General features: G+C 73.6%; 41 protein-coding genes and 2 pseudogenes (1 of these 43 running past the window's edge). 24 read left to right on the top strand and 19 right to left on the bottom strand.

What is annotated here, in order from left to right; all coding sequences use genetic code 11:
* Positions 1-328 precede the first annotated feature (328 nt).
* The 6 genes from AB0B58_RS26780 to AB0B58_RS26805 all read left to right on the top strand — a co-directional run bounded on the left by AB0B58_RS26780 (position 329) and on the right by AB0B58_RS26805 (position 8,132).
* On the top strand, positions 329-718 hold the full coding sequence (locus AB0B58_RS26780) for a hypothetical protein (protein WP_360229027.1): 390 nt from the start codon (positions 329-331) through the stop codon (positions 716-718).
* 72 nt (positions 719-790) lie between these two features.
* The gene (dhaK, locus tag AB0B58_RS26785) at positions 791-1,786 is read left to right on the top strand and encodes a dihydroxyacetone kinase subunit DhaK (RefSeq protein ID WP_360229030.1); all 996 of its coding nucleotides are present in this window, start codon (positions 791-793) and stop codon (positions 1,784-1,786) included.
* Between the two features lie 11 nt (positions 1,787-1,797).
* A complete protein-coding gene (gene dhaL, locus AB0B58_RS26790; protein WP_360229033.1) occupies positions 1,798-2,442 on the top strand; it encodes a dihydroxyacetone kinase subunit DhaL in 645 nt (214 codons plus the stop codon).
* 5 nt (positions 2,443-2,447) lie between these two features.
* On the top strand, positions 2,448-4,922 hold the full coding sequence (ptsP, locus tag AB0B58_RS26795; RefSeq protein WP_360229036.1) for a phosphoenolpyruvate--protein phosphotransferase: 2,475 nt from the start codon (positions 2,448-2,450) through the stop codon (positions 4,920-4,922).
* Positions 4,923-5,018: 96 nt separating this feature from the next.
* Entirely contained in the window at positions 5,019-6,467 is a 1,449-nt protein-coding gene (locus tag AB0B58_RS26800) for an RICIN domain-containing protein (RefSeq protein ID WP_360229039.1), read from the top strand.
* Positions 6,468-6,551: 84 nt separating this feature from the next.
* A complete protein-coding gene (locus AB0B58_RS26805; RefSeq protein WP_360229042.1) occupies positions 6,552-8,132 on the top strand; it encodes a GMC family oxidoreductase in 1,581 nt (526 codons plus the stop codon).
* On the opposite strand, the gene AB0B58_RS26810 is transcribed toward AB0B58_RS26805, so the two are convergent.
* Together AB0B58_RS26810 and AB0B58_RS26815 are read right to left on the bottom strand one after the other, a co-directional pair.
* Entirely contained in the window at positions 8,094-9,179 is a 1,086-nt protein-coding gene (locus AB0B58_RS26810; RefSeq protein WP_360229045.1) for a cytochrome d ubiquinol oxidase subunit II, read from the bottom strand. The genes AB0B58_RS26805 and AB0B58_RS26810 overlap by 39 nt on opposite strands.
* The gene (locus tag AB0B58_RS26815; RefSeq protein ID WP_360229048.1) at positions 9,176-10,597 is read right to left on the bottom strand and encodes a cytochrome ubiquinol oxidase subunit I; all 1,422 of its coding nucleotides are present in this window, start codon (positions 10,595-10,597) and stop codon (positions 9,176-9,178) included. The genes AB0B58_RS26810 and AB0B58_RS26815 overlap by 4 nt, the downstream gene beginning before the upstream one ends.
* A 225-nt stretch (positions 10,598-10,822) precedes the next feature.
* On the opposite strand from AB0B58_RS26815, the gene AB0B58_RS26820 reads away from it, so the two are divergent.
* The 4 genes and pseudogenes from AB0B58_RS26820 to AB0B58_RS26835 all read left to right on the top strand — a co-directional run.
* Complete coding sequence (locus AB0B58_RS26820; protein ID WP_360229051.1) at positions 10,823-12,133, top strand: NAD(P)/FAD-dependent oxidoreductase; 1,311 nt, start codon at positions 10,823-10,825, stop codon at positions 12,131-12,133.
* A gap of 23 nt (positions 12,134-12,156) precedes the next feature.
* Positions 12,157-13,560: a glucose-6-phosphate dehydrogenase gene (gene zwf / locus AB0B58_RS26825; RefSeq protein WP_360229054.1), complete on the top strand. Its 1,404-nt coding sequence runs from the start codon at positions 12,157-12,159 to the stop codon at positions 13,558-13,560.
* 431 nt (positions 13,561-13,991) lie between these two features.
* Positions 13,992-14,423: pseudogene (locus AB0B58_RS26830) on the top strand (PA domain-containing protein); the annotation flags it as partial.
* A gap of 84 nt (positions 14,424-14,507) precedes the next feature.
* A pseudogene (locus AB0B58_RS26835) lies at positions 14,508-15,218 on the top strand (M28 family peptidase); the annotation flags it as partial.
* A gap of 193 nt (positions 15,219-15,411) precedes the next feature.
* On the opposite strand, the gene AB0B58_RS26840 reads toward AB0B58_RS26835, so the two are convergent.
* The 4 genes from AB0B58_RS26840 to AB0B58_RS26855 are packed head-to-tail and all read right to left on the bottom strand — an operon-like array spanning position 15,412 to position 24,840.
* The gene (locus tag AB0B58_RS26840) at positions 15,412-16,440 is read right to left on the bottom strand and encodes a hypothetical protein (RefSeq protein ID WP_360229057.1); all 1,029 of its coding nucleotides are present in this window, start codon (positions 16,438-16,440) and stop codon (positions 15,412-15,414) included.
* Positions 16,437-21,224, bottom strand: coding sequence for a hypothetical protein (locus tag AB0B58_RS26845; protein ID WP_360229060.1), 4,788 nt, complete (start codon positions 21,222-21,224; stop codon positions 16,437-16,439). The genes AB0B58_RS26840 and AB0B58_RS26845 overlap by 4 nt, the downstream gene beginning before the upstream one ends.
* Entirely contained in the window at positions 21,221-23,500 is a 2,280-nt protein-coding gene (locus AB0B58_RS26850; RefSeq protein ID WP_360229063.1) for a CHAT domain-containing protein, read from the bottom strand. Before AB0B58_RS26850 ends, AB0B58_RS26845 begins: the two co-directional genes overlap by 4 nt.
* A complete protein-coding gene (locus AB0B58_RS26855) occupies positions 23,497-24,840 on the bottom strand; it encodes a hypothetical protein (RefSeq protein WP_360229066.1) in 1,344 nt (447 codons plus the stop codon). The genes AB0B58_RS26850 and AB0B58_RS26855 overlap by 4 nt, the downstream gene beginning before the upstream one ends.
* 415 nt (positions 24,841-25,255) lie before the next feature.
* On the opposite strand from AB0B58_RS26855, the gene AB0B58_RS26860 reads away from it, so the two are divergent.
* The 5 genes from AB0B58_RS26860 (at position 25,256) to AB0B58_RS26880 (ending at position 32,300) form a co-directional block, all read left to right on the top strand.
* On the top strand, positions 25,256-27,571 hold the full coding sequence (locus AB0B58_RS26860; RefSeq protein ID WP_360229069.1) for an AAA family ATPase: 2,316 nt from the start codon (positions 25,256-25,258) through the stop codon (positions 27,569-27,571).
* Complete coding sequence (locus AB0B58_RS26865; protein WP_360229072.1) at positions 27,571-29,853, top strand: NB-ARC domain-containing protein; 2,283 nt, start codon at positions 27,571-27,573, stop codon at positions 29,851-29,853. Before AB0B58_RS26860 ends, AB0B58_RS26865 begins: the two co-directional genes overlap by 1 nt.
* Positions 29,854-29,936: 83 nt before the next feature.
* Positions 29,937-30,356 (top strand): YciI family protein, encoded by a 420-nt coding sequence (locus tag AB0B58_RS26870; RefSeq protein ID WP_360229075.1) that lies wholly within the window; start codon positions 29,937-29,939, stop codon positions 30,354-30,356.
* Between the two features lie 20 nt (positions 30,357-30,376).
* Positions 30,377-31,552 carry a sigma-70 family RNA polymerase sigma factor gene (locus AB0B58_RS26875; RefSeq protein WP_360229389.1) on the top strand — a complete coding sequence of 392 codons (1,176 nt, stop codon included), beginning with the start codon at positions 30,377-30,379 and terminating at the stop codon, positions 31,550-31,552.
* Between the two features lie 109 nt (positions 31,553-31,661).
* On the top strand, positions 31,662-32,300 hold the full coding sequence (locus AB0B58_RS26880; protein WP_360229078.1) for a hypothetical protein: 639 nt from the start codon (positions 31,662-31,664) through the stop codon (positions 32,298-32,300).
* A gap of 4 nt (positions 32,301-32,304) precedes the next feature.
* Here AB0B58_RS26880 and AB0B58_RS26885 read toward each other — a convergent pair whose 3' ends face one another.
* The 3 genes from AB0B58_RS26885 to AB0B58_RS26895 all read right to left on the bottom strand — a co-directional run bounded on the left by AB0B58_RS26885 (position 32,305) and on the right by AB0B58_RS26895 (position 34,964).
* The gene (locus tag AB0B58_RS26885; protein ID WP_360229081.1) at positions 32,305-32,664 is read right to left on the bottom strand and encodes a ferredoxin family protein; all 360 of its coding nucleotides are present in this window, start codon (positions 32,662-32,664) and stop codon (positions 32,305-32,307) included.
* Positions 32,661-34,271: an FAD-binding protein gene (locus AB0B58_RS26890; RefSeq protein ID WP_360229084.1), complete on the bottom strand. Its 1,611-nt coding sequence runs from the start codon at positions 34,269-34,271 to the stop codon at positions 32,661-32,663. The genes AB0B58_RS26885 and AB0B58_RS26890 overlap by 4 nt, the downstream gene beginning before the upstream one ends.
* A gap of 69 nt (positions 34,272-34,340) precedes the next feature.
* Positions 34,341-34,964 (bottom strand): helix-turn-helix transcriptional regulator, encoded by a 624-nt coding sequence (locus tag AB0B58_RS26895; RefSeq protein WP_360229087.1) that lies wholly within the window; start codon positions 34,962-34,964, stop codon positions 34,341-34,343.
* A 225-nt stretch (positions 34,965-35,189) separates the two neighbouring features.
* On the opposite strand from AB0B58_RS26895, the gene AB0B58_RS26900 reads away from it, so the two are divergent.
* From AB0B58_RS26900 to AB0B58_RS26920, 5 genes are all read left to right on the top strand, one after another.
* Entirely contained in the window at positions 35,190-36,179 is a 990-nt protein-coding gene (locus AB0B58_RS26900; RefSeq protein ID WP_360229090.1) for a hydrogenase expression protein HypE, read from the top strand.
* Between the two features lie 29 nt (positions 36,180-36,208).
* Positions 36,209-36,718 (top strand): hypothetical protein, encoded by a 510-nt coding sequence (locus AB0B58_RS26905; RefSeq protein WP_360229093.1) that lies wholly within the window; start codon positions 36,209-36,211, stop codon positions 36,716-36,718.
* A 345-nt stretch (positions 36,719-37,063) separates the two neighbouring features.
* Entirely contained in the window at positions 37,064-37,576 is a 513-nt protein-coding gene (locus AB0B58_RS26910; RefSeq protein WP_360229096.1) for a hypothetical protein, read from the top strand.
* Between the two features lie 25 nt (positions 37,577-37,601).
* Positions 37,602-38,273 (top strand): DUF5947 family protein, encoded by a 672-nt coding sequence (locus AB0B58_RS26915; protein ID WP_360229099.1) that lies wholly within the window; start codon positions 37,602-37,604, stop codon positions 38,271-38,273.
* Entirely contained in the window at positions 38,270-38,911 is a 642-nt protein-coding gene (locus tag AB0B58_RS26920; protein WP_360229102.1) for a DUF6084 family protein, read from the top strand. The genes AB0B58_RS26915 and AB0B58_RS26920 overlap by 4 nt, the downstream gene beginning before the upstream one ends.
* 27 nt (positions 38,912-38,938) lie before the next feature.
* Here the strand turns inward: AB0B58_RS26920 and AB0B58_RS26925 are convergent, their stop codons facing one another.
* The 3 genes from AB0B58_RS26925 to AB0B58_RS26935 all read right to left on the bottom strand — a co-directional run bounded on the left by AB0B58_RS26925 (position 38,939) and on the right by AB0B58_RS26935 (position 44,631).
* Positions 38,939-40,528, bottom strand: coding sequence for a methyl-accepting chemotaxis protein (locus AB0B58_RS26925; protein WP_360229105.1), 1,590 nt, complete (start codon positions 40,526-40,528; stop codon positions 38,939-38,941).
* 105 nt (positions 40,529-40,633) lie between these two features.
* Positions 40,634-43,084, bottom strand: coding sequence for a glycoside hydrolase family 3 N-terminal domain-containing protein (locus tag AB0B58_RS26930; protein ID WP_360229108.1), 2,451 nt, complete (start codon positions 43,082-43,084; stop codon positions 40,634-40,636).
* 116 nt (positions 43,085-43,200) lie between these two features.
* The gene (locus tag AB0B58_RS26935; RefSeq protein ID WP_360229111.1) at positions 43,201-44,631 is read right to left on the bottom strand and encodes a family 43 glycosylhydrolase; all 1,431 of its coding nucleotides are present in this window, start codon (positions 44,629-44,631) and stop codon (positions 43,201-43,203) included.
* Positions 44,632-44,973: 342 nt separating this feature from the next.
* On the opposite strand from AB0B58_RS26935, the gene AB0B58_RS26940 reads away from it, so the two are divergent.
* Both AB0B58_RS26940 and AB0B58_RS26945 read left to right on the top strand, forming a co-directional pair.
* Positions 44,974-46,149, top strand: coding sequence for an RNA ligase RtcB family protein (locus AB0B58_RS26940; protein WP_360229114.1), 1,176 nt, complete (start codon positions 44,974-44,976; stop codon positions 46,147-46,149).
* A 195-nt stretch (positions 46,150-46,344) separates the two neighbouring features.
* Positions 46,345-47,520: a helix-turn-helix transcriptional regulator gene (locus AB0B58_RS26945; protein ID WP_360229117.1), complete on the top strand. Its 1,176-nt coding sequence runs from the start codon at positions 46,345-46,347 to the stop codon at positions 47,518-47,520.
* 149 nt (positions 47,521-47,669) lie between these two features.
* Here the strand turns inward: AB0B58_RS26945 and AB0B58_RS26950 are convergent, their stop codons facing one another.
* The 3 genes from AB0B58_RS26950 to AB0B58_RS26960 form a co-directional block, all read right to left on the bottom strand.
* A complete protein-coding gene (locus AB0B58_RS26950; RefSeq protein WP_360229120.1) occupies positions 47,670-48,884 on the bottom strand; it encodes an NAD(P)/FAD-dependent oxidoreductase in 1,215 nt (404 codons plus the stop codon).
* Complete coding sequence (locus AB0B58_RS26955) at positions 48,884-50,602, bottom strand: DUF4157 domain-containing protein (protein WP_360229123.1); 1,719 nt, start codon at positions 50,600-50,602, stop codon at positions 48,884-48,886. Before AB0B58_RS26955 ends, AB0B58_RS26950 begins: the two co-directional genes overlap by 1 nt.
* 138 nt (positions 50,603-50,740) lie before the next feature.
* Complete coding sequence (locus tag AB0B58_RS26960; protein ID WP_360229126.1) at positions 50,741-51,712, bottom strand: cellulose binding domain-containing protein; 972 nt, start codon at positions 51,710-51,712, stop codon at positions 50,741-50,743.
* Positions 51,713-51,819: 107 nt separating this feature from the next.
* On the opposite strand from AB0B58_RS26960, the gene AB0B58_RS26965 reads away from it, so the two are divergent.
* Positions 51,820-52,866: an SGNH/GDSL hydrolase family protein gene (locus AB0B58_RS26965; protein WP_360229129.1), complete on the top strand. Its 1,047-nt coding sequence runs from the start codon at positions 51,820-51,822 to the stop codon at positions 52,864-52,866.
* A gap of 13 nt (positions 52,867-52,879) precedes the next feature.
* Here the strand turns inward: AB0B58_RS26965 and AB0B58_RS26970 are convergent, their stop codons facing one another.
* Positions 52,880-53,476, bottom strand: a complete 597-nt coding sequence (locus AB0B58_RS26970; RefSeq protein ID WP_360229132.1) for an FHA domain-containing protein — start codon at positions 53,474-53,476, stop codon at positions 52,880-52,882.
* A gap of 2 nt (positions 53,477-53,478) precedes the next feature.
* Entirely contained in the window at positions 53,479-55,236 is a 1,758-nt protein-coding gene (locus tag AB0B58_RS26975; protein WP_360229135.1) for a protein kinase domain-containing protein, read from the bottom strand.
* A 173-nt stretch (positions 55,237-55,409) separates the two neighbouring features.
* Between AB0B58_RS26975 and AB0B58_RS26980 the strand changes: the two genes are divergently transcribed.
* Entirely contained in the window at positions 55,410-55,838 is a 429-nt protein-coding gene (locus tag AB0B58_RS26980) for a hypothetical protein (RefSeq protein ID WP_360229138.1), read from the top strand.
* A 52-nt stretch (positions 55,839-55,890) separates the two neighbouring features.
* Here the strand turns inward: AB0B58_RS26980 and AB0B58_RS26985 are convergent, their stop codons facing one another.
* Both AB0B58_RS26985 and AB0B58_RS26990 read right to left on the bottom strand, forming a co-directional pair.
* Positions 55,891-56,229: a hypothetical protein gene (locus AB0B58_RS26985; RefSeq protein WP_360229141.1), complete on the bottom strand. Its 339-nt coding sequence runs from the start codon at positions 56,227-56,229 to the stop codon at positions 55,891-55,893.
* A gap of 97 nt (positions 56,230-56,326) precedes the next feature.
* A protein-coding gene (locus AB0B58_RS26990; RefSeq protein ID WP_360229144.1) for a CocE/NonD family hydrolase crosses the window boundary here: on the bottom strand, positions 56,327-57,671 show its 3' portion. The gene runs 269 nt beyond the window's last position; the window shows 1,345 of its 1,614 coding nt (coding positions 270-1,614); its start codon lies beyond the right edge, outside the window — the gene reads right to left on this strand; it ends in the stop codon at positions 56,327-56,329.

Raw genomic sequence — 57,671 nt, forward strand, 5'->3', positions numbered from 1 at the left:
GGCCGCGGTCGGGGCCCGGGCGGCGGGGGGGGGGGGCGGGGGGGGGGGGGGGCCCCGGGCCCCCGCGGGGGGCCGCCCGGCGGGGCGGGGGGGCCCGGCCCGGACGAGGACCCGGGCACGCGGATCCCTGACGGCGGCCGCCGCGGCGGCCGCCGCCCTTCTGGCGTTCGCCGCCCTGGCCGGCACGGCCGGCCGCCGCCCGCCGGCGGACGACGGAGGGAGTGCCCGGCGGGCACAGGCCGCGCCGACGGCCGAGGCCGGCCCGCCGCCGGCGCCCTTCGTCCTGCCGCGCGGCTTTGAGTGGTGGGATGATCCGAGCGGCTTCTCGGTGGCCGTACCGAGCGGCTGGGCCGAGGGCCGGGACGCGCGGGGAACCCGGTCCCTCACCGCGCCCGGCGGGCGGGCGAGCCTGCGGATCAGCCGGTGGAAGCCCGGCGCCGCGGACCTCGTCGCGGCGCTGATCGACGAGGAACGGCAGGTCACGCTTCCGGCGTACCGGCGCGTCCGGATCGAGGCGCTGCCCCGGACGCCCGGCGCCGTCTGGGAGTACACCTTCCGCGACCGCGCGTCGGTCCCGGCACGCGCCATGGCGCAGTTCGTCGTCGTCGACGGCTACACCTACCGCATCGAGTGGCGGACCACGCGGGCGGCCTGGGCGGCCAACCTGCAGAAACTCACGGCGGTGCTGGAAAGCTTCCGGCCGCTGCGCGGAGCCTGAGCGCCCGTCCGGTGGTCGGCGTAGCTTGTGGAGTGGCAGGCCGTCCCTCCGGCACACAGCGAGGAGCCACCGATGAACAAGCTCATCAACGACCCGGCGAACGTGGTCTCCGACGCGCTCCGCGGCGTCGCCGACGCCCATCCGGACCTGCGCGTCGACCACGAGAACCGCATCGTCTACCGCGCCGAAGCCCCGGTACGGGGCAAGGTCGGCCTGATCTCGGGCGGCGGGTCCGGCCACGAGCCCCTGCACGCCGGGTTCGTCGGCGCCGGCATGCTGGACGCCGCCTGCGCCGGCGAGATCTTCACCTCGCCGGTGCCGGACCAGATGGTGGCCGCGACCAAGGCCGTCGACGGCGGCGCCGGGGTGCTGCACATCGTCAAGAACTACACCGGCGACGTCATGAACTTCGAGATGGCGGCCGAGATCGCCGCGGCGGACACCGACGTCGCCGTCGCCTCCGTGGTGACCGACGACGACGTGGCGGTGCAGGACAGCCTGTACACGGCCGGGCGCCGGGGCGTCGGGGTGACCGTGCTGGTCGAGAAGATCGCCGGTGCGGCCGCGGAGCAGGGCAGGTCCCTCGCCGAGGTCGCCGACGTCGCCCGCACGGTCAACGCCAACGGCCGCAGCATGGGCATGGCGCTCACGTCCTGCACGGTGCCGGCCGCCGGCAAGCCCACGTTCGAGCTCCCGGACGGCCAGATGGAGATCGGCATCGGCATACACGGCGAGCCGGGCCGCCGCCGCGTGCCGACGGCGTCGGCCGCCGAGGTCGCCGAGATGCTCGTCGGTCCGATCCTCGGCGATCTCGACTTCACCGGCGGCGCCGGGGTGATCGCCTTCGTCAACGGCATGGGCGCCACCCCGATGATCGAGCTGTACGTGATGTACCACGAGATCGCGACGATCCTCGCCAAGGCGGGGGTCACCGTCGCCCGTACGCTTGTCGGCTCGTACATCACCAGCCTCGACATGGCCGGGTGCTCGGTCACCCTGGTCAAGGCCGACGACGAGATCCTGCGGCTGTGGGACGCGCCGGTGCGGACCCCGGCGCTGCGGTGGTGATCCCCCCGGAGATGACCTACACGGTGGGAACCCCGGCCCTCGCGGCCTGGATGAGGGAGTTCGCCCGGCTGGTCGCGGCCAACCGGGACCTGCTCACGGAGCTCGACTCCGCGATCGGGGACGCCGACCACGGCGCCAACATGGACCGCGGCATGACCGCCGTGCTCAAGGCGCTGGACGGCGAGGACGCCGGCACCCCGGCGATGCTGCTCAAGCGCGCCGGCATGACACTGATCAGCACTGTCGGCGGCGCCAGCGGCCCGCTGTACGGCACCGCGTTCCTGCGCATGGCCGCGGCGGCCGGCGCCGCCGGCGCCCTGGACGCGCAGGACTGCGCCAGGGTGCTGCGGGCGGCCCTCGACGGGGTGGTCGCGCGGGGCAGGGCCGAGGCCGGCGACAAGACGATGTACGACGCGCTGGCTCCCGCGGTGGACGCGCTGGACGCCGCGCTCGCCGCCGGCCGGGATCTCGGCGAGGCGCTGAAGGCCGCGGTCCGGGCGGCGGAGGAGGGCACGGCGGCGACGATCCCGATGATCGCCCGCAAGGGCCGCGCCAGCTACCTCGGCGAGCGCAGCGCCGGGCACCAGGACCCCGGCGCGACGTCGGTGACGCTGCTGCTGACGGCCGCCGCGACGGCGCTGGCCGACGGGGCCTGACGCCGGTGGTCGGCCTCGTCGTGGTCTGCCACAGCCGCGCGCTGGCCCGCGCCGCGGTGGCCCTCGCGGCGGAGATGGTGCACGGCGAGCCGGCACCGATCGAGGTCGCCGCGGGCCTCGACGAGACGACGTTCGGCACCGACGCGGTCGCCATCGCGGACGCCGTCGCCGCCGCCGACCGAGGCGACGGCGTGGTCGTCCTCATGGACCTGGGCAGCGCGGTGCTCTCCGCCGAGCTCGCGCTCGAGCTGCTCGAAGAGGACCTGCGCGACCGGGTCGTGCTCTGCCCGGCGCCGCTGGTAGAGGGCCTCGTCGCCGCCGCCGTCACCGCGGCGTCCGGCGCCGGCCGCCGGGAGGTCTCCGACGAGGCCACTGCGGCGATGGCGGGCAAGCAGTCCCACCTGGCGCCGGCCGCCGGCGTGGAACCGGCGTCCGGTGGCGGCATCGGGACCGGCCCGTCCGCCACCTTCACCGTGACCAACCCGCACGGCCTGCACGCGCGCCCGGCGGCGCGGCTCGTCGCCCAGGTCGCCGGGTACGACGCCGAGGTGGAGATCCGCAACCGCGGCACCGGATCGCCGTGGGTGTCCGCGTCCAGCCTCTCCCGCGTCGCGACCCTCGGCGCGCTGCACGGACACGAGCTCGAGGTGCGCGCGTCGGGAGCACAGGCGCGGGAGGCCGTCGACCGGGTCGTGGCGCTCGCCGCCCGCGCGTTCGACGAGGCGGACGCCGGGGAGCCCGCCGCGGACGCCCGCGCGGAGGCGGGCGCCGGGAACGGCTTCGTGGCGGAGGTGGGAGGGTTCGGGCGGCCGGCGTCGCCGGGGATCGCAATCGGTCCCGCCCGGCACCCGCACGCGTCCGCGCCCACCATCCCCGACGTCGCGTCCCAGGGCGCGGCGGCGGAATGGGACCGGATCGAGGACGCCCTGGCGACGGCCCGGCGGGACCTGCGCCGGGTCCGCGCCGACACGGCCCGCGAGGCCGGGGACGCCCACGCGGCGATCTTCGACGCCCACCTGCTGCTGCTCGGCGACGCCGACCTGCTCGCCGACGTGCGCTCCCGGCTCGGCGGCGGCGCGCCCGCCCCGCAGGCCTGGTCGGCGGCCACGGACCGGATCGCCGCCGAGTTCGGCGCGCTGGCCGATCCGTACCTCAGCGCCCGGGAGGCCGACGTCCGCGCGGTCGCCGCGCAGGTGCTGCGCGCCCTGCTCGGGGACTCCGCCGGGGCGCCGCCGGGTTTCGGCGTGCTGATCGCACCCGATCTCACCCCGGCGGAGGCGGCCGGTCTCGACACCGCCCGGGTGGCGGGCGTCCTGCTCGCGTACGGAAGCCCGACGTCGCACGGCGCGATCCTCGCGCGCGCCCGCGGGGTCCCCACGGTCGTCGGCCTGGGCGCGCGGGTGCTCGAGGTTCCCGACGGCACACCGGTCGCGTTGGACGGCGGAACCGGCGAGGTCGTCGTCGCGCCGCTCGGCCCGGTGCTGGCCACGTTCCGGCGACGGGCCGCCGAGCAGGCGTCGCGCCGGGAACGCGCGAGGGCGCGCGCCGGGTCGCCGGCCATGACCCGCGACGGCGTGCCCGTCGCCGTCGGCGCGAACGTGGGATCGCCGGCGGACGCGCGCGCCGCCGCCGATCACGGCGCCGACCTGGCGGGACTCGTGCGCACCGAGTTCCTGTTCCTCGGCCGCGACGCGGCGCCGGACGCCGGGGAGCAGCTGGCCGCCTACCGGGAGATCGCGGACGCGCTCGGCGGGCGGCGGATCACCGTGCGCACGCTCGACGTGGGCGGCGACAAGCCACTGCGGTACGTGCCGGCGGCCGCCGAGGACAACCCGTTCCTGGGCGTGCGGGGCATCCGGCATTCGCTAGAGCACCCGGAACTGCTCCGCGAACAGCTGCTGGCGATCGTCCGGTTGGCGCGCGAGGTGCCGGTTAGCGTCATGTTTCCCATGGTCAGCACCGTGCCCGAGGTGCTGCGCGCGCGCCGGATGCTCGACGAAGCACTCGCGCGCGCCGGCGGTGGCACCCCGTCCGGCCTGCGGGTCGGGATGATGATGGAGGTGCCGGCGGCCGCGCTGAAGACCGCCGCGTTCGCGCCGCACGTCGACTTCGTCAGCATCGGCACCAACGACCTGGCCCAGTACGCGCTGGCCGCCGAGCGCGGCAACGCCGCGCTGGCCGGCCTGTCCGACGGCACGGATCCCGGCGTGCTCCGGCTCATCGACGCGGTGTGCCGGGGCGCCGGCGGCCGGGTCCCGGTCGCGGTCTGCGGCGAGCTGGCCGGGGACGAGGCGGCGGTGCCGCTGCTGATCGGGCTCGGCGTGCGGGAGCTGAGCGTGGCGCCGCGGTCGGTGCCGGGCGTCAAGGAGGCCGTCCGCGCCACCGTCCTCGCCGAGGCCGCCGCGGCCGCGGCGCGGGCCCTGGATCTCGCGGATGCCGCGGCCGTCCGCGACCTGCTCGCGGCGGACGGCCGCGGGTAGCGAGGGCCGGGCCGTTGACAGACGGGAAACACGCGGGCAATCTGTGTTAACGGTCACATAGACCTGCATCAGTATGTTGCCCCGGAGGGCGTTCCCATGGGTGTCACACCGAACCGGCATCGGCTCGCGACGCTGGTGGCCGCGCTCGCGACGAGCGTCACCGTCCTCGCCGTCACCGGCGGACCCGTCCGCGCGGCCGCCGTGACCGTCACCAACGCGACCCGGTTCACCGACACCACGGGCGCCGTCGTGCATGCGCACGGCGGCGGCATGATCAAGGTCGGCGGCTATCACTACTGGTTCGGCGAGAACCGCAACGCCGACAACACCTTCCGGTACGTCTCCGCGTACCGCTCCAGCGACCTGCGGACGTGGGAGTTCCGCAATCACGTGCTCACCAGCGCGTCCGCCGGCGAGCTGGCGTCCGCCAACATCGAGCGCCCCAAGGTGATCTACAACGCCGCGACCGGGCAGTTCGTCATGTGGATGCACAAGGAGACCGCGACCGACTACGGGCAGGCCCGCGCCGCGGTGGCGGTGTCGAGCACCGTGGACGGCGCCTACTCCTACCGGGGCAGCTTCCGGCCGCTGGGCACGCACATGTCGCGGGACATCACCACCTTCGTCGACGACGACGGCACCGGCTACATGGTCTCGGCGGCCAACGAGAACGCCGACCTGAACGTCTACCAGCTGACCGCCGACTACACCGGCGTCGCCGCCCTGGTCCGCAGCTGGCCCGGCGCCGTCCGGGAGGCGCCGGCGCTGTTCAAGCGCAACGGCGTCTACTTCATGCTGACCTCCGGCGCCACCGGCTGGAGTCCCAACCAGCAGAAGTACTCCTCGACCACCTCCATCACCGGCACCTGGAGCGCCTGGCGCAACGCCGGCGACGCGACCGCCTACGGCTCGCAGACGGCGTACGTGCTGGCGATCGCCGGCACGTCGGCCACCTCGTACCTGTACCTGGGCGACCGGTGGGGCAACTCCCTGGGCGGCACGGTGAACGACTCCCGCTACGTCTGGCTGCCGCTGCGCTTCCCGAGCTCCACCACCATGGCGCTGGACTACTACCCGTCGCTGGTCATCGACGCGGCGGCCGGCACCGTGACCGGGCCGCCGGGCTCCTACCTCAACGTGGTGGCGCGACACTCCGGCAGGTGCCTGGACGTGGTGGGCGCGTCGGCCGCCGACAACGCCGAGATCATCCAGTACGCCTGCGGCGCCGGCCTCAACCAGCAGTGGCGGCGCGTCGACCTGGGGAACGGCTACATGCAGCTGGAGGCCCGGCACAGCGGCAAGTGTCTGGACGTGGCCGACCGGTCCACCGCCGACAACGCCCGCGTCGTGCAGTTCGCCTGCGGTACGGGCACCAACCAGCAGTGGCAGGTCCAGGACGCCGGCGGCGGGTACCAGCGGTTCGTGGCCCGCCACAGCGGCCGGTGCCTCGACGTCATCAGCGGCGGCACCGCCGACGGCGTCCGGCTCATCCAGTACGCCTGCGGCGCGGGCACCAACCAGCAGTGGCTCGGCCGTACGCCATAGGACGTCATCCGGTCGGGATGAGGTGATCGCGGCCTTGGTCATCCAGGTTTGAGGAACGTGCCCGCTGTCCCTGGAGAGGCTCTCGTGTCGGACCAGTCGTATGACGTGATCGTGATCGGAACCGGCGCCGGTGGTGGAACCCTGGCGCACCGGCTGGCCTCCACCGGCCGGCGCATCCTGCTGCTCGAACGCGGCACCTACCTGCCCCGGGAACGCGACAACTGGGAGTCGACCGCCGTCTTCGTCAAGGGCAAGTACCGGGCGCCGGAGTTCTGGCTCGACCGGCACGGCAACGAGTTCCCGCCCGAGGTGAACTACTACGTCGGCGGCAACACCAAGTTCTACGGCGCGGCGCTGTTCCGGCTGCGGCCGCAGGACTTCGGCGAGCTGCGCCACCACGGCGGACTCTCCCCGGCCTGGCCGATCGACTACGCCGACCTGGAGCCGTACTACACGCAGGCGGAGCACCTCTACCTGGTGCACGGCCGGCACGGCGAGGACCCGACGGAGGGCCCGGCGAGCGCGCCGTACCGCTTCGGGCCGGTGCGGCACGAGCCGCGCATCCAGCAGCTCAGCGACGACCTGGAGAAGCAGGGCCTGCACCCGTTCCACCTGCCGATCGGGGTGAACCTGACCCAGGACGAGGACGGCCAGGCCACCCACGACAGCGTGTGCATGCGGTGCGATCGGGTCGACGGGTTCCCCTGCCTGGTCGGCGCCAAGTCGGACGCGCAGGTCATCTGCGTCGACCCGGCGCTGGCCGCACACCCCAACCTCGAGCTGATGCTGAACGCCGACGTGCGCACGCTGGAGACCGACCCGACCGGCCGCAGCGTGACGGCCGTCGTCACCGAACTCGGCGACGGGACGACCGTGCGGCTGAGCGCGGACATCGTCGTCGTCGCCTGTGGCGCGATCAACTCGGCGGCGCTGCTGCTGCGCTCGGCCAACGACCGGCACCCGCGCGGGCTGGCCAACAGCTCGGACGTCGTCGGCCGGCACTACATGCGGCACAACAACCTGGCGCTCATGGGCGTCTCCAAGGAGCCGAACCCGACCCGGTTCCAGAAGACCCTGGCGATGAACGACTGGTACCTCGGCGCCGACGACTGGGACTACCCGCTCGGCGGAATCCAGATGCTCGGCAAGAGCGACGCGGAGCAGATCAAGGCGAACGCGCCCCGCTGGGCCGGGCGGGTGTCGCCCGAGATGCCGTTCGAGGTGCTCGCGCACCACGCCGTCGACTTCTGGCTCTGCGGCGAGGACCTGCCGCGGCCGGACAACCGGGTCACCCTCGAGGCTGACGGGCAGATCCGCCTCACCCTCGACGAGAAGAACAACGTCGAGGGCCTGCACCGGCTGCGGCGCAAGCTGCAGGGCATGCTGGGCAGGCTGGGGATGCAGGAACGGCACCTGCTCGACCACAGCGTCTACCTGCACAAGGGAATGCCGATCGGGGCCACCGCGCACCAGGCCGGCACCGTCCGGTTCGGCACCGACCCGGGCAGCTCCGCGCTCGACGTCAACTGCAAGGCCCACGACCTGGACAACCTGTACGTGGTCGACACGAGCTTTTTCCCGAGCATCGGGGCGGTGAACCCGTCGCTGACGGCCATCGCCAACGCCCTACGGGTCGGTGACCACCTGGCCGGCCGGCTCGCCTGAGCCGAGCGGCGGCTCCTCACGCGCGGTGGTGGGGTCCTCGCCCAGGCGGTCGCGCTGGTCGAGGGTGTACACCAGGACCAGGGCCGGCCCGACCAGCAGCACCGCCACGCCGAACCACACCAGTACCCAGCGCATCGTGGCGGGCGCGCCGGCGCCCTGCTCGATGGTCAGGGTGAACGGCAGCAGGTACGGGTACTGCGCCACCGCCCAGGCCCAGACCAGCGCGGCAACGCCCACCACGGCGGCCGGGCGGGTGCCCCGGCCCCGGCCCCCTCCCCGCCCGGCCAGCCAGAACGTCGCGCCGAGCGCCAGCACGCCGATCGTCAGCAGCGGCCAGCCGCGCCCGACCAGCAGGTCGAACATCCGCCGCTGGTCGAAGCGGAGCGCCGTCAGCGCCGCGATGCCCAGCACCAGGCCGGCGGCGCCGGCGACGCGCGCCCTGGCCCGGAACCAGGCGGCCAGCGCCGGCAGGCCCCGCCGGCCGGCCTCGGCCACGAGGTAGCCGGCGGCGACGAACGCGCCGGTGGCGACCGCCAGCAGCCCGACCAGGACCGCGGTGACCGTCAGCCAGTCCGGCTCCGCCGTCGGCGCCGACCCCGTGCCGGCGAGCGGCACCCGGCCGGTCATCAGGGTGCCCAGGGTCAGCCCCAGGCAGAACGGGGTGAGCACCGATCCGAGCCCGAACAGCCATCCGGCCAGGTGCCGGGCGCCGGTGCGGGCGGCATCCTTGCGCACCGCGAAGCTCGCACCGCGCAGCACGATCCCCACGGCGGCCAGCGTGAGCGGCACGAACAGCGTCGTCATGATCGCCGCGAAGGCGGGCCCGAACGCGGTCCAGCACAGGATCAGCATGAAGACCAGCCACATGTGGTTGACCTCCCACACCGGCGTGACCGCGGCGTCGATAAGCGCCCGGGGCCGCCGGCCGCCCTCCCGGCCGCCGGCCGTCAGGTCCCACAGCCCGGCCCCGAAGTCGGCCAGGCCCGAGCAGGCGTACAGCGTCATCGCGAGGACCATGATGACCGCGACGGCCTCGGCGGTGTTCACCGCGCCGCCGCCTCGTCCTCGGGCGCGACGGCGGGCCGCGGCCCGTACGGCACGGCGTCGTCCGGCGTCTCGTCGTCGCGGCGCCACCGCCGCGACATCGCGCGCAGCGTGGCGACGGTCGCGGCGCCGACGAGCGTGTAGAGGACCACGATGACGGTGAAGCTCACCCAGACGCCGTCGGCCTGGGTGACCGCGTCCTCGGTGCGCAGGTGGCCGTAGACCACCCACGGCTGGCGGCCGACCTCGGTGACGATCCAGCCGGCCTCGACGGCGACGTAGGTCAGCACGCCCGAGCCGGCCGCGGCCCACAGGAACAGCCGGGAGTGCGGCACGTCGCGCCGCCGCCAGTACGCGATCACGAACCACACCACCAGCAGGAGCAGCACGGTCCCGATGCCCACCATGACGTCGAACGCCCAGTGCACGATGTTGACGTTGGAGGGCCGCTCGTCGGGGGGCATCTCCGACAGGCCGGGCACGTAGGTGTCGGTGCTGCCGCCGGCCAGCCACGAGTTCAGCCCGGGAATCCTGATGCCACCCCGCACCGTGTTGGTCTCGCTGTCGTACCGGCCGAACAGGATCTCCGGTTGATGGCTGCCCGGCTCGGTCACCACCTCCATGGCGGCGAACTTCGCCGGCTGGTCCTGGAAGACACCGACGGCCGCCAGGTCGCCGGCGCCGAGCTGGAGCGGGGTCGCGATCGCCGCGACCGTCAGCGGGATCAGGATGCCCAGCCGGTGGTACCGGTCGCGGCGGCCCCGCAGCCAGCCGACGACGTACACCGACGCCACGGTGAAGCCGGCGGCCATGTACGCCGCCAGCACGAAGTGCGACAGCTCGTACGGCAGCGCGTCGGTGAGGATGGCGGCGCCCGGGTCGATGTCGGTGATGCTGCCGTCGGCGGCGACGGTGAACCCGGCCGGCGTGTTCATCCAGGCGTTCGCCGAGATGATGGAGAACGTCCCCGCCAGCGCGACGAACGGGATCGGCAGCCCGAGCCAGAAGTGCGTCCAGGGCCGCAGCCGCCGCCACCCGTAGACGTACACCGCCATCAGGATCGCTTCCAGGAAGAACGCGACGCCCTCCATCGCGAACGGTATGCCGAACACCTCGCCGAACCGGCCGGTCAGGCCGGGCCACAGCAGGCCCATCTCGAACGACAGCACGGTGCCGGACGCCGCACCCACCGCGAAGGTGAGCGCCGCGACGTGCGACCAGCGCCGGGCCAGCTTGAGCGCGACGGTGTCGTTGCCGCGCAGGCCCTTGTAGTTGGCGATCAGCATCAGGGCCGGCAGCGCCACCCCGATCGGCACGAAGATGATGTGGAACATCAGGGTGAACGCCATCTGCTGGCGCGCCGGCAGCAGTTGGGCGGGCTCCGCGAGGATCGGCTCGGCAAGCATCCTCAGGCCGCTCAAGGTGAAGCCCCTCCCTACCGCGTGGCCGACCGCTGGCTGGTCGGCTCGGCATCGTCTGCACACACCGTCGCCTCCGTGCCGGACGTGGGCATCGTCCGGGCCGGATGAACCGCGCGGGCGGACCGCCGGAGCGCCGCCCGGATCTCATCCACCGGGGATGACGTGTCGCCGCGTCCCGTGTTCGACGCTGATGCCGACGACATCGCGGCGCGAGGGGGCATCCGAATGGGCGAGGCAGGCCGGCCTGCCCAGGCGCACGTCGTGGTGGTGGGCGGCGGGTTCGCCGGTGTGGCCTGCGCGAAGCGTCTGGCCGGCGAGCCCCGCGCCCGGGTCACCCTGCTCGACCGGACCGGGCGGCACCAGTTCCAGCCGCTGCTGTACCAGGTCGCCACCGCCGAGCTCACGCCGCGCGACATCCAGTTCGACCTGGCGGCGATGTTCGCCCGGCACGACAACATCGAGGCGCGCACCGCGGAGGTGGCGGCGTTCGACCCGGGCGCGCCGGCGGTGACGCTGGCCGACGGCACCACCCTCGCCGCCGACGCCGTCGTGCTCGCCGCGGGCGCCACCCCGAACTTCTTCCGCACCCCCGGCGCCGAGCGGTACGCGTTCCCGCTCTACAGCCTCTCCGACGCCGAACGCATCCGGGCCCGGCTGCTGGAGCTGTTCCGCGAGGCCGCCGCGAAGCCCGAGCTGATCGACGAGGGAGCGCTGACCTTCGTGGTGGTGGGCAGCGGGCCCACCGGCGTGGAGATCGCCGGTGCCGTCGCCGAACTCGCGCACGACGTCATGCCGCACGTCCACCCGCAGCTCAGCGCGGCCCGGGCCACGGTGATCGTCGTCGATCACGGGCACGCCGTGCTCGGCGCGTTCTCCGCCGAGGCGCACGACTACGCGGCACGCCAGCTGCGGCGCCGCGGCGTCGAGCTGCGCCTCGGAACGGCCGTGAAGGAGGTCGCGCACGACCGGGTGGTGCTGGGGGACGGCACCAGCGTCCCGACCCGCCTGACGATCTGGGGCGGCGGCGAGCAGGCGGTGCCGCTCGCCGGGCAGTCCGGCCTGCCGCAGGGTCGCGGTGGGCGGGTCGACGTTGACGCCGACCTGAGCGTGCCCGGCTTCCCCGCCGTGTACGCGGTCGGGGACGTCGCCAACATTCCCGACCGCGACGGCGCGCTGCTACCGCAGCTCGGCAGCGTCGCGCAGCAGGCCGGCGACTGGGCCGCCGGGAACATCATCGCCGACCTCGAGGGAGGTAACCGGCAACCGTTCCACTACCAGGACAAGGGGATCATGGCGATGATCGGCCGCAAGGCCGCCGTCGCGGAGATCGGCGCACGCCGGCACGAGCTGGACGGCCGGCTCGCGTTCACGGCGTGGCTCGGCGTGCACGCACAACTGCTGGCGAACACGGGTGCGGAGCTTCGCGCGTTCCTGGCCTGGGCGGAGGAGTTCTACCTGCGGCCGGCGCACCGCTCGGCCAAGCTGTTGCACCCCTCCGCCGTGGATGTACCACGCATCGACTGGAGCAGCCCGTAGGCGGCTGCGAGAAAGGCGGCTTCATGGCAAGCGATCCACGTTCCGCGGACGTCCTGGTCATCTTCGGCATCACCGGGGACCTGGCCAAGGTGATGACGTTCCGGGCCCTGTACCGGCTGGAGGCCCGCGATCTGCTCGACTGCCCGGTCGTCGGGGTCGCCGTCGACGGCTGGAGCCGCGAGGACCTCGCCACGCACGCCCGCGCGGCGATCGAGGGTGCCGGCGAGAAGATCGACGATCAGGTGTTCGACCGGTTCCTGGCGCGCACCAGCTACCTCGCCGGCGACTTCGCCGCCCCGGCCACGTACGCCGCCGTGGCCGACGCGATCGGCGGCGCCCGGACGCCGGTGTACTACCTGGAGATCCCGCCGTTCCTGTTCGGCCGCGTCGCGCAGGGGCTGGGCGACGCCGGCCTGATCCGCGACGGCCGGATCGTGGTCGAGAAGCCGTTCGGCCACGACCTGGAGTCCGCGCGGGCGCTCGCGGCGGAGATGCACGAGCACGTGGACGAGGCTCAGCTGTTCCGCATCGACCACTTCCTCGGCAAGCTGGGCCTGGACGAGCTGCTGTACCTCCGGTTCGCCAACACGATGCTCGAACCGGCGTGGAACCGCAACTACGTCGAGTCCGTGCAGATCACCATGGCCGAGAGCTTCGGCGTCGCCGACCGCGGACACTTCTACGACCCGGTCGGCGCCCTGCGCGACGTCGTCGTCAACCACCTCATGCAGGTCCTCTCGGCCGGCGCCATGGAGCCACCGGCCGGTAGCGGCATCGACTCGATCAAGGACGCCCAGGTCGCGTTCTGGCGCGCCGTGGTCGACGCCGACCCCGCCCGGTACGTCCGCGGTCAGCACGACGGCTACCGCGACGTGCCCGGCGTGGCCGCGGACTCGACCACCGAGACCTACGCGGCGCTGCGCCTGGAGGTCGACAACTGGCGCTGGTCCGGCGTCCCGTTCTTCATCCGGACCGGCAAGCTGATGCCGGTCACGCAGACCGAGTTCCGGCTCGTGTTCAAGCGCCCGCCGCGGCTCGGGCTGCGGCCGCGCGGCGAGTGGAGCCCCGACCGCAACGACCTCGTGATCAAGCTGGACCCGTCGACCGGCATCCAGATGCGCCTCGAGGCGCACCGGACCGAGTCGCCCCTTCCCGAGCCGATCACCCTCGACATGGAGTTCGCGCAGCAGGGCGGGGACGAGCCGGCGCCGTACGAGGTGCTGCTGCGGGCCGCGATGGCCGGCAACAGCACGCGCTTCACCCGGCAGGACGGCGTCGAGGAGACCTGGCGGATCCTCCAGCCGCTGCTCGACTCGCCGCCGCCGGTGCAGCCCTACGCGCCGGGCTCGTGGGGCCCGGCCGCGGCGGAGGCGCTGACGGCCGACGTCGGCGGCTGGCGCGGCCCGTGGACGACCGGGAGGGATTGAGGTATTCCAATAGGTTTCAGCCCGTACGGTGCGAGTTGCGGCAGACGAGACGGTCGGTCGCCCCCGAGGTCCGAATCGGACGGTGGGGGAGGGCCGTGTGACCCCTTACGTACTTTCGGTGACGAATCTAGGTTGCTGGATGTCGGAACCATCGTTTCCGGAGGGGAGAACACATCGTGGTGTCTCGCTCGTCACGACGACGTCTGGGCGGCATCGCCGCCGTGGCGGTCTTGCTGGGGGCGTTCGTCGTCGCCGGCCCCGCGCAGGCGACGTCCAGCGGCAACCGAGTCAAACAACTCACCAAATCCGTCACCCTCGGCGGCGTGCTGCGCCACCTCACGGCGTTGCAGGCGATCGCGTCGCACAGCGGCGGCAACCGGGCGTCCGGCACGCCGGGGTACGACCGCAGCGCGGACTATGTGGCGACGTTGATGCGCCTGGCGGGATATCGCGTCACCCGCCAGCCGTTCCAGTTCAACTTCTGCGAGGACAGCGGCTCGTCCTTCGTCCAGAACGCACCGACCCCGACCACCTATGTGGACCAGCAGGACTACGACGTCCTGGACTGCTCGGGCGACGGCACCGCGACCGGCGCGGTCGTGCCCGTCGACCTGCAGCTGACGACGCCGAACACCAGCACGTCGGGCTGCGAGGCGACCGACTTCGCCGGCGTGGCGGGCAACATCGCGCTGCTGCAGCGCGGCACGTGCCCGTTCGGCCAGAAGGTGGCGAACGCCGAGGCCGCCGGGGCGATCGGGGCGATCGTCATGAACCAGGGCAACACGACCGGGCCGGATCGCCAGGATCTCTTCTTCGGCACGCTGGGCAACCCGGTCGGCATCCCCGCCGTCTCGATCTCGTACCCGCAGGGCGTCGCGTTCGCCGGCACGCCGGGCCTGAACGTGACAATCACGACCGAGACCATCGCCGAGGTGCGCGACACCGAGAACGTCTTCGCCGAGTCGCGCCACGGCAACCCCGACGAGGTGGTGATGGTCGGGGCACACCTCGACTCCGAACCGGACACGGCGGGCATCAACGACAACGGCTCCGGCAGCGCCGGCATCCTCGAGGTCGCGCTGCAGATGCGGGACTTCAAGACGAAGAACAAGGTGCGTTTCGCGTGGTGGGGCGCCGAGGAGTCCAACCTCTCCGGATCGACGTTCTACGTGAACAACCTCAGCGACGCCGAGCACGCCAAGATCGCCCTGTACCTGAACTTCGACATGATCGGCTCGCCCAATTACACCTTCGGCGTGTACGACGGCGACGACTCGGCCGCCGAGGGCGCGGGTCCCGGGCCGGCCGGATCGGCGCAGATCGAGGGCGTCCTTCAGGCCTACTTCGCCTCGCAGCGCCAGGCCACCGCGGCGGCGGACTTCACCGGCCGCTCCGACTACGGGCCGTTCATCGCGACCGGCATCCCGGCCGGCGGCCTGTTCACCGGCGCGGAGGTGGTCAAGACCGAGGCGGACGTCGCGCTCTGGGGCGGCATCGCGGGCCAGCAGTACGACCCGTGCTACCACGCACCCTGCGACAGCCTGACCCCCGAGCGCAACGGCGCCGACGCCGCGGTCTACGCCCAGCTCCGGCGGGTGTACCGGCTGTTCGGCAACGTAAACACGTTCGCCATCGACAAGAACGCCGACGCCGTCGCCACGGCGGTCGCGACGTTCGCGTACGACACCTCGTCGATCCCGCCGCGCCCCGCCGCGGCTTCGACGCTGTCGGCGGCCGCCGCGCCGACGCCCGTGCGGACCGCACAGGGTGACTGGACCCGGTAACGACGACGCCCGGCACGAGCACGGAACCGGGGCCTCCCGCACGGGAGGCCCCGGTCCGCGTCCCGGGTCAGCTCAGCAGCTCCGGCAGGGTCAGGTTCGCCACCGCCTCCGCCGGGGGCAGGCCCCGGCGCTCGATCAGGCCGGCGATCGAGACGGCCTCGTCGCGGGCGGCCGCGCCCAGCGCGGCGTCGTCCAGCTCCGCCCTCATCGTGGTGGCCACCCGGCGCTGGTCGCCCGGCGTCAGGTCCGGCGAGGTGTAGATGCGGACCAGTAACTCGTCGCGCAGCCGTTCGAAGCGGTTGGTCTCGTGGCGCAGCTGCGCCTCCTTGGCCGCCCGCAGCAGCTCGTCGAGCTCCGGGAACGCCCAGTCGTCGCGTTCACGGACCGACTGGATCTCGATCAGGAGGTAGTCCACGCCGTCCAGCGGGGCGCCCTGGTACCGCAGGCCGCCGGAGACCAGGTCGAGCTTGTCCACGTCGAAGTCGCGCGCCGGGGTGTTGATCACGACGATGTGCCCGGGCGCGAGCCGGTCCACGGTGGCGCCGGCACCGGCGTACTCCTTGTCCAGCAGCAGGACCGGGCTGTCGCCGGCCTCCTCGATCGCGGACTCGACCTTGTCGATGCCGGCGGCCACCTGTTCGCCGATTCCCGCCAGCGCCGACACCGACGGGGCGACCAGGGACGCGAAACCGCCGACGATGTCGAGCGCGAGCCGCAGCGCGTCGTTGGCCTTGACCGAGTACAGGCAGGCCTGCACCGCGACGGTTCCGCCGGCGTACGGCAGCCAGCCGGTCAGGCTCCCGGAGCGCGGCCCGGGCGCCTCCTGCCCGGGCGGCGACTGCAGGACGGTCGACTTCGTGGCGCCGAAGCCACCGGCGAAGGACAGCGTGACCGATGCACGTAGCGCCGGGAACACGTCCGCCGCCTGGCGGCGCGCGTCGGCGAGGAACATGTCGGTGAGCCAGAGCCGCACGTAGGTGTCGCGGGTGACGGGCCGCGCGGCCGCCGGTGCGGCGATGAAGTGGTAGACGAGATGCTCGGACTCCGTTCCCCACCACCGGCGGACCCGGTCGGTCATCCTGTGCACGGCGCTCATCGGTTCTCTCCTTCACTCAGGAACAGCACGACGTGTCCCGGGTCCCGGCCGAGCGCCCGGCGCACGTCGGCGGCGAGGTCGACCAGGTCGGGGTGGCTCGGCGCGGTGTGCCGGGCGGCCAGCGCCGCGATGTGCCCGGCCATCGCGGGCTCGGCGGACGCCGGCAGCGCCGGCACCAGCAGCAGGGCCCGCACGCCGGCGTCCATGCAGCGCACCGCGAACCGCAGCGCCTCGATGTCGCGTACCGGGTCGGTGGTCGCGAGGTCGGGGTGCGCGCGGCCCTGCACCACCACGAGGGCGGCCCCGCGCCGCGCCAGCCCGGCCGGCATGACGACGACGGGGTCGGCCGCCGGCGGTGCGTCGGCGTGGAACCCGGGCAGGCCCGGCGCGGGCTGTCCGATGAGGTGCACCACCGCCGCGGGGCCGTCGCCGTCGCCGAGGGCCGGGCGATCGGGACGCCAGCACGGCGCCGGCCCGGCCGGGACCCGGTGGCGCCACTCGCGGAACCACCGGGGGCCGCTGACCTCGGCACCCACGCCGAGGCGGGCCGTGATCTCCGCCTCCCAGAACCGGACCTGGTCGCCCGGCGGCACCAGGAGCCGGCCGACGAGCGTGCGCGGGCCGCGGACCAGCAGCACGTCGCGTACCAGGTCGGGCAGGGCCGGCACCAGATCGCCGGGCGCCATCGCGACGACGCCGTGCGGGCGGCCGCCCAGCATCCGCCGCACGCCGCGCTCGAGGACGCCGGGCGGTTCGGGCTGCCAGGCGGCCGGCAGGCGGTCCACGCTCACCTCGATCCGGCGGGGCCGGGCACGCACCGTGACGGAGACCCGCGAGGCGCCGGCGGGGCGCACGGCCGCGGCCAGGATCGTCAGCTGGGCGCGGTCCGCGACCCGGAGCGTGGCGGGCAACCCCGCGCGCCGCTCGGGTGGCGGCTGCGGTGCCGGCGCCTGGGGCTGCGGGGGACCGAACCGGCCGGGATACAGCTCGACCGGGCCGTCCACCGGGGTCGCCGGTGGCGCGCCGCCGTCCCCCCGGGCGAGCCCGGCGACCGCGACCCTGATCCGCTCGAGCCACCCGTGCCAGGGCCCGGTGAGCACCGAGGGTGAGTCGATGAGCTCCTCCCACGGCGGCAGCGCGTCGCCGCCGGCGTGTTCGCGCATGCGCTCGTAGGCGGCGTTGAGGTCGAGGACGATCTGCTTCGGTGCCGGCCGGGTGCCGTCGTCGCCGCGGTGCACGACGGCCAGGGCCAGCAGCGTGATCGCCTGGAGCGCGATCACCGGACTGCGCGGTGCGCTGCGTTCGGCGGCCAGCGTCAGCAGCGCGAGCGCACCGCCGGGGTCGCGCATCGCCCGCAGCTCGCCCAGCTCGAGGCCGGTCAGCGCCAGGTACATGGGCGGCACCGGCGGCAGTCGCCGGTGCAGGTCGTCGAGGGTGGTCGCCGCCGCGAGCGCCGTCCGTACCCGGGTGAGCGGCCAGTCCTGCTCGAGCCGTTCGGGTGCATGCCCCGGCTCCAGCGCATCGGCCAGGCGCCGCACCGCGCCCAGTCCCAGGCCGGTGCCCACGCGTTCGGCCTCCGCCGCATCGGCGCGCAGCGACTCGACCAGTTCCCCGTCCAGGGCGGCACCGCCGGTCAGGTGCGGCGGTGGCGGCACCCGCACCAGTCCCGTCGTCACATCGGCGAACGACGCCTGCCAGCGCTCGTGCCACCGGCGCAGCTCCGGATCGTGGCCGTCCGGCGGTGCGACGCCGTCGATCAGCGCGTCGGCGGCCCAGCGGGGCCCCTGGGCGGCGCCGGGCCCGATGAGCGCGACCGGGCGCCGGTCGCGCAGCCGCCGGGCGAGCCGCAGCAGCGCCGCCTGCGCGACGTGCCGGATCCGCTCGGCGCGGCGGTCGGTTCCGGCGTCGCGCAGCCGCTGGGTGAGCACCCGTTGCGCCGAGTCGGGGTCGCCGAGCATCAGGTAGCCCTCGCTGATGCTCACGAACAGGGCGGGTACCTGGTCGTGGATGCGCCGGGTGCCGTGCCGGCCGGCGTCGTGCACGTCCAGCAGCCGGAGCCCGTCGAGGCGCTCGCGGCGGACCGTCCCGTAGCCCAGGCGCAGCTGAAGGCACTGCGACAGCAGCCGTTCGCCGTCGATCGACCGCAGGTCGTCCTCGGCCGCGCGTTCCCACCGGCGCAGCGGCAACGAGGGCAGCGGCCGGGCCTGCACGTAGGCCTCCCAGGCCTCGTACAGGTGCACGCGGGTGGCGGGGTTCGACGGGGCGCGCCAGTCCGCCCACCGTCCGCCGCCCGGGCCGGGCGGCGCGATGTCGATCGTGGCGTCCGTGACCGGCTGCCCCAGCAGCCGGATTCGGGCGACGTGCAGCATGGTCCGCACCAGGGGATCGCGGGTCAGGGCCGACCAGCGCTCGGCGGCGGCCACGATCGGTGCCGGGCCGGCGTGCGGCGCCCGGTGGTCGGCGGCCGCCTCCACCACCGCGACCACGCTGCCGTCCAACTGCCCCGGGAAGTCCATCGCGTCGTGGATCAGCCGCGCCAGGTGTTCGACCGCGGCCGCGGTCCCCGGGGCCCGCCCCGATCCGATCGTGGCCCCGGCGCGGCCCAGCCGTGCGCGGATCCGAAGCCGTCGCGCGATCGCGCCGCCGCGGGCGCCCACCGAGGCCTCGACCTCCCGCCAGGCGGCGGCCGGATCGAGACCGGCGCCGCGGCGCAGCCCCAGCGCGATGGCCGTCGCGCGCACGGCCGCGACGAGCAGGCTGTTGCCGGCGACGCCCTCCTGCACGTCCGGGCGGGTACCGGCGTCGGGGCCCTCGCGCGCCGCGCCGAGGATCCGCGGGCAGACCTGGGCCATCCAGGCCCAGTCGTGCGCGTCGGACATCCGGGCCTCGAGCCGCTCCCACAGCAGCACCGCCTCGTCGACGGTGGCGAGCCGCAGCGCGGACAGCACGTGCGCGGTGCTGATCTGTTCGAGGGGCAGCGACGCGGTCCGGTCGGCGAGCGCCTCGGCCAGCGCCCGGCGCGAGGACTCGAGCAGAGCCGGCTCACAGGTCCTGGCCCACTCCAGCAGCAGCTCCCGCAGCGGCGCGTCGACCTCGAGGATCAGGGCCCGGCTGGCGGGGTCCGTGTCGGTGTCGATCCACTCCTGCTGCGCCAGCTCGTGCACCACCTCGGCGGCGTCGGCCCGCTCCGGCAGCGCCGGCGCCAGCATCCGATGATCGAATCTGCCGAGCAGGGCTACGCCCGGCAGCCAGGCGGTCAGCGACCCGTGCAGCCGGTTGACGATGCGTGCCTCGACGTAGGCGGCCTTCCCGGAGCGGCGCAGGTCGGCCGCCGTGATGTTCTTCTCCGCGGCCCACCAGCGCCAGTAGAGGGCCAGATCGTAGGGGCTGAACCGCGCCTCGCCGGGCCGCGGCCGGCCGAGCTCGGGCGACAGGGCGAGGACGGCCTCGGCGAGGTCGGTGGGCATGACGGCGCCGAGATGGCCGCGGCCCAGGAAGGCGACCGCCTCGTCCCGGCGGAAGCCGAGGGCCGGCATCGTCTCCAGCCTGCGCCAGGCGGGCCCGGTGGGTGACAGGGGCCGCCGGCCGGACAGCAGCACCCGCAGCGTGGGCACCGCGGCGTGCACCCTCGCCAACAGGTCGAACGTGGTCTCGAGCGCGGCGTCCGTCGTTCCCGCGGGATCGAACTTCGACAGTTCCTCGCAGGTGTCCAGCATCAGCAGCGCCGGGCCGGGCACCGTGCGCAGGAGCCCGGCGAACGCCTCGACCGCCCTCGCCACCGGCTCCGCGGTGTCGTCCGATCGGGCCGCGGCGGCGTTCGCCCTGCGCGCCCAGTGGTAGAAGGCGGCCAGGGCGCGTTCACCCTCGGCGGTGGTGGCGTCCTGCGCCAGCTCGTCGGCGAGCTCCACGAGCAGATGCACCGGTCGCTGCGCCGGATAGGCGGGGCTCAGGTGGTCGAAGTCGACCCGGGCGACCGTGAGGTTCGCGACCGCGCAGTCGGCGGCGAATCCGCCGGACGCGACGTACCGCACGAACGAGGTCTTGCCGGTGCCGCCGAGCCCGACCAGGTGCATCGCCCAGTGCTCGGAGCCCTCCGAGGCGAGCAGCCGGCGCAGGCGGGCGCTCCACTCGGCGCGGGGCTGGTAGCTCTCCAGGGTCTTCCGGTCGTGCGAGCGACGGTTGGCCAGGTGCACCAGCCGGTGCGCGGCCTCGATGGCCTCCTGCATCCCCTCGGAGGCGATCGGCGCCAGCGCCTCGGCGGCGACGATGTGCTCGCGCGCCTCATCGCGGCGGCCGGCCCGGCAGAGCTTCCGGACGGTGTTCAGGAAGCCCTGATCGGGGCGGTCCGCGTCGTCGGCCAGCATCAGTCTCGCCCAGTGCTGCACCACCGGGGCGAGCGGCAGGTCGAGGTCGAGCCGGGTCAGCAGGCCGGCGATGCGCCGCGCCTCGGACACCACGGCCTGGCGGCCCGAGCGGTCCATGGCCGCCTCGAGCTCGATGCGCCGCCGGGCGGGCGGGCACCAGAACTCGGCCGTCCACATCGCGTCGGCGGTGAGCACGCCGCGACGCTCGGCCCGGCCCTGCTGCGCGGACGCCGTCACGAACGCCACCAGGTCCTCGGCGGTGTGCCGCCCGGGTGGTCGATCGAGCCGCGGCGCGGGAAAGCCGGCCGCCAGCGCCGCCTCCCCGGTCCAGTACGGCGGCAGCGCGAGCCACAGCATCGGCTGCGGGTCCAGCCCGGCGGCCGGTCCGGGCGCCGGGGCCGGGCCTCGGGCGTCGCTCACGTGTCGGCCCAGCCGCCGACCGCCCACGATTCCAGGGCCAGTTCGTCGTCCGCCACCGCGAGCAGCTGCTCGCTCTTCTCGGCGAGCCGGCTGAGCAGCTCCGGGGAGTAGACCGTCGTGGCGTCCCTGGTCGTCTCGTCCACCTTCTCCTCGAAGGATCGCTCGCAGCCGGGTTTCAGCGTCAGGACCTGCTGGGGGCCCTTCTCGAACTCGGGCACCGGGTGCATCAGCAGCCAGCGCCAGGCGAGCAGGTCGATCCGGTCGTTGCGGCGCCGCGCCAGGTCGGGAAAGGTCAGCACGGGCGCGGTCGCGGCGCCCTGCAGGTGGCGTTGCGGGCCGGCGAACCACGGCTCGCCGCCGCCCGGCAGCTCCGGCGTGTCCTTCGTGAACAGCACCACCGCGATCTTGTCGCGGTTCTCCTCCGGGTTCAGCGCCGCCCGTACGCCCTCCGAGGTCAGCAGCACGTTCAGGTACCGGGGCCCGTCGGTCAGGGTATGCACGTCGTCCAGCAGCAGCACCGGCCGGCAGTCGGCGCGAAACAGCGACGGATGCCGCGTGCGGGCGTCGCGGGCCAGGGCCAGCAGGTCCACCCGCAGCCAGTTGGCGATCTCCTCCGGGATCCATTCGGTGTCGAAGCCCTGCACGTCGGATCTCAACCGGATCGCCCGTACCTCGGTCGTCGCCGGGCGTTTGCGGCTGCTCTGTGCGGCGTCGCCGAGCTCGTCCTCGATGCCGGCGAGGGTGTCGCTGACGAAGTAGGCGTCGAGCCCGAGACTCGCCCGGGTGCGGGCGATGGCGCCGATGATCTCGAGGGCCAGCGCCGCCTCGTTGCGGGGTATGACGCCGGGTGGGAACGACCCGAGGTGGCAGGGCACGTGGCCGGCGCGCAGCGTGGCGGCGCTGAGTTCGCGCAGCAGTCGCGAGCCGCCGACCTGGTACTCCCGCTGCGGCGACTTGGCGAGCAGCACCGCCAGGTCGTCGCCGGGGTCCAGCAGGCGGCTCAGCCAGCCGAAGAACTCCTCGCGGGCGCAGAACACCGGGGCGAGCACGAGGCCGAGCTTGAACATGATGGTTCTCAGCAGCTTCACCCGCGTCGTGTCGACGACCCGGAAGCCCTCCTCGACGTGCGGCGCGACGAAGATCGCGGGCAGCGCCCAGTCGATCGTCGCCGCGTTGATCTGGCCCGGGTCGTTGAAGGTGCGGATCCGCGCCTTCGTCGTGGCCTCGGGCAGCGCGGCCCCGTTGGTGATCGCCTCCGCGAACGCGCGCGCGAAGATCCGGCTCGCCGCGTTGGAGATGCTGCCGGTCATGGCGACGACGATCGGCACGCCCTCGTCGACGAGCTCGGCGGCCAGCGCGTCGCCGCCGAGGTCGACCTTCCCGGTCTCGCAGGCGCTGAGGATGACCAGCCGCGGCGGCATGGGGTCGAGCAGGGCGGCCGACAGCTGCCGGCCGTTGACGTGGCCGGCGATCTCCCCGCCGGTGTCGCCGGACTCGGCGCGCAGCGCGATGGTGTTCTGGCCGGGCGCCGGCCGCCAGGCGCCGTGGGCCACGATATGGACGATGTGCGGCGCGAACCGGCGGTGCTCGTTCTCCAGGTCGTGCAGCGACATCTGGGGGAGCACGCGGAAGTCGAGCAGGCTGCCCTGGCGCTCGTGGCCGCGGATGATGCCCATCACCTCGGTGCCGGCGCGTACCTCGGGATCGTTGAGTGCCACGCCGACGCCGAACAGCATGCGGGGCACGTCGGTCACCGGGCCGAGCGGCGCGGCCGGGGCGGGCGCGTTCCCGGTCTGCCGCAGGATGGCGACCGGCCGGGTCATGTCGACGCCGAGGAACGTGCCGGGGTCGCCGTCGTCGTGCACCATCTCCCACAGGTGCCGGTGCAGGTCGGCGTCCTCGGCCGGGAACCGCAGCGCGAGCTCCAGGATCCTGTTCCGCCCGCAGGACTCGTTCACGCCGCGCCAGGTGCCCTCGCCGAACAGGACGGTGAGCAGGTAGCGCCCGTACCCCCTGGTGTCGGCCACGGTCACCGGCTGGGCCGCCGGGTCGTCGGCGCCCTCGCCGCCGGCGGCGAGGATGCGCTCGGTGAGCTTGATGAAGGCCTGCGCCCTGCTGACGTCGTCCGCGGTGAGCATCGGCCACCACCGCTTGTCGCTGTCGATGTGCGCGGGCATGAACCGCAGCATCGGTTCCGCCGCCGGCGTCTCGATGCGTACCGACCATCCCGGCTGTTCGGCGGGCTCCATCCGGTGTGCCTCGACGAGAATCCTCACCAGCCGGCACTCCGCAGGTCGGCCAGGACCAGTTCGGTCGCCGCGGTCACCTGCTTGGTCGCCTGCGCCGCGCGCCTGCGCCCGGGCGGCCGGCAATTCGGCAGCACGTCGAGGAGCCGGCTGGCCAGCCGCGCGCGCTCCGCCGCCACGTCGCCGGACGCCCTGCCGGCCGACTCCTGCCAGACGAGCGCACCGCCGGCCGCGCAGAGCCGGGCGGACTCCACCCGGGTCTGCGGGAACGGCGCGGCCTTCGCGGGCAGGGCGGTGCGCCACCGCAGCGCCTCGACCTGCCACTGCGGCGTGCCGGCGCCCACCTGGCGCAGCGTGGTCGTGCCGAGGTGGGTGTCGAGCAGCGCCGCGGCGACGGCCGGGGCCCGCTGCAGCAGCCGGCCGACGTACGGCGAGGAGTCGGCGAGCCCGCGGTGTTCGTCCGCCGCGGCGCCCAGCCCGAGGCCGCCGGCGACCAGGTTCGCCACCGCCCAGCGCACGAGCGGAGGCGGGTACGCCCGGCCCGGCGACTCCAGCAGCCGGTCGTCCGATCGGCGTTCCAGCTCCATCACCGACCAGATCGGAGCCGTGCCGCACAGGGTGACGGCCCACGCGTCGGCGGCGAGCTCGCCCGCCCACAACGACCAGGACTCCTGCTCGTCGATGCCCGCTCCCGCCGCGGCGGCCGCGTCCGCCAGCGCCGGACCGGTCGCATCCATGGCGATCCCGGACCGCAGCGCCTCGGCGTGTGCCTGATGGCCGCACTCGTGCACCGCGACGATGAGCCACCAGGGGCGGCGCACCACCACGGACGGCAGCGTGATCGTGGGGATCGGCATGGCGGCCGTCCACTTCGCCAGCAACGGATCGCGGGGCGCCCGCAGCTCCTGCGGCACCTCGGTACGCGGACTCGCCGTGGCGACGTCCACGGGCGCGATGGCGGCGAGCGGCGCGGGCGGGAGGCCTTCCGGGTGCACGGCGGGACCGAACATCTCGCGCCAGCTGCTCCACACGATCTCGTCCGCGGCGCGCAGCGCGTCCCCGAAGGTGTCGTCGTGGCGTTGATCGAAACGGTCGGCGTACCAGCGCCACAGCCGGCGCAGCAGGTTGATCTGCTGGTCGGCCCGGCGGCACCGCTCGTAGGCGTCGCCGACGGAACCGTCGCCGTCGCGGGCCAGCAACTGATCGCGGATCTCCGCGCACGCGGGCTCCAGCACACTTCCCAGCGACTGCAGCTGGGTCTGATGTTGGCCGTGGACTCCGACCGTACGGGCATTGCCGAACCATTCGGAGAACTCGGCGCGGAGAAGATCCAAGTCGTCCATCGATTCCTCGAGTCGGACCGTCGCCATCAACGGGTGCACCCGACGACATTAGGTTCACCCGGACAGGGGAAGGACGGGCGGCTTGTGCGATAACCCGGGACGGGCCTTGACAGTTCCACGATCGTGGTAATCGTTCCGGATCGGCTCGGCCGCCGTTCCGGCGTGGACAACTGCATCTGCGTGGGTTGAGTACCAGGTCAGACCGGCGCGGGGGAGACCGATCGACGTCCGGCGATGATTCGGAGGACCCGTCGTGGGCGAACTATAGCCACGTGCGGCACGTATGAGTCATCATGAAAGCCCGCAAGACGGCACCGCTGCTTATTGCATCGTCGGCCGGCTGAGCTGGAGGAATACCATGGGTCGAGGACAGCATGAGACGAATTCACTTATCGCCGAGCATGTACTCCCCAGGACGCGGTGGCTCAGGTGGATCACCGGAATGCTCGCGATCGTCGGCTTCTCGACAACATTATTGCGCGCGACCGGCGCGGTGGAATATTCGCGGCTGATCGCCGCCGCGCTGTCGGCACCCATTCTTTCTCTCCTGCTCGGACGGATCGTTCGCGATCGCCCGGTGCGCGATATCCTGACCGCCCGGATCGCCGAGGCCAAGCGAATTCCGCGGCGCCTGCGGCGCCGTTCGGCGGCACGCCCCCGCGACTACCTCGTGCCGTGGGAGGTGGCACCCGTCCCGCCGACGTTCGTCGGCCGGGCCGAGGAACGCCGCCGCCTCGTCGAGTTTCTGACCAGCCGGAATCCGTCGTTCGAGGTGCCGGTCGCCGTCATCGTCGGCCCGTACGGCATCGGCAAGACCGCCCTGGCCTCGGTGGTCGCCACCGAGCTCGCCGGGCAGTACGCCGGCGGCAAGCTCTTCGCCGACCTCAGCCGGCGGCAGGGCACCGCCGGTGCCGAACGGGGCGACGACGAGATCGTGCACGACGCCCTCGGCGCGTTCATCACCGGACTGCGGCAGCCGGGTGACCCGGTCGAGCCCTCCACGGCCGGCCGGGTCCGGCAGTACCACCGGCTGTCCCGGCGCTACCAGGCCGTCATCGTCCTGGACGACGCGGACGACATCGGCGTGGTGCGGCGCCTGCTGCCGGCCGGCCCGCGATGCGCCGTCATCGTCACCACCTCGGATCCGGCGCTGGCGCAAAGACCGGAGTGGTTCGCCGTGACCCTCGAACCGCTGGCCGTCGAGCAGTCGGTCGAGCTGCTCCGCGCGATCTTCCCGCCGGGCTGGACCGTCGACGACGACACCTGCCGGCGCATCGTCGAACCGATGCACGGCCATCCGAACGCCATCCGGCTGACGGCGACCCAACTCGCCAACCGGTCACCGTCCGACGTCGACGCCCTGCGGCGCATCTACGACGACCCGGCCGCGGAGCTGGCCGCCGGCCGGCGCCGGCAGCAGGGCGCCGGCACGTCGCGCGCGGACATCGGCTCCGCGCTACAGGTCGGCTACAGCCTGCTCGGCGAGGACGAACGCCTGGGCCTGCGCCTGATCGGCGTGCTCAACAAGCCGGCCTTCGCGCTCTGGATGCTCGCCGGAATGCTCGACGGCGATGACGCCCGGGCCGGCCGGATCGCCGACCGGCTGCTCATCTCGGGCTTCCTGTCGCGCACCAGCTCGGACTCCGTCGGCGTACCGGTCTTCGAGGTCAGCGACGACGTGCTCCAGTTCGCCCGGGCACAGTTCGAGGAGGACAGCAGACCGCAGGACCGGGCCCGGCTCGAAAGGCGGTACGAGCACAGGTCCGCCCAGCGCAACGGCTCGGACGTCCGGGCGGCGACGCTGGCCGCCATGGCCCACCTCGCCGCCGGCAGCCTCACGCAGGCGCTGAGCACCAGCCGCTGGGCCGTCGAGCTGGCCCGCGACGTGCGTGAACGCGAGCCCGGCGGCGAGAGCCTCGCGCTCGCGACGCTCGCCGAGATCAGGGCGGAACTGGGCGCCTGCGAGTCCGCACGCGACCTCGCCGAGGCCGCGCTGGCCGGCGCGACGCCCTCCGCCGTCGCCGCGATGCGGGCCCGGCGCTGCCTGGCGCTGCTGGCGCGGCGCCGCGACGACGACACGTCCTCGCGGGCGCTGCTGGAGCAGGTCGTCGACGGCGCCAACGCGGCCGAGCCCGACGAGGCCGAGGAGCTGGTCTCCGCGCTGCGCGACCTGGCCGTACTGGAGTCCCGCCGCCCCTCCGCCCCGGCGGCGCCCGTCGCCGGCCACGGCACCGTCGCGCAGGCCTTCCGGGTCAGCGACACCCTCGGCGACCGGGCGCCGGCCCTGCAGGCGAGCCTGCACTGGGCGCAGAGCTACATCCTGCAGAAGGCCGGGCGCATGGACGAGTCCGAGGCGGTGCTGCGCCGTGCCGAGCAGTGGGCGATGCGCCGGGCGCAGCGGCTCTGGCTCGCGTGGATCGCACACCGTCGCGCGTCGCTGCTGCTGGACTGGTACGGCCACGACGACGAGGCGCTGCGGCAGTCCCGCGACGCCCTGCGCGCCTTCACCCGCATGGACCACCGCTTCGGAAAGGCGCATGCGGCGCAGCTGCTCGGCGACATCCATCTGCGCGCGGCCGGCCGCGCCGGCGGACCGGCCGCGGACGGCCAGCGGCGCCGCGCCGTCATGCGCTGGCAGGAGGCCGCGGACGACTTCAGCGCCTGCGGCGATCTGCGCGCCGCCGCGAAGGTGGCGACCCGCCTCGCCGGCTCGGCGGTGCCGGCCGTCGCCGCGCGCGCCCGGCTCGCCGAGGTCTGATGGCATCGGCGAAGGCGCGGCGCCACACCCTCGTCGCCCTGATCCTGGTCGTGGTCGTGCTGCTGGCGGCGCTCGTGTGGCCGTGGCGGGTGCGATACCTGTTCACCTTCCAGGCGGTGCTCGGTGCCGTCGCCGTCCTGCTCGTCTGGCCCCGCCGGCACGGGCCCGCCCGGCCGGTGTCCACCCTGGTCGGCCGCGTCGACGCACTCGAGACCATCCTGAACCGGCTGGCGACGATGCGCGCGCAGCGGGTCGCCGGTCCCGCGACGGGCGCCGCCGCGATCCTGATACACGGCATGCCGGGCGTGGGTAAGTCCGCCCTGGCGCACGAACTGGCCCGGCGGCTCACCGCCGACTATCCGTCCGGGACGGTGACGGTCAACCTCAACGACGCCGGCGAGCCCCTGGCGACCGGCAACATCCTCACCACCGTGCTGCGGGCGCTGCACTGGCCGGACGCCATCCCGTCGACCACGGCGGAGCGCGCGAGCATCTTCCGCGCGCTCACCGCGGGCCGGCGCATCCTGTTCGTCCTCGATGCCGCCAGCGACCCCGCGCAGGTGATCGGGGTGCTGCCGAGCACCCCGCACTGCGCGGTGATCATCACGAGCCGCCGCAACCTCGGGCCCCAGCTCGGTATCTGGTCGTACCGGCTCGGGCCGCTGGAGCCGGACGAGGCGCTCGACATGCTGACGGCCGTGACGACGATGGACCGCTTCAGCGCCCTCGCCGCCAGCACCCGCCTGGTACAGGCGTGCGGCCGGCTGCCCGTGGCGATCCGCAGCGTCGCGGAGCGGGTCGTCTACGACGGCCACACGCTGGAAGAACTGATGGCCGCCCTGTTGCGGGTCAAGTCCGCCGACATCGACTGGAGTCGCTGGGACGACGCCGTCACGGCCGGCATCGCGGCGGAGTTCGAACGGCTCAGCCTCCTGGAGCGCCGGGCGATCTGCCTGCTCACCCTCGTGCGGTCGCCGTCGTTCGCGTCCTGGGTGCTGTGCCCGCTGCTCCAGGTGCCGATCTCGACAAGCGACGTGCTGGCGACCATGCTGACCACCGCCCAGCTGCTCCAGCCGGCGGAGCGCGACCGCCGCTTCGAGATGGCCAGGTACCGCTTCCATCCCGTCGTCCGGGCCTTCATGGAGTCGCAGCTCAACCGCGACGCGGACCTGCTGGCCGGTTGCCACGACGCGCTGGACCGGCTGCGCCGGGCCTACCGCGAGCTGGCCCTCGCGGCGCTCAGTGGACACGGCCAGCGGCCGCTGCCGGCCTTCGACGCCACGCACGGGTGGGCGCCGGCCGTGTCGCCGCGCGCCCCCGCGGACTCCGCGACCGAATGGGTGCTCGCCGAGCAGGCGAACCTGCGCGAGGTGGCGCTCGAGGCCGTCGACGAGGAACCCGATCTCTGCTGGCGGCTCACCGCGATGTTCACCGAGCCGTTCCCGCACCTCGACACGGCCTTCGAGGCGGCGATCAAGGCGACCGGCAGCGGCTTCCTGGTCACCAGCGAGCTCGACGTCCGCGTGGCGCAGGCGCGGGTGCAGGCGATCGCCGGCCGCTTCGACGACGCCGACGCGACCGTCGACCTGCTCGCCGCCCGGGTGGCGCAACTCTCGGCGCACGGGCACGGTCCGGAGGTGCGGCGGCGGGCGGTGCTGGCGCACCTGACCTCGGCGGAGGTGTACGCCCAGCTGCCGTGGCCCGAGCGGGCCGCGCGGCACCTGTCGTGCGGCCGCAGACTCATGCTCCCGGCCGAGAACGCCGACCTCGCCGCCCGCGCGGACCGCGTCGCCGCGCTGTCCGACCCCGGCGGTGCGCGGCCGGACCCGGCGGACGAGTACTGGTCCGGGCTGGCGCAGGCGGCGGCCCGTACCCGCGCCGCGGACCCGCACGGCGCCGCGGCCGTCCTCGCCCGGCTGTGCGCGCGCTACGCCGGTGACGCCCACCGCGAGGCTCTGCTGCACCACCACCTGGCCCGCGCGCACTTCGAGACGCACCTCGCGGCGGCCGCGACCGGGCGGACGGAGGCGCTCGTCGCGGCCGGCCGGCACGCCATGCTCTCCGTCCTCGCCGCGGAGCAGCTCGAGGACCACTGGGGAGCGGCCCGCGCCCACCTGCTGCTGGCGCGGGTGCTCGTCGCCGCCGGCAACGCCGCCGACGCCCGTACCCACGCCGCCACCGGCGGCGAGTGCCTCGACGCGGCGGCCGGGATCATGCCGCCGTACCTGGTGCGGGAGCGGGCCTGGGCCGAGGCGGAGGGGTTGCTCCCCGCCGCTGGGTGATTTCATGTCGAGAAGCGCCGGCCGGCTCCGCTCATCAGGTGAAGGGCCACGGCAGACGCGGCCCACGACACCGGGAGACCGACATGCCGAAATACCTGCTCCTCAAGCACTACCGCGGCGGCCCGGAGCCGCACCGTCCGGTGCCCCCGATGGATCGGTGGGCGCCCGAGGACGTGGAGGCGCACATGGCCTTTCTCCGGCACGTCAGCGAGCTGCTGGAGAAGAACGGCGAGTACGTCGACGCGCAGGCGCTGACGCCGGCGCGTACCTGGGTGCGCTACGGCGGGCCGGACGGCGCGCCGGTCACCACCGACGGCCCGCTGCCGGAGACCAGCGATCTCGTGGCGGGCTGGTACATGATCGACGTCGAGTCGTACGAGCGCGCGGTCGAGCTCGCGGCCTACGTCTCCTCGGAGCCCGGGCCGGGCGGCGAGCCGCTGTACGAGTGGATCGACGTCCGGGAGGTCATGTCCGAGGCGCCCTCGACGACCGACCCGGCGTGATCGACGAGCCCACGCGACGGATGGACGAGGGCGCGCTGCGCGTCCTCGTCCCCCGGGTGCTCGCGGGCCTGGTCCGGCGCGGCGAGGACTTCGACGCCGCCGAGGACGCGCTGCAGGAGGCGCTGCTGGAGGCGCTGCGGGTGTGGCCGGAGCACCCGCCGCGCGACCCGCGCGCGTGGCTGGTCACGGTCGCGACCCGGCGGCTCGTCGACGCCCGCCGCAGCGAGGCCGCCCGTCACCGCCGGGAGGAGGCGACGTACGCCGAGCCGCGGCCCGCCGCCGCCGAGGTCGGCGACGACACCCTGTTCCTGCTCTTCTGCTGCTGCCATCCCGACCTCCCGCCCGCCTCCCAGGTGGCGCTGACCCTGCGCGCCGTCGGCGGCCTCACCACCCGGGAGATAGCCGACGCCTTCTTCGTGCCGGAGGCGACGATGGCGCAGCGGATCAGCCGGGCCAAGCGTGCCCTGCACGGGCGCCGCCTGGACCGGCCCGGCGACCTCGCCGTCGTGCTGCGCGTGCTCTACCTCGTCTACACGGCCGGCCACGCCGGCAGGGTGGACCTGGCGGGGGAGGCCATCCGGCTCGCCCGCCGCCTCACCCTCGCCACCGAGGAGCCGGAGGCGCGTGGACTGCTCGCGCTGATGCTGCTCAACCACGCCCGCCTCCCGGCGAGACTCGACTGCGAGGGTCGCATCGTCACGCTCGACCGGCAGGACCGCGGCCGGTGGGACACCCGCGAGATCGCCGAGGGGGTGCGCGTCCTTCAGTCGGCGCTGGCCGCCCGGCGCCCCGGCCGCTACCAGATCGAGGCCGCCATCGCCGCCCTGCACGACGACGCGGCGAGCGCCGAGGAGACCGACTGGCCGCAGATCCTCTCCTGGTACGACGACCTCGTCGCCCTCACCGGCGACCCGGTGCGCCAGGACCCCGCGGCGGTGCTCGGGCGCGCGGTCGCGGTCGGCCACGTCCTCGGCGCCGCCGCCGGCCTGCGCGAGACCGACCGGCTGCGCGAGGTGCTCGGCGAGCGGCACCGGTGGCACGCCGTCCGCGGCCACCTGCACGAGCTCGGCGGCGACCCGGCCGCCGCCGCCACGGCGTACGCGGATGCGGCCCGCCGGGCCACGGACGTCGCCGAGCGCGACCACCTGGTCCGTCAGGCCGCCCGCGCGCGGGCCGGCCGTCCCGCCGGGAGCTGACAGGGGAGGCCGGGCGCACCTCCGACCGTTTCGATGAGCCGGGCCTTGTGCCGCGGGCCTAGTGTCGACGGTGACCGGCTTCCTGTTTTCCGTCACCTGGAGGTGCGACATGCGAATGTCGGTTGGCAAGACGCTCGTGGCCGCGACCCTGTGCCTGGCGCTCGCCGCCTGCGGCGGCACGGCGGGCGGCCGCTCGGCCCCGTCGGGGTCCTCCGGGCAGGGCGACGCGCCGGCGGCCGCGCAGGCCGTCCCCGCACTGGCCGCCGCGACGACGGCCGCACCGTACTGCGGCATCACCTGGGGTACGGCGGAGAAGACGGCCGGCTCGCTCAGCACGGCACCGCTGCTCACCGTGGAGACCGGCCGGCATGAATGCTGGGACCGGGTGGTGTTCGAGTTCAACGGCACGGCGAGGGGCTACTCGGTGCGTTACAGCGCCCAGGTGCCCACCGACGGCGAGGGCGTCGATCTCGTCCCGTACACGGCGGGCGGGGCGCACCTCTGGGTAACCCTGATGGCCCCGGCCTACGACGCGAACAACGGCTCGACGATCGACGCGCGCGACGGCGACCGCGTGGCCAACGTGCTGCGCTACGACACACTGCGCGACGTTGTGTACGGCGGATCCTTCGAGGGCTACACGAACTTCGCCGTGGGTGTGCGCGCCCGGCTGCCGTTCCGGGTCATGCTGCTTGCCGGACCCGGCACGCACAGCCGGATCGTGGTGGACATCGCCCACCGCTGGTAGCGCCTCAGGGGCGCTGCTCGGGGGTGATCCGGGCGCGTCCCAGCTCGGGGCCGACCGCGTTGCGGGCGCCGGGCCGGCGCCCGCGGCCCCAGCCGATCTCCCGGCGGTAGCTGCCGAGCAGGCCGGTCTGCGCCACGTGGTCCTCGTCGCGCAGCGGCGAGCCGGGTGGTGCGGGGTGGGTGAGCGGGGCGACGAACAGCGCGTCGGCCGGGCAGTGCGCCTCGCACATGAAACAGGTCTGGCAGTCGCTCTGCCGGGCGATGACCGGGACGCCGTCGGCGCCGCGGTCGAAGACGTCGGTCGGGCACACCGCGATGCACACGTCGCAGGTCACGCACCTGCCGGCCGAGACGACCTCGATCACGACGCCACCGCCGGCTGCGGGCGCTGGGCGAGCACGGACTCCGGGCGTACCCAGATCTCGTCGAGGCCGCCGACGGTGAGCCGGCGGTGCTGGGCCGGATCGAGGTCGGGGAAGTCCTCTCGCCGGGCCATCCCTCGGCTCTCGGTGCGGGCCAGCGCGCTGGTGTACATCCACCGCGCGTGCGCGACCATCGCGGCGGCCTGCCGCAGCCGGGGCGTGCCGTCCGGTTCCGCGGCGGCGCCGGCGCGCAGCCGGGTCCACAGCTCGTCCAGCTCGGCCAGCGCAGGGCGCAGCCGGTCGCCGTGCCGCAGGTAGTTCTTGTCGTACGGGTGCACCTGGCGCCGCAGCACGTCCTGCGCCTCGGCCCAGGGGTCCCCGCCGAAGGTCCCGCCGCCGGTGGGCCGCACGGCGACCCCGCCGGCGCCGGTGAGCCGCCGCTTGACGGCCGAGGTGCCCAGCGCCGCCGCGAAGCGGGCCGCGCCGCGGCCGGCCCAGGTGCCGGACGACATCGCCCACGCCGAGTTGTGGCTGCCGCCGCCGGTGAAGCCGCCGCAGATCAGCTCCCGGGTGGCGGCGTCGCCGGCGGCGTACAGGCCCGGGACGCTCGTGGCGCAGTCGTCGTCCACGAGCTGGATGCCGCCGGTGCCGCGTACCGTCCCCTCGAGCAGCAGGGTCACCGGGAACCTGTCGGTGAACGGGTTGATGCCGAGCCGGTCGAAGGTGAGAAAGAAGTTCGGCTGCCCGGACCGCATGAGGGCCTGCTGTTCCGCGGTCGCCTGGTCGATCTGGCACAGCACGGTCCCGGTCCGCAGCAGCTCCTTCGCGATGACCGAGCGGCCGCCCTGGCTGCCGGCACCGGCGAGCGGGGCCCCGTCGCCGCGGAAGAACGTGGCGAAGCCGTAGTAGGCGGTCTTGGTCACCGAGGTGAAGGCGGGCGCGATCGCGTACGCGTTGGAGAACTCCATTCCGGACATCGCCGCGCCCGCCTCGGCGGCGTAGAGCGCGCCGTCACCGGTGGCGACGTCGCAGCCCAGTGCCTTGGACAGGAACGCGCAGCCGCCGGTGGCGAGGAGGACAGCGCGGGCGCGCACCCGGTAGCCGGTGTGGTGCTGGCGGCGGTGTCCGCGCACCCCCGCGACCGTGCCCGCGGCGTCGACCAGCAGCTCGGTGACGGGGCTGTGGTCGAGGATCCGCACCCCGGCCCGCTTGATCCAGGAGCGCATCCGCCGCATGTACTCCGGGCCCTGAAGCCCGCGCTTGTGGGCCCGGCCGTCGACGACCGGGAACGGGTAGCGCGCCTCGGTGCCGAGCCGGTTCATGTTCTCGTAGGTCTGGTCGAGGACCCGGGCCATCCAGCGCCGGTCCTGCAGGTGCCCGCCGAGCGCCTCCCGGCCGGCCATGGCCTGCTCTCGGGCCGCGGGTTCCGGCTGGACGTACCAGACGCCGGTGCCGCCGGAGGCGGTCGGGCCGGAGGTGCCGCAGTATCCCTTGTCGAGCAGCAGGACGTCGGCGCCGGTGGCGGCGGCGGTCAGCGCCGCCCAGGTGCCGGCGGGACCGCCGCCGACGATCGCGACGTCGGCGGTGAGGTCCAGTGCGGTCGTGGTCATGTCCCGAAGCCTTATTCCCCAAAACCTATCTGTCAAGTAGGGTTTTACGGCGTGGGACGTGGATGCGGGTCAGTGGAAGGGCGGCTCGCCGAAGACGTCGCGGATCCGGTAGAGGTCGCGCAGGCGGGGCTCGGTCGACCCGCTCACCCAGCGGCTGATCGTCTTCGTCGACACCTCGAGCCGGCGGGCCGCCGCCTCCATGGTCAGTCCCTCGGCCCGCAGCCGGGCCGCCAGCCAGGCGGCGAAGGAGGGCGAGGCGGCCGCCGGGATCGGTGCGGTGGCGTCCGGCTCGGGCCGGCGCGCACCGATCCGGGCGCCGCGGCCGGGCGCCGGCTCGGCGCCGGTGCGCGCCGCGTCGACGTGGCGCAGCGCCGCGGCCTGCGCGACCCCGGTGCGATCGTCCGCCGGGCCCCGCTCCGGCGCGAAGAGCACGTCCACCTCGGCCGCCGTCGGGAAGATCCGCAGCGAGACCTGGATGGAGCCGCTCACGCCGGCGGCGTCCAGCAGCACGTCGGCGACCCGCTCGCACAGGGTGCGGATGTCCTCATCGGCCACCGAGGTCGTGGTCAGCTGCCGGCGCACGAAGTCGCGGACGTCCGGAAGCGCGGAAGGCCGCGCCGGGAAGTCCTGTGCGACGACCACGATCGGCAGGATCTCGATGTGCTCCACGCCTGGTTCGAGCGACGCCGGCATCGCGCCCCCTTCCGCGGTTCCGATTGTCCCGACCGGTTCGAGCTTACGGGCGCCGGACTCACCCGTTCGGGTGACAATGGCGGCCGGCGTCTTCTCCCGCGACCGGCGCAGCGCATAGGCTCGCCTCGATCGAGGGCCGCCACGCTGGACCCTGCCCAAGACCCGGATCGCGGACCGAGCCGGCCGCGGATCCCGCGCCGACCGCTGATCGGATGGTGACGGCTTGTGAACGTCCCCTGGGCCGACAGCGACGAGCAGGTGCTGCACATCCTCTGGCTGAACGGCGGCCTGAGCTGCGACGGCGAGTCGGTGGCGCTGACGGCCGCGACGCAGCCCAGCATCGAGGACCTGATCCTGGGTGCCCTGCCGGGCGTTCCGCAGATCGCGCTGCACTGGCCGTACCTCGGGTTCGAGACCGGACCCGACGGAGGCGCGGACAGCTTCATCGAGTGGTTCCACCGGGCCGGCCGCGGTGAGCTGGACCCGTTCATCCTGATCGTCGAGGGTTCGGTGCCCGACGAGGGCAACAAGGAGCAGGGCTACTGGAGCGGGTTCGGCAACGATCCGCTGACCGGGCAGCCGATCACCACGACCGAGTGGCTCGACCGGCTGGCGCCGAAGGCGACCGCGGTGATGGCCGTCGGCACCTGCGCGGCGTACGGCGGCATCCACGCGATGGCCGGCAACCCGACGGGCGCCATGGGGGTACCCGACTACCTCGGCTGGGAATGGAAGTCCAGGACCGGGCTGCCGATCGTCTGCGTGCCGGGCTGCCCGACCCACCCGGACAACCTCTCCGAGACCATCCTGCAACTGCTCTACCAGATCAGCGGGCAGGCGCCGACGATCGCGCTGGACGAGTCGCTGCGTCCGCAGTGGCTGTTCGAGTCGACCGTGCACGCCGGTTGCGACCGGGCCTCCTTCTACGACCAGAGCGAATTCGCGACCGGGTACGGGTCGTCGAGCTGCCTGGTCAAGGTGGGCTGCTGGGGTCAGGTGGTGCGGTGTAACGTCGCGAAGCGAGGGTGGATAAACGGCGTGGGTGGATGCCCCAACGTCGGCGGCATCTGCATCGGATGCACCATGCCGGGCTTTCCCGACAAGTTCATGCCGTTCATGGAGGCGCCGGCGGCCGGTGCCGTTCCGGCCGGTGCGGGGTTCGCGCCGGTCGTGCAGACGCTTCGCGGCTTCACCGTACGGATGGCGGCGACCTGACCCGCACCCGCGATCAGCTGGAGGTCACGATGACCGCACCCGACGCAGCCGAGGCGGCCGCCCAGCGGGTGGACCAGCTCCTGGCGGAGCTGCGCGCCGGCCCCGATCGGCGCGCCGCCGGCCTCGCCGAGGAGCTGACCCGCTGCCTGGTGCACCTCTACGGGGCCGGGCTGACCCGGATCGCGGCGCTGCTCCCCGCCGACCAGATCGTGGGGCTCTGCGCCGATCCGCTCGTGGAGAGCCTGCTGCTGGTGCACGATCTGCATCCGCTGGACGCCCCCGAGCGGATCCGGCGGGCGCTGGCGCGGCTGCGCCTCGTGGACGAGCCGGAGTACCTCGGCATCGACGAGGCCGGGGTGGTACGCCTGCGCCTGCCCTCCGGCGGCGGATGCCGGTCGTCCCGGCAGGCGGTGGCCGACCGGATCGAGGCGGCCGTCCGGTCCGCGGCCCCGGAGGCCACCGACGTCGTCCTGGAGATGCCGCCGCCGCCCCCACCGCTGCTCCAGGTATCATTACGCCCCGGCCTGGCCGTGCCGTGAGCTCCGCGCACGCCCGCGCAGGCGTCCAGCGTGGCCCGTCACCCACCAGGGTGTACGACCCCGTGCGTGGGCCGGACACAAGTGTCCGAAAGGGCCTCTGGCCAGGCCATTTGCGAACATCACCGCGCCGGAGCGGCGCCACATGTGTGCGGACACGCTTGGGGCTGGCGGCAACGGAATCCACCGTGCAGGCTTGGTCACCGTGCGTAGGACGCATCGTGGTGACTACAAAAGGGTGGCATCGTGATCTGGCAACGAATCTCTCAGCGTCGGTCGCCGGCGGTCTCTCGCGGCGACGGCAGAACGGTCACCCGGCGGATCCCGGGGAGCCGGAAGGAATGCCAGGTGCAGGCGACGTGCACGGCGCCGATTGTGGTGCGCGAACCCGAGGCGGCCTGGTGGCGGGTGCAGGCCGAGTTCGACGGATGGGCCTCCGGCGGCGCGACGACGACGGTTGCGGTGCTGGAGGACCGCGACGCCGCCGACGATGCGGTGCTGGCCAGCCTGGCCCGGCTCGCCGTCGCCGACGAACTGCTGGTGGTCTTCGGCGTGGCCTCCGGCGCGTACCCCGCACAACACAACATGATCACGGGACTGCGGGGCAGGCTGCCGCGGCACGACGTGGTCGCGATGCACGTCCGGCACCGCGGCGCGGCGGGCCACTGGCAGGCCGCCCTCGACCTCTTCCTCGACGCCGGCCGCCTGCCCGTGGTCGTCACCACGGCGGCCGTCCTGCAGGACGTCACCGCCGAGATCTCGAGCTACGTCCGGGCCGACCGGGTCCTGCGGGTCTTCGGCACCGGCACCGGCGCCGATCTCTACCAGGTGTGGCGCCGACCCGAGCCGAGCGTCAATTGACGGCGCTCGCCCTGCGGGCCCCGTCATGAGCGGCGCCGACCGCGCCGGCGCGCCGCTGGCCGCGCTGCGCCGGCTCGCGCTGAGCGGCCCCGCCGCGGCCGCCGGGGAGCGCTGCGACATGTGCGCCGCCGGCGTTCCCGCGGCGCACTCGCACGTGGTCGATCTGCAGAGCCGGGCGTTGCTGTGCGCCTGCCGCCCCTGCTACCTGTTGTTCACCGACGAACACGCGAAGCTGCAGTACCGGGCCGTGCCGGAGCGCTACCTGTCGCTGCCCGGGACCGCGTTCGACGAACGGGCCTGGGACGAGCTGCAGATCCCGGTCGGGCTCGCGTTCCTGTTCCGCGACTCCGTACAGGACCGGATGGTGGCCTCCTATCCGGGCCCGGCCGGTGCGACCGAATCCGACCTGCCGCTGCCGGCGTGGGACCGGATCGTGACGCGTACCCCGCAGCTCGCGCTGCTGCGACCCGACGTCGAGGCCGTGCTGGTGCGCCGCCCGGCCCGGCCCGGGGACGCGCACCGGCCGGACGCGGAGTGCTACCTGGTGCCCGTCGACGCGTGCTACGAGCTCGTCGGGCGGCTCCGCCTGCTGTGGCGCGGCTTCGATGGCGGGCAGGAGGCACACGAGGCGATGGAGCAGTTCTTCGCCCGGGTACGCGCGTTCAGCCGCCCCGCCCCACCGGCCGGCGCGTCATGAGCGACTACCGCTTCACCATCCTCGACGTCTTCGCCGAGCCGTACGCGATCGCGCCGCAGCTGACCGCGCGCATGCGCGTCGAGGAGACCACCGGCCGGCGCATCCACGCCATCGTGCTGCGCTGCCAGGTGCGCATCGAGCCGCAGCGCCGCCGCTACGCCCCCACCGAGCAGGACGGGCTGCGCGGGCTGTTCGGCGAGCGGTCGCGGTGGGCGGACACCCTGAAGCCGTTCCAGTGGATGCACTGCAACGCCACCGTGCCGGGCTTCACCGGCAGCACCGAGACCGACCTGGCGCTGCCCTGCACCTACGACCTCGAGGTGATCGGCACCCGCTACCTGCACGCGCTCGACGCCGGCGAGGTGCCGCTGACGTTTCTCTACTCGGGCACCGTGTTCACCCGCAGCGGCAACGGTTTCGGCGTGGAACAGATCCCGTGGGCCTGCGAGGCCCGGCACGCGATGCCGGTCTCGGTCTGGCGGAAGATGATCTCCTCCTACTACCCGAACAGCGGCTGGGTGCGCGTCGGTTCCGACGTGCTGGCCGAGCTCGCCGACTACCGGACCCGGCACGGCCTGGTGAGCTGGGACGAGACGATGCAGAAGCTGCTGGCCGCGGAGGAGGGCACGGCGCGCTGAGTCGCGCACCGCGCCCCCGTGCCGGCCTCAGTAGCGGAAGCGCGACACCAGGCTCTGCAGCTGCTTCGACATCGACGCCAGCTCCTCGGCGGAGTGGCGGGTGCTGTCGATCGTGTCGGTGGTGCGCCGGGTGGCGTCCGAGACGCCGGTGATGGTCGCCGCGATGTTGCCGGCGCCGTCGGCCGCATCCTCCAGCGTGCGGTTCATCTCCTGGGTGGTGGCGGTCTGCTCCTCCACGGCGGAGGCGATCGTCGTCTGGATGCCGTTGATCCGCTCGATGATGGCTGCGATCTCGCCGATCGCGGCCACCGCACCGTTGGTGTCCGACTGGATCGTCTCGACCCGGCGGGTGATGTCCTCGGTCGCCTTGGCGGTCTCCTGTGCCAGGTCCTTGACCTCGCTCGCGACGACCGCGAAGCCCTTGCCCGCGTCGCCGGCGCGGGCGGCCTCGATCGTCGCGTTGAGCGCGAGGAGGTTGGTCTGCTCGGCGATCGAGGTGATGACCTTGACGACCGTGGCGATCTCGGTGGAGGAGTCGCCGAGCCGGGCGACGGTGGCGTTGGTGGCGGCCGCGACCTGCACCGCCTGTGCGGCGACGACGGTCGCCTCCGAGGTCGAGGTGCTGATCTCCCGGATGGACGCGCCCATCTCCTGCGAGCCGGCCGAGACGATCCGCAGGTTGTTCGAGACGACGTCGGCGGCCGAGGCGACCGACCCGGCCTGCGAGGACGCCTCGGAGGCCGCCGCGCCGACCGCGGAGGAGACCGAGGTCAGGTCCTCGGCGGAGGACTGCAGGGTGGTGGCGTTCTCGGCGAGCTGCACGATGTCCGCCCGGAGCCGGACGATGCCGTGGTCGAGCGAGGTGGCCATCCGGCCGACCTCGTCCTTGACGGTCACGTTGGACGTGCGGGTCAGGTCGCCCTCGGCCAGGCCCGCGGCCACGTGGGAGACGCCGGCGACCGCGCGGCGTACCCGGTTGGCCACCCGCATGCCGAGATAGAGGCTGATGGTCACGCCGACCACGAGTAGGGCCACCACCAGGCGGGTGGCTGAGGTCTTCTGGTCCTCACTCTCCTGGATGCGCGTGGCGACCTCCGCGGCCACGTACTTCTCGATCTCGGCCTGGTCCGCGAGGAGCATGTTGTGCCGCTTGGTGTACTCGGTCAGCCGCGTGACCGTCTCGGCGGGCGTCATTTGCGCCGGTGTTTCGACCAGGAAGGTCTTGAAGGCGGTCCAGTCGGACTGCATCTTCGCGACGGCCTTCCCGCCGTCCGTGCCGGCGAGGCTCGAGGACAACGTTTGCAGGCCGGCGTCGACCGCCTTCTGCCTAATGGCCATGGTGGTGGCGATCTGGGAGGCGACCATCGGGTAGAGCTTCATCGCGGTGTTGGAGACGACGAAGCTCTCCAGGTTCAGTCCGACGCTCGACGATGCCTGCATGACCATCAGGTTCCGCTTCTGCGCGGCGACCGACGTGTCGCTCATCTGGAAGAGCGCATGCAACGACACGACGGCGATGATCAGCCCCATGACGGTCGCGGTCAGCACCGCCGTGTTGATCTTCGTCCGCAACGAACGATTGTCGAACGCCGCTCCGAAGCCGCCGATACGCGCCACACGATTCTCCTGCCTTGACGGGACCCTCGCACCTCTCATCGGCCGTTCCGGTGTGAACCTGAGCACACGGCCGGACCGTCGTACGGCTGTACGAACGGCCGCGGGTCAGGACACCGCGCAGGCGCTCCCGTTGAGCGTGAAGGCCGCCGGGCGGGGGTTGGCGCCGGCGTGGGTGGCGTTGAAGCCGAAGGTCGCCGTCGCGCCCGGCGCCAGGGCCGGGTTCCACGCCTCGCCGGTCGCCGTGACGGCGGCGCCGGACTGGGCGATCCTCGCCGACCAGGCCTGGGTGACCTGCTGCCCGGCGGCGAAGGACCACTGAAGACTCCAGGGGCTTACCGCGGCCGTGCCCGTGTTGGTCACCGAGACGGTGCCGGTGAAGCCGGTGCTCCAGTCGTTGGTCGAGTAGCTCACCCGGCACGCGGTGCCCGTGCCGCCGGGCGCGGTGGTGACGGCCAGCGCCGCCGAGCGGGCCGAGCGGTTGCCCGCCGCGTCGCGCGCGGCCACGGTGAACTCGTAGCGGGTCGCCGGGCTCAGGCTCGTGACGGCGTACGACGCGGTCGTGGTGGAGCCCGCGGCGGCGCCGTCGCGGTAGACGTCGTATCCGGCCAGCCCGCTGCCGCCGGTGTCGGTCGAGGCCGGCCAGGTGAGCGTCATGCCGGTGGCGGTCACCCCGGCCGCGACCGGGGTGCCGGGCACGCTGGGCGCGACGGTGTCGGCCGGCGTACCGGGGTAGCTCAGGCCGAATCCGTAGGCGAAGAGCGGCGCCTTGCCGTCACCGTCGTTGATGGGCTGCTGCGCGGCCGACTGCATCCAGGTCACCGGCAGCTTGCCGGTCGGGGCGTAGCCGCCGAAGAGCACGTCGGCGACCCCGCCGCCCTCGCTGCCCGGCAGCCAGGCGGCGACCAGGGCGTTCCAGCGGCCGACCTCGGCGGCTACGTCGAGCGGGCGGCCGGAGACCAGGACCACGATCACCGGTACGCCCGCCGCGGTCAGCCGGGAGAGCGTGGCCAGGTCGGTGGCGTCCAGGCTCATCGAGCCGGGCCGGTCGCCCTCACCCTCGGCGTACGGCGTCTCGCCGACGACGGCTATCGCCGCCCGGTACGAGCCGTCGATGCCGGTGCCGTCCCGCTGGTAGGTGACGGTGGCGCCGCCGCCGACGGCGTCGCGGATGCCCTGCAGGATGGAGGTGCCGGGGATGGTGTTCCCGCTCGAGCCCTGCCACGTCGTCGTCCAGCCGCCGCTCTGGTTACCCAGGTCGTCGGCGCTGCGGCCGGCCACGAAGATCTTCCCGCCGGATCTGGACAGGGGCAGGATGCCGCCCGCGTTCTTCAGCAGCACCTGCGACTCCCGGACGGCCTGCCGGGCCAGGGCGCGGTGCGCGGCGCCGCCGATGCCGGACGCGTAGGTCCGGTCCGCGTACGGATGTTCGAAGAGGCCCAGTTCGAACTTCTTGGTGAGGATCCGCCGGTTGGCGTCGTCTATCCGGGACATCGGGACCTGGCCGGACTGCACCGCGGCCCGCAGCCGGGTGATGAAGGTCTGCCAGTCGTTCGGCACCATGATCATGTCGAGGCCGGCGTTGATCGCGGTGGCCACCTCGGCTTGGGTGAAGCCGGGCTGGCCGTCGAGCTGGTCGATCGCGGCCCAGTCCGAGACCGTGAAGCCGGCGAACCCGAGCTCGCCCTTGAGCAGGTCGGTGATGAGGTACCGGGAGCCGTGCAGCTTGGCGCCGTTCCAGCTGCTGAACGAGATCATCACCGAGCCGACGCCCCGCTGCACCGCGGCGGCGAACGGCGGCAGGTGTACGGCCCGCAGCTCCGCCTCGCCGACCCGGGTGTCGCCCTGGTCGGTGCCGCCGGTGGTGCCGCCGTCGCCGACGTAGTGCTTCGCCGTGGCCAGCACCGAGGCGGGACCGTCCAGCCGGGCGCCCTGCAACCCGTCGACGACGGTGGTCATCGCCGTGGCGATCTCCGGCCGCTCGCCGTACGACTCGTAGGTGCGGCCCCAGCGGTCGTTGCGGGCGACGCAGAGGCAGGGCGCGAACGTCCAGTCCTGGCCGGCCCCGGTGACCTCCTCGGCGGTGGCCCGGCCGATCTGCTGTACCAGCGCGGGGTTCCGGGTCGCGCCCAGGCCGATGTTGTGCGGGAAGATCGTCGATCCGTACACGTTGTTGTTGCCGTGCACCGCGTCGATTCCGTAGATGATCGGGATCTGCAGCGGGGCGGCCAGCGCGCCACGCTGGAAGGTGTCGTACATGTCCGCCCAGGCGGCGGGGGTGTTCTGCGCGGGGGCCGAGCCGCCGCCGGACAGCACGGAGCCGACCCGGTACGAGGTGATTCCGGCCGCGGTGATGGAGCCCCGCTCGGCCTGGGTCATCTGGCCGATCTTGTCGTCCAGGGTCATCCGGGCGAGCAGGTCGCTCACCCGGTCGGCGACCGGCAGGGCCGGATCCTGGTACGGCAGCGCGGCGGCCGGCCTCGGCGCGCAGGCCGTGAGCGCGGCCGCGACGAGCCCGGTCAGCCCGAGGTGCGCGAGGGCGCGAACTGCAGATCCCATGCTGGGTCCTGTCCGATGGCGGTCGGTAGGGGAGCGGCGCCGTGACATCGTTACATGGGAGCGCTCCCATTACCAAAGGATGTCCACACTGTGACAAACGGCGAACACGTCCCGTCTCAGCCGCGGCGCCAGAGCTGGGCCGCGACCCCGGTGCATGGATACAGCGACAGCCGGGCGCCGTTCGCGGTGTCCCAGTTGTAGTTGTCCAGGCACATGTTGCCGGCGACGTTGCGCAGGGAGAACCAGCCGCTGCCGCGGTCCTGGATCGTCCACTGCTGCGCCGTCGAGCCGTTGCACGGGTACAGGCCGACGTCGGCGTTCGCCGCGGTGTTGAAGTTCAGGTCGTCCAGGCACGTGCCGGTGTTGCGGTTGCGGATCTCGTACCAGCTCGTGCCCCGGTAGACGAACTCCCACTCCTGCGCGGCGTTACCGCTGCAGGTCCAGAGCCGGACGAGCGCACCCGGCGTGGTGTCGAGGTTGTAGTTGTCGACGCACCGGTTGCTGTGCCTGCCGCGGATGCCGGGGGAGGCCAGGCCGTTCGGTATCGGCTGGCCGAAGAACGGGTCGCCGTTCTCCCGCCAGTAGAGCTGCTGCATGCGGGTGTGCCGGTTGGGGTCGGTGAGCGCGTCGGGCGTCGGGTTGGCGTAGTCGCGGGCGTGGTAGACGAGCAGGTCCGTCGCGTTGTCCTCGGCCACCGTGAAGCTGCCGTGGCCGGGGCCGTACACCCCGTTGGCCGTCTGGAAGACCGGGTCCGGGTGCTTGTACCAGGACGCCGTGTTCAGCAGGTCCGCCGTGTCCCATGACGACAACAGGCCGAGCTTGTAGCGGGAGTCCGTCGCGGAGGCCGAGTACGCGATGTACACCCGGCCGTTCCTGACCAGCGGCGACGGGCCCTCCACGACGCCCGCGACGCCCTCCATCTCCCAGCCGTACGTCGGCCGCGCGATCTCGACCGCCGGCCCGGTGATGGCGGTGGCGCCGCTCATCCGGGCGATGTACATGTGGCTGTTGTAGTTGGTGGCGGGGCTGTCCTGCGCCCACACGAGGTAGCGCACGCCGCGGTTGACGAACGACGCGGCGTCGAGCTGGAACGACTCCCAGCCGGTGTCGAACCGCTGCGGCGCGCTCCACGCGCACGACATCGGGTTCGCGCACGTGTTGCGGATCCAGTACAGCCGCTGGTTGAACACCGCCGAACCCGGCGACGCCGAGAAGTACATGTACCAGGCGCCGTCGTAATACCGCACGTCCGGAGCCCAGATCCACCCGCTCAGCGACCCGCTCGACGGCGCGACGAACGCGTTGACCGCCGGGGCCGACGCGAGCCCCCGAAGGGTGGTCGCGCGGCGCAGTTCGACGCGCTTGTAGTCCGGGACGGAGGCGGTCATGTAGTAGTAGCCGTCGGTGTGCTTGTAGACGGCGGTGTCGGCGCGCTGGCGCACCACCGGGTTGTCGACGACGACGAACTGTGCGGACGCCGGCGGTGCAAAGGCGGCCAATAGCGCGATGACCACGGCGGCGACGATCCGCCATCTGTTGGTGAACACGGACGCTCTCCTCACGTCGCCTCGGGGACGGGCAATGGTGTTAGCGTTCACAGATTCGCCAACGGTTTCATGGATGTCAATAGAATGTTTCGGTGTACCCGCTATGAGCTGCGGATATATGATTTAGGTCGCCTCCGGCTTTGCACTCCTGCCGCGTCGGTGGCCGCGATGATGTGACCGATCACAGCCCTAGGCGCCGAAATCGATTGCCGCGCGCGCCCGGCTCCGCGACGATGGTGCCCATGACGTTCTGACGGACCGCACCCTTGCTACCCAGGCCCACCGGCGCAGATCCCGCGCTCCGTGGTGCCGTCCGCCGTACCCCTATTGGGAGAGAACGTCTTGTCCGAGTCACACACCCGGCCCGGGTCCGCCCGGGCCACCGTCACCGTGTTCGCCTCCCCGGCGAGCTGGATCGAGTCCGACGCCGTCGCCCAGTGCGAACAGGTCGCAGCCTTCGACGGCATGATCCACGTCGCCGCCATGCCGGACCTGCACCCGGGCAAGGGCGCACCCATCGGCGCCGCCATGGCGTCGACCGTGCTGTACCCGTTCCTGGTGGGCTCCGACATCGGTTGCGGCATCGCGGTGTTCCCCATCGGCCTCAAGCGCGCCGTGCCCGAGAAGCTCGCCGCCCGGTTCCCCGACCTCGACCGCGCCCTGGACCCGGAGCGGGACGCCGACGACCCGGCCTGGGCGGTCGTGGACGGCGACATCCCGGCCGGTCACCTCGACGGCCTCGGCACCGTCGGCCGCGGCAACCACTTCGTCGAGCTGGCGCGGGTCGAGACCGTCCTCGAGCCCGACCACGCCGCCCGGCTCGGCCTCACCGCCGGCGACCTGGTGCTCATCGTCCACAGCGGCTCCCGAGGCCTGGGCGAGCGGATCCTGCGGGCACACACCGCGCTGCACGGCGCGGGACCGGCCCCCGATCCCGCCGCCTACCTGGCCGCGCACGACGACGCCGTCCGCTGGGGATCGCTCAACCGGCGGCTGATGGCGGCCCGGGTCGCACACGCCCTCGGCGCCGAACCCACCGAGCCGATCGTCGACCAGTGCCACAACCTGGTCGAGCTCCGCGACGGCGCCTACCTGCACCGCAAGGGCGCGGCACCGGGCGACGGCCGCGACGTGCTCATCGCCGGCACCCGGGGCACCCGGTCCTACCTCGTCGCGGCGCACGCGGGCCCCGCGGCCAACCACTCCGTTGCGCACGGTGCGGGCCGCAAGATGTCCCGCGCCGACGCCCTGCGCCGGGGCCGGGCCAAACACACGGTCGACGAGCTGCGCCGCACGCCGGTCGGGTCGCTGGTGGTCTGCGGCGACCGCCAGTTGCTCTTCGAGGAGGCGCCGACGGCCTACAAGCGCATCGAGCAGGTGATCGGTGACCTGGTCGCCCACGACCTGGCCACGCCCGTGGCCACCACCGTCCCCTTGGTCACCTACAAGACGGCCGACCTCGGCACGGCACCCACCCGCGACCGCCGGGACCACCGCCGCAAGCGCGGCCGAGCATAGGAGCGCCCCTCGACGATCCTCTTTCGTGCGGGTTTCCGCCGGCCGCCGGTGTGGACACCGGCCATGTCCGCATTCGACACAGGGGAGAGCATGGTTGGTGTAGCCGGATTCCGATCCCCGCCGCGGGTACCGTCGACCTCGGCGGCCGGACTCGCGGTCGGCCGCCGCCCTGACCGCAAGCAGGGATGTGGACCGATGACCGACTCGGCGCTCGCCGGCGAACTCCGCCGCCTGCGTGAACACCGTGGCCTCTCGTACCGCCGGCTCGCCGCGCTCGCCGCCTGCAGCTCCAGTCAGATCAGTGACCTGGAGAAGGGCAACCGGCGGCCCACCCGGGAGATCGTCGCCGCCCTCGACCGCGCCCTCGGCGCACAGGGCCGCCTTGTGGCGGCGCTTCGCCCCTTGACGCCGGACGACGTCGAAGGGGAGCTGGACGCGATCGAGCTGGCGCAGCGGGCAGCCGCCACCGACGTCAGCGACAGCACTCTCGACCGGCTGGAGCGGGTCGCCGACGCGATGGCGATGTCGTACGCCACCACCTCGCCGGCCGAGCTGCTGCTCAGGGCGCGTCGGCATCTGCGCTACGTCGACCAGCTGCTCGACGGGCGCAGCACCCTTCGACAGCATCGCCGGCTACTGGTGGCCGGCGGCTGGCTCGTGCTGCTGCGTGCCACCCTGCACGTGGACCTGCGGCAGAGTGCCGCCGCGGCAGCGCATCTGGACACGGCGGCGGCGCTGGCCGAGCAGGCCGAGCATCCGGAGCTGGCCGCGTGGTGCCTCGAGACGCAGGCGTGGGATGCGCTGACTCGGGGCGCCTATGGGCAGGCGGTGGACCTGTCGCGGCGGGCGCAGGCGATCGCGCCCGCGCAAGGATCGGCGATCGTGCAGGCGACGGCGCAGGAGGGCCGGGCGTGGGCGCGGATCGGCGATCGGGCCGCCACCGGTGACTCGCTGACGCGCGTGGAGCGGATGGCCGAACACCGCCCGGAGCCGGAACATCCCGAGCACCACTTCCAGTACGACCCCAGAAAGGCTCACTCGTACGCGGCGACGACGCTGGCCTGGGTCGGCGACCCCGGCGCCGAGCAGGTGGCACGGGACGTCATCGCCGAGTTGGAGGCGGAGGGTGCACGGCCGCGGCGGATCGCGTCGGCCAGGCTGGATCTCGGCCTGGCGCTGCTCGCCGGTGACGCGCCGCGGCCGGAGGAGGCGTCCGAGGAGGCCCGCGCGGCGATCCGGTCGGGGCGGATCGTGCCGTCGAACTGGTGGCGCGTGATGGAGGTCGTCTCCGGTGTGGAGGAGTCGAGGGCTCCAGATGGGCGTGACCTGCGCGACGAGACCGAGGCGGCGCGCCCGCTCAGCGACTCCTGACTCCCGTCCGCGGGGTTGCGGACACGGCCGCGCAGGCTGCGGACACCGATCCCCGCGGCCGAAAACCTGCCCCTGTCCGGCCCACGAGCGCGATGGCCAGGCCCAGTGGTGAACGTGCTGCCGCCGGTCGACCCGGCCGAGAACGGCGGTCACGGGGGAGGTTGTGCCTGGCTGAGGATGCGGCCCACGTTTTCCGGTGCGAAGAATTCGGCTGGTGAGGTGGCGCCGGAGTTGACGCGCGCGAAGGCGTCCATCGCCTCCTGGTCGCCGCGCATCGCGGTGACCAGCTGGATCGTCTGGGAGTCCGGGGGTTCCAGCGCGGCGATCTGCGCGGTCATCTCGTACATCGGCAGCGCGCGGTCGTCGCGGGCCGAACGGTAGCCGTCCATGGCCTCGTCGTACGGGCGCTTGCCGCCGAGCGCCTCGTCGAGGGCGCCGGCACACAGTTCGGCGTCGTGGAAGGCGTCGGTGATCCCCTGCGCGGTGATGAAGTCGCGGTTGTACCCGGCGTCGCCGACGAGCGCCCAGCCGGGGCCGTACGGCGTGCGGAAGTAGTTCGGCACCGAGGTGCCGACGAACCGGGTCTCGCGGGTGGCGCCGCGTAGCCGGTCGGCGAAGGCCGGCTCCAGCTCGAACGTCCTCTGCAGGGCGCCCTCGATGTCGTTGCGGTGCTCGGCCAGCTCCGCGTACGGCCAGCCGCCGATGAGCATCGTCAGGTCGTCGTTGGTCGGGCAGGCCGCCCAGCCGCGCCCCGGCCGGCTGTAGATCTCGAACGTGCCGTCCATCGGCAGGTTGCTCCAGTACGAGTAGTACCCGCAGGTCAGCGGCGGGCGCTCGTGGTACTGCCGGGGTCGCACGGCCTTGGCGACCACCGAGTTGCGCCCGTCGGCGCCGACGACGACCCGCGCCCGCTCGACCACCGGCGACCCGCCGGGGTCCCGGCCGCGGATCTCGCTCAGGGGGCCGGTTCCGGCGCGGACCTCCTCGACGGTGAACGCCTCGCGGACCTCCGCGCCGGCCTCCGCGGCGGCGTCGACGAGGATCTTGTCGAGCACGGTGCGCCTCGGGGCGTACGCGTGGGGGGAGTAGGCCGTGCCGGGCGCACCGGCCAGGGTCAGCGGCCCGAAGTCGAAGCTGTACCGGCCGATCGGCGGGCATCCCGTCGCCGTGATCCGGTCGAGCAGGCCCCACCGCTTCAGCGCGGCGACGCCCGGCGGATGGACGAGGTGGGTCGACACGGTGTCGCTGGGGAACGTCGCCCGGTCCACCACGAGGACCCGATGTCCCAGGCGCGCCAGCAGCATCGCCAGGGGCGACCCGGCGCAGCGTGCACCGACCACGATGACGTCGTACGCGTGAACCATCAGGCCTGTCCCTGCAGCGCGTTGTAGCGGTTGCGCACCTCGCGGGCGCGGGCGCGGGCCGCCGCCAGCGCCTCCCGTTCGTCGTCGGTGGAGGTCCACATCCCGAAGTCGACGCCGAGGAGGCCGCCGGAGCCGAGCATCCCGATCGCCTCGAGGTGGTCCTCGATCTCGTCGAGGTCCAGCAGGTCCGACTGCCCGTCCGGCACCGTCTCCATCCACATGATCCAGACGTCGTGCTCGACCTCGCGCAGCTCCCGGCGCGTCACGGCGGCGGCCTGCTCGCGCAGCCGGTCCAGGGCGGCGAGGCGCCGGGTCAGCTCCGGCCCCAGCAGGCGCACCTGCGCGCCGGCCCGGTTGAGCGCCACCGCCATGCCGACCAGGTCCGCGCGCTCCATGTCGGTGGGCGCCCCGGCCTCCATCAGGCGGAACTGGCCGAGCGCGTACTCGGCGCCGCCGAGGATCAGGGGCAGGTAGCGGGTGTGCCGCTGCACGCCGAGCACGCCCCGGTAGAGGTCCGCGAGGTTGTGCCAGACGCCGGTGCTCAGCACGTGCGGGTCGAGCCCGCCGGGCTGGAGGTCGGTGCCCGCGACGGTGGTGATGCCGGAGGCCTGCACGCCCGCGGCGGCGGCCGCCTCGACGGTCTCGCCGGCGGCCTCGGCCAGCACCGCCCAGCCGAGTGCGAGTCCCTCGGGCACGATCGCCGCGCTGAGCATCCCCACGCCGACGCCGATGCCGATGCCCACGAAGATGTTGATCCAGTCCTGCTGGTTGCGGGCCTCGGCGCCGGCCGCGCGGATCACCCGGGCGTAGGTCTCGTAGGCCCGCGTGTAGGTGTCGCTGGCACCCACCACATTGGTCTTGAGTGCGTCCACCGCCTGTACGCCGCGTTCGGCGTAGGCGCCGGCGAGCAGCGTCACCGCGGTGGCGTCGCGGCGCAGCGCCTCCATCGCCGGCACGGAGAGCACGGTGCCGAGGTCGGCGGCGGGTGCGCCCGGAGTCGGTGCCCGGTGCACGTCCCGGCCGGCCGCGGGTGTGGCGGCCGGACCGGCCGTCTCCGGGGCGGTGTCCGCGGACTCGACCGACCGCGCCACCGCGGGCGCGAGGGCGCGGGCCTCGACCTCGGCGGCGTCGGACGGGTCGCTGACCCGGCGGCTGAAGCCGATCCGGCCCGGGCTCTGCTGGGCGACGTGCACCGCCTCGTGCGCGATCAGCTCGCGGCCCGCCGCGGACCCCGGCGCGTAGCGGCCCGCGCCGAAGAACATGTCCTGGCCGGTGGTGAACGCCTCCGCGCCGAGGGAGCGGGCCAGCGTGGCGGCGGCCTCGCCGGTGTGTACGCGGACGCCGCCCAGATCCGCGCCGAGGTGCCGCTGCATCGGTACCCGGAGGTCGTCGGGCAGCGCCGTGCCGCCGCCGCGCTGGGCGTCGATGTGGCCGGCGACGTCCCGGGTGAGGGTCCCGCCGCCCGCGTCGGCGGCCGCGTCGCGCCGCACCTCGGAGCCGGCGAGGAGGCGGGCGACGGCGCCGTTGCCGAGCTGCCGCAGACCGGCGGCCGCCTCGGGCCGCGCGTTCCCCTCGGTGAGCATGCGAGCCACGGCCCGGTTGCCGAGCCGGGCGGCGGGGCCGGGCGCCGCGGTGCCCCGGTCGCGCCCGTCGCCCGTGACGTGCCCCGGCCGTGCAAGGGCGACGGGCAGCGGCCCAGGTTCGTGTCGTCTGGCCATGCAAACCCACTCGTCATGGTTGTCTCCCGTACGGTGCCATCGCCGTGCCGGGTTGTCCAGGATGCTTCGGGCTACCCGTTCGGGCGTCGCCGCCCGGCCGCGGCCCGCGACCACGGGCCAGGGCCGGACGGCGCGCCGTCAGCCCGCCGGGTGGTGCAGCTCCGCGACGGCCGAGTACCGGTCGACGGCGTTGATGGTCCGTACCCCGAACGTGTGTGCGCCGGCCGGGGGAGCCGGCACGATGATCGCGGCGTCGCCGACCTGGCCGACCGGCTCGCCGTCCAGCGAGACCTCGTAGCCGGCGACCGGGGGCGCGACGAACGGCGACGTCGCGGCCGGGCCGGTCCAGGAGAGCCGCAGCAGGCCGGGGGCCGGCGTGTCCGCCCGCAGCCCGCTCGGCGCGGCCGGGATCTCGTCGCCGCGCCAGATCTGCCCGAGCGACCGGTACGCGTACGGGGAGTGATTGCCCGCCGCGTCGACCGCGCGTACGGCGAAGATGTAGATCCGGGGCGGCAGGGTCGGCCCGTTCGAGTAGACGTACCGGGTGTCGGTGACCGTGGCGCGCAGCTGGCCGCTCTCGTACACCTCGTAGGCGATCGGGCCGTGGTCGTCGGACGACGGCGCCCAGGTGAGCGTGAGGCCCGCGCTGATGTCGAAGCCGAGCGGCCCGGGGCGGGTCGGCGCGGTGTGGTCCGCCGGCACCCCGGCGCAGTCGAAGCCGTTGAGCGTGCAGCCGGCCGGTGTGCCCTGCCCCTCCGCCACCCAGCCGAACGTCGCCGACGATCCCGGTGCGAGCGTGCCGTTCCAGGTCTCGTTGCGGACCGTGTAGTGATCTCCGGTGCGGGCGAACACGCCGCTGTACGAGCTCGTGACCCGGGTGCCGGCGGCGAGGTCGAACTCGACCCGCCAGCCGTCGATCAGTGTGGCGGTGTCGTTGCGGACCGTGATGTTGCCGACGTATCCGGCCGGCCACTGCGCGACGCGCGTGAAGACGGCGGTCGCGCCGGTGGCGGTGGCGGTGGCGGAGGCGGAGGCGGAGGCGGGGGACGCGGGGACGAGGACGGCGGCGCTCAGTGCGACCGCGACGGCGATGCGAGCCGAGGACATCATATCGACCACGGTATATCCCTGGGCTGGGCTTTCGTGGTCCCGTCCCGCAGGCCGGTGGTGTATAAAGCCGGTGCGCCTGTTCGGCACCGCCTGCTGAGGAGAACTTCTTGACACCGCCCCCGTTTTCCGCCGCATTGAGCCGATTCCTGGTGGTCGCCGCCGTCACCGCCGCGGCGTCGGGCCTGATGGGCGCCGTTCCGGCCGCCGCCGCGGAGCCCGCGGGCACCGTGGATTACGTGGCGCTGGGCGACTCCTACGCGGCCGGCGTCGGCGCCGGGCCGGAGAAGGGCCCCTGCCGGGTCAGCGACGGCGCCTACCCGCAGCTGTGGGCGGCCAGCGATCCGGGCACGGTGTCGCTGACCAGCGCGGCGTGCAGCGGCGCCGTCACCGCCGACGTGCGCGCCAAGCAGCTCGGCTCGCTCGGCGACGACACCGACCTGGTCAGCATCACGATCGGCGGCAACGATCTCGGGCTGATCGGCGCGGTGCGGCTCTGCGCCGACCAGGGGCAGGCGAAGGCCTGCAGGACGAAGCTCGCCGCGATCAACAAGGCCCTGGACACCACGCTGCCGCGCGACCTCACCAGGACGCTGGCAGCCGTGGCGAAGAAGGCACCGAACGCCAAGCTCGCGATCGTCGGCTACCCGATGCCCTTCGCCGACGTCGCCGACTGTTCCAGCCTCCCGCTCTCCCGGGAGCTGCGCGACGCCGGCAACGAGGCCGTCGCCGGTGTCAACCGGATCCTCGCGGCCCGGGCCGCGGCGCTCCGCGCGACCTATGTGGACGCAGCGCGGCCGTACACGGGGCACGGCCTCTGCTCCGCCTCGCCCTGGCTGGTCGGCGCCGAGGGACTGGCCGCGCAGACCGTTCTGCACCCGACGCTGCAGGGGCAGACCGCCGGCCAGCTCAGCGCGCTGCGGGACGGGGTCGGCACGCCGAAGGCCGTCCTCGCCTGGATCGCCGAACGCGACCGGCCCGCGGCCGGCCCGTCCCCGGCCGCCCCGTCCGCGGCGGCGGCGCCCGCCGACGGCGACGGATCGCCGGCCACCGCGGCCGGTCTGTGGTGGATCGCCGGCGCCGCACTGGTCCTGCTGGCGGCCGGCATCCTCGCCTACCGCCGGCTGCGCCCGCGCGGCGTGGCCGCCGCCGAGTAGTCCGGGTCCCCGCTCACCCGTTGCCGCCGAGGGCCGTGAACACGCCGCGGCGCACCGCCTCGCTCGCCAGTCGCGGGCGGCGGCGGTCGTCGTTGGTCGTCAGGCCGAACTTGTCGAAGAGATTGGTCAGGTGCTTCTTGACCGCGCTGTCCGACAGGCCCAGCTCGGCCGCGAGCTCACGGACCGACGGCGGTTCGGGGAACGCCTGCCCGCCGGTGATGAGCGGGCGGCAGAGGACGTTCAGCACGTCGCGCTCGCGGCGGGTCAGCGGCGGCAGCGGCGGCGCCGGTTCGGTGGTCACCGTCTGCGTGGTGTGCCGCTCGGCCGGGAGGTGCAGCAGCAGACGGGCGGGCCCGATCTCGATCCGGTCGCCGTCGTGCAGGCGGCGGGTGTGCCGCAGCGGCGCGCCGTTGACCGTCGTGCCGTTGGTGCTGCCCAGATCGCGGATCGACCAGCCGGGCTGGAAACGCTCGAGCACCGCGTGCAGGCGGGACACGTTCTTGCTGTCGATCGAGAGCTCGTTGGTCGGCGCCCGCCCGACCGTCAGCAGGGCGCCCGTCAGCGGCACGAGCCGCACCGCGCCGGCGTGGTGCACCTCGAGGTAGGCCACGATCAGGCGCAGTGGTTCTCGGTGGAGACGGTCATCCGAGCGGGCACGCCGGTGCCCGTCAGCGTCGCCGTGGCGCGGGTGCAGCCCGGCGAGATCCGCCGCGGTGCCGTCCAGAGCTCGAGCGGCTGGCCCTTGGCCCGCGCGGTCCGGCCGGCCGGCGCGATCGCCAGATCGACCGACCACGTGCCGCGGGCGCCGGCGTTGTCGCGGTACTGCTTCCAGACCCACGCGTACGCCATCACCGCGCGGCACCCCGGCGACCAGTACTGCTTCACCGATATCGCCTGCTGGCCGCCGACGTAGCCGTACTCGGAGCGGCCCACCTGGTAGGCGTCGGAGTAGCACGGGCCCGGCGGCGGGTTGTCGTCCTTGGCGTACCCGAGCCGGCCGAGTCCGGTGAGTGCGACGGTCCGGCCCAGTACCCGCAGCGACGCCTGGCGGGCACCGGCCGTCCGCGGCGCGAAGGCGATCCGCACCACGCACGCCGCGCCGGGCGCGAGCTCGCGCCCGGTGCAGCCGTCGTCGGCGACGCGGAAGTCGGCGCCGTCGAGCGCCACCCGGGGCACCAGGGTGGTCCGCGTGCCGTGGTTGCGGACGGTCACCGCGCGTTCCTGCGCCTCGGCGCTCAGCTTCTGCTCCTCGAAGCCCAGCGTCGCCGGGACCTCGATCCGCGGCCGCGCCGCCACCTGGGAGCCGCCGGCCGCCAGCACCGCCGCCACGAGGATCAGCGACCCGGCGAGGCGGGTGGTCGAGCGCCGTGCGGCGGGTTGCTGCTCCACTGTGGCCGAGAGGCCGAGGGCCGCCCGGACCCGCGCGGACAGGGAGAGGCCGCCCTGCCGTGCGGCGCCGTGCCCGGGCGCCTCCTCCGGCCAGGCGCTGACCACCTCGGCGACCGCCAGCGGGGTGACCGGGCCGCCGCACTCCCGCTGGGCCTGCTGCAGCGCCTCGGCGAACCGGGCCGCGGACGGCGGGCGCGCGGCCGGATCCTTGGCCATCGCCTGCTCCAGCGCCGCGCAGACCGGTTCGGGCACGCCGCGCGGGCGCAGGTCCGGTGGCGCGGCGGTGGCGATGCGTGCGATGAGGCCGGGTACCGACTCGTCGGCTACGGGCGCGAACGGCGGCTCGCCGCTGAGCCAGTGCACGAGGGTGGAGGCGAGCGCGTACACGTCCGAGGCGGCCGACGCCGGCTCGCCGCGGAGCACCTCGGGGGCCGTGTGCAGCAGGCTCGCGGTCACCGTGCGCTGCTCGCGGGGCGTGCCCCGGCGCACCGGCCGGGCCAGGCCGAAGTCGGCGAGCTTCAGGTCGCCGTACCGGGAGATCAGGATGTTCTCGGGTTTGACGTCGCGGTGCAGGACGCCGGCGCGGTGTGCGCTCTCCAGCGCACCCGCGATCGCGACGCCCCCGGCCGTGACCTCGGGCCACGGCGCCGCGCCGACCCGGCCGGCGAGCGAGCCGCCCTCCTCGTAGGACATCAGGATGTACGGGTTGCCGGCCTCGGTGTGTCCCGCCTGGTGCACGGTGACGATGTGCGGATGGCCGGAGAGCCGGCCCATCGCCTGCACCTCGCGCTCGAACCGGGCGCGTGCGGCGGCGTCGAGCCGGTCGGCGGCGAGGACCTTGACGGCGACCGTACGGGAGAAGGCGGGTTGCCAGGCGCGATAGACGATGCCGAAACCGCCGTGGCCGATCTCGGTCGCGTCCGCACATCCGGGAACTCCGATGTGCGGGTTCGTCGTGGTGCCGGTCTCCTGACGACGCAAAGGCTTCCTCCGGGCTCGGTCCACGCCGGCAGACGGTGGTGGCGGTCGATGATACCGAGCGCCGGCGAGGGCGCGGGGGAGGGAATGGTGGCCGATTCGCCACCTGTCCGTGGTAACGCGTGGCTGGTTCGCTTGGTCGGCACGTTCGATGAACCAAGAGAAAGTGGGAGTCCATGTCGATCATCCGCCGGACCCTCGCCGGCGCGGCTGTGCTCGCGGCCGCCGGCGTAGCGACCCTGGTGAACTCCTCGCCCGCGCTGGCCAGCACCCCGGCCGGTTGCGGCAGCGTCCGCCAGATCGGCACCACCCGGGTGCTGACCGTCGGCGGCATGCAGGCGGCGTCGGTCAAGCAGTACTACGGCTGCGGCTACAACTACGCCTACATCTACGTCTGGGAGCAGTACCGCGACACGCACTCGAACTGGGACCTGCTCGTCCACGTCATCGACCACTCGGACAGCGGCACCGACTACGGCCAGGCCGAGCTGAACAACACCACCCGGGCCGAGCTGTGGGGCCCGCCGGCGGACACCGCCGCGCACTGCACCCACGTCACCGGCTACCTCAACTCGACGGGTGGCTCGACCAGCAAGGTCTGCTGAACGCCGTGAGGGGTGACCCGGTGCCGCCGCCTGCGCGGTGGCACCGGGTTCTTCAGTAGCCGTAGCGGGACTTGAGGTGGCGCCACCAGTCGCGCAGCATCCACCTGTCGAACTCGGTGATCTGCGTGGCGCTGCCCGCCTTCATCAGGAAGCCGCCGACGTCCGGGCTCCAGTCGTAGAAGTCGTCCAGCCCGAAGGTGTGGCCGACCTCATGCAGGAAGATGTGGATGTCGGCCTGATTCAGCGCGCCGAGGAAGTACTCGCTGCCGACCCGCTGCCCCCAGTCGCCGCCCGCGCCGCCGCCGAAGCCCGCGGTCAGCCACAGGGACTGGTCATAGTGGCGCGCCGCGCCGCCCGGGCAGTTCGGGTAGGTGCCGGACTGCCCATCCACTTCTTGACCTGCGGTGGGCGGACGGACGTAGATAAAAGACCGACGCCGGCCCTCGTGGGGGCCGGCGCCGGAGGGCCGCCAGGTTGCCGGAGTTCGCCTACCTGAGCGGGACGTCGAGGTAGGACCCGCCGGCGATGGTGACGGAGTCGCCGGACGCGTTCTCGTCGTAGTAGAGCGGGTCGACGGTGTCGACGACCAGCGTGAGGGAGTGCCCGGCCGGCAGGTCGTACGCGGTCGCCGACAGGTCGAGGTCGATGGTGCGGTTGCCGCCGGTCGTGCCGAGCCACGTCGCCGGCCCATGGGTGATCAGCTTGGCGGTGCCGATCAGGTTGAGGTCGTACAGGTACGCGACGACGGTGCCCTTCGCCTGCGTGCCGGTCAGCTCCAGGTGCAGCTTCGGTACGCCCCGGATCCGCTGCGCCGAGGACGGCCGCTCCGACGCCCACACCCCGGCGCGGGACCGGTCGACGGTGGGCAGCCAGATGGACGGCTGTAGCCCGGTCAGGGCGGCGATGCCGTTGGTGAGCAGGACGGTGCCACCGTCGGCGGTGGTATTGCGGTCCGTCGGGATGGTCTTCTGCCAGCCCGTCTCCGGCTGCCCGCCGAGCAGGCCGGTGCGGTCCCATCCGCGGATGTGGCCGAGCCCGTACCGGCTGGTCGCGGAGTTGAGGTCCGGCCAGTCCGAATACCGTTCGGTGTCGGCGTTGTAGGGCTTCACCAGTACCGCCGGCTCCGACGCGATGCCGGTCTCGATGCCCGCGAGGTGCTGGTCGAACCAGCGGTAGACGCTGTTCCACACGTCGTTGTCCAGGCCGAAGATGCCGGTGAGCTCGGCGATCGCGTGGTCGCCCGGGCGCAGCTCGAGCCGCTTCGGTCCGGTGAGCTGGTCGTAGAAGTCCACCAGCTGGTTCGGCGGGAAGATGGAGTCACCCCACCCGTTCGCGATCAGCACGGCGGTCCGGTTGGCGTTGAGCGCGGGGAGGTAGGTCTTCGGGGAGCGCAGTCCCGACCAGGCGATGACCTCCTCGGCGTTGCGGTTGGCGGCGAAGTCGTCGAGCTTGCCGCTCAGCTCCGGACCCGGGTTCCCGAGCAGGTCGGCGGCGATCTTGAGCAGCCCGCCCGCCTGCCGGTGCCGGGTCTTGTCCGCGTAGAGCGAGTAGGCCAGGTCGGTCCAGCCGCTCATCACCGCGACGGTCCGGATCCGCCGGTCGTACGCCGCGCCGAGCAGGCTGATCCCGGCGCCGTACGAGATGCCCGCCGTGCCGATGCGCGCGGGATCCGCGGCGGTGTTGGCGATCGTCCAGTCGACCACCTTGGACAGGTCGGCCATGTCCTTCGGCCCGGCCGTGTCGATCTCCCCGCCGGAGAGCCACCACCCGCGCGGGGTGTAGGAGACGACGACGTAACCCCGGCCGGCGAGGACCTTCGCCTGCGCGAGGTAC

The organism is Actinoplanes sp. NPDC049118 (assembly GCF_040648555.1).
Classification (GTDB): domain Bacteria; phylum Actinomycetota; class Actinomycetes; order Mycobacteriales; family Micromonosporaceae; genus Actinoplanes.

What these genes read in the sequence shown, in the direction of transcription:
- AB0B58_RS26920 (WP_360229102.1), top strand. Translation starts at nt 38,270, where the DNA reads ATGAGCGACTACCGCTTCACCATCCTCGACGTCTTCGCCGAGCCGTAC.
- AB0B58_RS26955 (WP_360229123.1), bottom strand. Translation starts at nt 50,602, where the DNA reads ATGGCCAGACGACACGAACCTGGGCCGCTGCCCGTCGCCCTTGCACGG.
- AB0B58_RS26840 (WP_360229057.1), bottom strand. Translation starts at nt 16,440, where the DNA reads ATGAGCGCCGTGCACAGGATGACCGACCGGGTCCGCCGGTGGTGGGGA.
- AB0B58_RS26930 (WP_360229108.1), bottom strand. Translation starts at nt 43,084, where the DNA reads ATGGGATCTGCAGTTCGCGCCCTCGCGCACCTCGGGCTGACCGGGCTC.
- dhaK (WP_360229030.1), top strand. Translation starts at nt 791, where the DNA reads ATGAACAAGCTCATCAACGACCCGGCGAACGTGGTCTCCGACGCGCTC.
- AB0B58_RS26905 (WP_360229093.1), top strand. Translation starts at nt 36,209, where the DNA reads ATGACCGCACCCGACGCAGCCGAGGCGGCCGCCCAGCGGGTGGACCAG.
- AB0B58_RS26895 (WP_360229087.1), bottom strand. Translation starts at nt 34,964, where the DNA reads ATGCCGGCGTCGCTCGAACCAGGCGTGGAGCACATCGAGATCCTGCCG.
- AB0B58_RS26875 (WP_360229389.1), top strand. Translation starts at nt 30,377, where the DNA reads ATGGACGAGGGCGCGCTGCGCGTCCTCGTCCCCCGGGTGCTCGCGGGC.
- AB0B58_RS26865 (WP_360229072.1), top strand. Translation starts at nt 27,571, where the DNA reads ATGGCATCGGCGAAGGCGCGGCGCCACACCCTCGTCGCCCTGATCCTG.
- AB0B58_RS26945 (WP_360229117.1), top strand. Translation starts at nt 46,345, where the DNA reads ATGACCGACTCGGCGCTCGCCGGCGAACTCCGCCGCCTGCGTGAACAC.
- dhaL (WP_360229033.1), top strand. Translation starts at nt 1,798, where the DNA reads ATGACCTACACGGTGGGAACCCCGGCCCTCGCGGCCTGGATGAGGGAG.
- AB0B58_RS26820 (WP_360229051.1), top strand. Translation starts at nt 10,823, where the DNA reads ATGGGCGAGGCAGGCCGGCCTGCCCAGGCGCACGTCGTGGTGGTGGGC.
- AB0B58_RS26960 (WP_360229126.1), bottom strand. Translation starts at nt 51,712, where the DNA reads ATGATGTCCTCGGCTCGCATCGCCGTCGCGGTCGCACTGAGCGCCGCC.
- AB0B58_RS26890 (WP_360229084.1), bottom strand. Translation starts at nt 34,271, where the DNA reads ATGACCACGACCGCACTGGACCTCACCGCCGACGTCGCGATCGTCGGC.
- zwf (WP_360229054.1), top strand. Translation starts at nt 12,157, where the DNA reads ATGGCAAGCGATCCACGTTCCGCGGACGTCCTGGTCATCTTCGGCATC.
- AB0B58_RS26800 (WP_360229039.1), top strand. Translation starts at nt 5,019, where the DNA reads ATGGGTGTCACACCGAACCGGCATCGGCTCGCGACGCTGGTGGCCGCG.
- AB0B58_RS26950 (WP_360229120.1), bottom strand. Translation starts at nt 48,884, where the DNA reads ATGGTTCACGCGTACGACGTCATCGTGGTCGGTGCACGCTGCGCCGGG.
- AB0B58_RS26880 (WP_360229078.1), top strand. Translation starts at nt 31,662, where the DNA reads ATGCGAATGTCGGTTGGCAAGACGCTCGTGGCCGCGACCCTGTGCCTG.
- AB0B58_RS26860 (WP_360229069.1), top strand. Translation starts at nt 25,256, where the DNA reads ATGCTCGCGATCGTCGGCTTCTCGACAACATTATTGCGCGCGACCGGC.
- AB0B58_RS26870 (WP_360229075.1), top strand. Translation starts at nt 29,937, where the DNA reads ATGCCGAAATACCTGCTCCTCAAGCACTACCGCGGCGGCCCGGAGCCG.
- AB0B58_RS26855 (WP_360229066.1), bottom strand. Translation starts at nt 24,840, where the DNA reads ATGGCGACGGTCCGACTCGAGGAATCGATGGACGACTTGGATCTTCTC.
- AB0B58_RS26915 (WP_360229099.1), top strand. Translation starts at nt 37,602, where the DNA reads ATGAGCGGCGCCGACCGCGCCGGCGCGCCGCTGGCCGCGCTGCGCCGG.
- AB0B58_RS26980 (WP_360229138.1), top strand. Translation starts at nt 55,410, where the DNA reads ATGTCGATCATCCGCCGGACCCTCGCCGGCGCGGCTGTGCTCGCGGCC.